The following is a 55653-nucleotide window of genomic DNA, read 5'->3' as shown; positions in this document are numbered from 1 at the left end:
CAGCCTGGCGTTCGACACCAACGGGTCGCTGCGCGTGCCCGCAGGCCTGACCGGCGTGATCGGCCTCAAGCCCACATATGGCGATCTCCCGCGGCAGGGGATGTATCCTTTCGTCGAAAGCCTCGACGTGGTGGGCATTCTGGGCCGCGATCTGGACGACGTCGCGCTAGTCCGCACGATCCTGCGCGAAGGGGCGCCCGAACGGCAGGAACCCCTGCGCGGCGAGATCGCGTTCGGTCGCCTGATGAGCTGGTTCGACGACAACATCGCGCAGGAGATGCGCGGGCCGCTCGATGCGTTCTGGAACCGGCTGGGCCGCATCAGCTTCGAGCTTCCCCTTTCCGAGATCGCACGCGCCGCCGCCTCGGTCATCATCGCCGCGGAAGGGGCCAGCCTGCATCGCCCGGCGCTGGAGGCGGACCCCGACCAGTTCGAGCCGCCGGTGCGCGACCGCCTGCTGGCGGGCCTGCTGCTGCCCAGCGACGATTATCTGGCGGCCCAGCGCTTTCGCAGCTGGATTCAGGCCCATCTGCGCCGCCAGTTCGAACTGGCCGACGTTCTGTTCACCCCTGCCGCGCCGGGCTTTGCGCCAACCATCGCCGATCCGGTGATAACGTTCGACGGCAAGCCCGTCCCGGCCCGCAGCCACCTCGGCATCTACACGCAGCCGATCAGCCTGATGGGCCTGCCTGCGCTGGTGCTGCCGCTGGCGGGCGACTTCGCGATGCCGCTGGGTATCCAGCTGATCGCCGCCGCCGGCCACGAACCGCTGCTGCTGCGCGCCGCCCGCCAGTTGATCGACAAGGGGCTGTGCGCGGTGCCGGCTGTGCCGAATGGAATCCCGTCGTCCCGGACTTGATCCGGGACCGCTGGCTGTCTTTAGGCGCGGGCTTGCAGGTGCGCAGTGACCTCGGCTGGTCATTGCCAGCGGTCCCGGATCAAGTCCGGGACGACGGCATGGTCAAAAAAACTGCCGCGCTGGCTCAAGCCCGTTTCACCCCGTAGGCTAGGGTGAACCCATGCAGGCAAATACCCTCATCACCGGTGCCACGCTGATCACGATGGACGCGCAGCGTCGCGTCATTCGGGACGGCGCGCTGGCCTTTGCCGGGGATGCCATCGTTGCCGTGGGCAAGGCCGCCGACCTCGCCGGGATCGAGGCCGGCAAGGTGATCGACGGCGGCGGGTTCCTGCTGACGCCCGGCTTCGTCAATGCCCACGTCCACATCACCGAGACGCTGATCCGTGGCTTCGTGCCCGGCGACCTGCCGTTCGACGACATTTTGGGCAAGTGGGTGATCCCGCTCTACAAGGGCCATTCCCCGGCGGAGCAGGCGGTGGCGGCGAAGCTGGCGATCGCGGCGATGCTGCGCACCGGCACCACCAGCTTCATAGAGGCGGGCACGATCATCGCCTTCGACGAAGTGATGGCCGCGATCGCGGGCACCGGCATCCGCGCGCGCGCCGGACGCTGGACCGAGGACCGCGCCTGGGATCCCGCCGCCGATGCGCAGGCGCTGACCCGCGACGCCTTCGCCGCGCTGGAGCGCGATCTGGCCGCCTACCCGCAGGACGGCCGCCGCATCGCTGCGTGGCCCATCCTGATCGGCCACATGACAGCCACCGATGCCTTGTGGCAGCGCACCGCCGATCTGGCGCGCCGTACCGGCACGCGGATTTCGGCGCATCTTAGCCCCGTCGGCGGCGATGCGGCATGGTATCTCGCGCAGACCGGCAAGCGCCCGGTGGCGCATTTCGCCGATCTTGGCGTGCTGGGGCCGCACCTCAACCTCGTTCACATGGTCCATGTCGATGCGGCAGAGGCGGACCTCGTCGCGCGAAGCGGCACCCATGTCACGCATTGCCCCGACGCGGCACTACGCAGCGGCTATGGCGTCACCCGCCACGGCCTGTTCCCGGAAATGGCGGCGGCGGGGGTGAACATCGCGCTGGGCACCGACGGGGCGGACAACCACGACATGATGCGCGTCCTGTCGCTGATGGCCTCGCTGTTCCGTGACGCGCGGGAGGACCGTTCGCTGTTCCCTGCGCACCGGGCGCTGGAGATGGCGACGCTGAACGGCGCGAAAGTCATGGGGCTGGAGGGCACCGTGGGGGCACTGGCGCCGGGCATGAAGGCCGACTTCGTGGCGCACGACATCCGCCGTCCCGAATGGGTGCCGCTGACCAATCCGGTGGAGCAGCTCGTCGCCTCTGCGGACGGGCGCGGGGTGCATTCGGTCTGGGTGGACGGGGTGCGCGTGGTCGCCAACCATCGCTGCACCCTGATCGACGAGGGGGCGCTGCAGGCCGAGGGGCAAGCGATGGCAGAGGCGATCCTTGCCCGCTCCGGCCTGCCGCTGGTCAGCGAATGGCCGATAATCTAGATGAGGGAACAGGCATGACGGACTATTCGGCGATCACGGTGACCCCGCTTACCCCCGGCATGGGCGGGGTGATCTCGGGCGTGGACCTGACCAGGCCGCTTTCCAACCTTGAGGTCGAGGAACTGCACCGCGCGCTGGAAGACAGGCTGGTGATCTTCTTTCGCGACCAGCCGATCGGGCACGAGGACCACAAGCGCTTCGCCAACTACTTTGGCGGCATCCACATCGCGCCCAGCACGAAGCCGTGGCAGGCGCCCGGCCATCCCGAGATCACGGTGATGCACGCCGACGGGGATTCCACCTTCGTTGCAGGCGAGCACTGGCATTCCGACATGAGCTGCGATCCGGAGCCGCCGCTGGGCTCGGTGCTCTACCTGCACACGGTGCCGCCTTATGGCGGGGACACCGCGTTCGCCAACATGTACGCCGCCTACGATGCGCTGTCGGACCGGATGAAGGCGCATCTTGAAGGGCTGACGGCGGTCCATGACGCGGTGCTCGGCTTTGGCGGCATCACGCCCGAGGGCATGGTCCTGCCGCGTTCCAGCCATCCGGTGATCCGCACGCATCCCACGTCGGGCCGCAAGGGCATCTACGTCAGCAAGAGCTACACCACGCGCATCGAAGGCATCCCGGAGGCCGAGAGCGAAGCGCTGCTGGCGTACCTGTTCGACCACATCAAGCAGCCGCTGTTCCAGTGCCGCTTCTCATGGGCGCCGCACTCGATCGCTTTCTGGGACAACCGCTGCACGCAGCATTCGGCGATCTGGGACTATTTCCCGCAGGTACGATCGGGCTACCGCGTGCAGATCCTGGGCGACGCGCCGTTCTGAAAGGCACGGCGCTCTGGCCGGGTCAGCACGCCACCACGTTAATGGCAAGGCCGCCCTGGCTGGTTTCCTTGTACTTGCTCGACATGTCCATGCCGGTCTGGCGCATCGTCTCGATCACCTGATCGAGCGAGACGCGCGGGGTTTCGCCCGAATGGAGCGCCAGCTTGGCCGCGTTCACGGCCTTGACTGCGGCGATGGCGTTGCGTTCGATGCAAGGGATCTGCACCAGCCCGCCCACCGGATCGCAGGTGAGGCCAAGGTTGTGCTCCATGCCTATCTCCGCCGCTGCGCAGACCTGCTCGGGCGTGCCGCCCCAGACCGCCGCCAGCCCCGCCGCCGCCATCGAACAGGCGACGCCCACTTCGCCCTGGCAACCCATTTCCGCGCCCGAGATGGAGGCGCGCTGCTTGTAGAGCAGGCCGATCCCGGCGGCAGTCAGCAGGTATCGCCGTGCCTTGACCGGGACCGCGCTGTTGCCGTCGCTGCAATACTGGCGCAGCAGCGAGGGGATGATGCCCGCCGCCCCGTTGGTGGGTGCGGTGACCACGCGGCCACCGCTGGCGTTCTCCTCGTTCACCGCCATGGCATAGAGGTTCAGCCAGTCCATCAGCGTCTCGGCCTGGTTGTCCTGCGGGCGGGCGATCAGGTTCTGGTGGATCGCCCGCGCGCGCCGCCGCACCTTGAGCGCGCCGGGCAGCAGACCTTCACGCGAAAGGCCCCGGTCGATGCACTGGTTCATCGCGGCGGCGATGGTGTCGAGGCCCGCCAGCGTCTCCGCTTCGGGTCGGCGGGCGGCTTCGTTGGCCAGCATCACCCCGGCGATGTCGAGGCCGCTGGCCGCGCATACTTCCAGAAGCTGCGCGCCGGAGCCGAACGGATGCGCCACCGGTGGGCCCAGCACCACCTGATCGTCGGCGGCGGGCTGTTCCAGCTGGTGGCGGCTGGAGAAGAACCCCCCGCCGGTCGAGAAATATTCGGCCCGCGCAATCACCGCGCCGTCCGCGTCTAAGGCGGTCAGCACCATGCCGTTGGGGTGAAGGTCGGGGATATGGTCGAAGTCCAGCACCAGATCGCGCGCGGGGTCGAAGGCGATGTGGTGCCGGCCCAGCAGCGCGATGCGCGACGTGGCGCGCACTTGCGCGGCAGCGGCATGGGCGGCCTCGGGATCGACGGTCTCGGGCGCAAGGCCGATCAGGCCCATCAGGCAGGCGTCAGGCGTGCCGTGCCCTTCGCCGGTCAGAGCCAGCGAGCCCTGCAGCTCTACCAGCACCCGCGCTACGGCGCTCAGCTGGCCCCCTTCCTCGATCCCCTGCAGGAACCGCGCGGCGATCCGCATGGGACCGACGGTATGCGAACTGGACGGGCCAAGGCCGATGCGGAAGAGATCGAGCGCGGAAATCATGGATTTCCCGTGCATACAGGGGATGGAGGAGCGATCAAGCGTTGTCGGTATGGCGGCGTTGTGCGTTGCCCTGTTCTGTCGGTTGAAGATGGCAAACGGACAGGGCTGCACGCGCCATCTTGGCTTGGTCGGGATGACGGCTTCATAGCCGCTTGGACAACCGGGCCCGCCGTTCTACAAGGCCGTATCCCTGCAATCGAGGCCCCACACCAATGCCGTTCCGGCGTTCCGACCTTGCCGATCTCAGCTATTTCCTGGCTATCGCGCGTCACCGCAATTTTCGCAAGGCAGCGACGGAGTTGGGTGTCAGCGCCTCTGCGCTCAGCCATTCGCTGCGGGGGCTGGAGGAGCGGCTCAAGGTGCGGCTGGTCAACCGCACCAATCGTTCGGTCACGCTGACGGCGGCCGGCGAAGATCTGCAGGCTGCCATTCGCGATCCCTTCGCGGCGATCCACGAGGCGGAAGACCTGCTGAACCTGCACCGCGATGCGCCCACCGGGCGGGTACGCCTCAACGTGCCTGACGAGGCGGCGATGCGGCTGCTGGCGCCGGTGCTGCCCCAGTTCGTGGCCCGCTATCCCGATGTGGAGCTGGACATCAGCGTCGACAATGCGATGGTGGACGTGATCGAGGCGGGGTTCGATGCCGGCATCCGCTATGGTGGCACCGTGCCCGAGGACATGATCGCCCAGCGCCTGTCGCCCGATTTCCGCTGGGTGGTGGCGGGCGCGCCGTCCTACCTGGAACGCCACGGCGTGCCGCAGCACCCGCAAGACCTGATGCACCACCAGTGCATCCGCCTGCGGCTGGGCAACGGGCGCATGTACAACTGGGACTTCGACCGGGGCGAGGAGACGCTGGCGCTGGCGGTGCCGGGCGGCGTAATCGTCGACAACGGCAGCGTCAGCCGGGCGCTGGCGCTGGACGGCATGGGCCTGATGTACGCGGCGGAACCGGCGATCGCATCGCTGCTGGCTGACGGTTCGCTGCGCGCAGTGCTGGAGGAATGGGCCTCGCCGGGGCCGGGGTTCTTTATCTATTATTCCAGCCGCCGCCAGGTGCCCCGCGGCCTGCGCCTGCTGATCGACCTGATCCGCGAGATGAAGCCGCTGGGGTAAGGCTGAAGTTTGTGCGCCCTCAGTAATCCTCGGTGTCGATGGAGGCGTTCATCGACTGCGAGTAGCGGTGGCCGCTGACGGTCTGCTGGTTGATGATCTCTCCGGCGCGGGCGATCACGTCGGGGGCGATGTCCAGCGTCAGGGTGGCGTGGTTCTGGTCGAAGTGGGCGGCGGAACGGGTGCCGGGGATGGCGTGAAGATGTTCGCCCTGCGCCAGCACCCAGGCCAGCGACAGCTGCGCGGGGGTGGCCCCGGCCTCTGCCGCAAGCGCCGCCAGCTGTTCGATCAGGGCCAGGTTCGCGGGCCAGTGTTCGGGCGAAAAGCGGGGCATCGACAGGCGGATGTCCTTGCCGCCCAGCGCCTCGGGCGCGGTGATGTCGCCGCACAGCGCGCCGCGTCCCACCGGCGAGAACGCGACGAGCGCGATGCCCAGTTCGCGCGTGGTGTCCAGCACGCCCAGCTCGACGTTGCGGGTCCACAATGAGTATTCGGTCTGCACCGCCGCCATCGGGTGCACGGCATGGGCCTCGCGGATGTGCGCGCTCGACCATTCGGAAACGCCATAGGCGCCGATCTTGCCCGCTTCGATCAGCCGCGCCATCGCCCCTACCGACTCCGCGATCGGCGTGTCGCGGTCCAGGCGGTGCATGTAGAACAGGTCGACATGGTCGGTGCCCAGCCGCTTCAGGCTGGCGTCGATGGACGCGGTGATCGCAGCCGGGCTGCAGTCGGTCCCGCGCCGGTCGCCGTCGATGACGATGCCGGTCTTGGTGGCCAACAGGAACTCCTTGCGCCGGTCCATGATAGCCTCGCGCAGGATTTCCTCGCTGACGCCCATGCCATAGATGTTGGCGGTGTCGAAGTGGTCGCACCCGCCGTCCAGCGCGTGGCGGAACAGGGCCACCGCATCCTCGCGGGGCGGCGGCGCGCCATAGGCCCAGGCGACGTTCATGCATCCGAGGCCGATGGGGGCGACTTCGCGACCGGCGAGAAGGCGATTGGTCATGGCAGATCCTGTATCCGGGAGGAAACCGTCAGGTCGGGCAAATCGCGGGAGCAGTCAAGCGCGTGCGGCGCGCGGCACTTGCAGAGATTGCACACTGATGTGTGCAAGTAAGTCGCAATAGCGATGGACATGGCTTGGCGGCACCCTATCTATCCTGCCAACGACATTGCATGAGCGAAGGAGGTCCAAGGTCCATGGAAACACGCCGCGAATCCGACAGCATCGGTGAGATCGACGTCCCGGCAACCGCTTACTGGGGTGCCCAGACCCAGCGCAGCATCGAGAATTTCCCCTTTGGCGACACCGAGCGCATGCCGATCGCCATCGTTCATGCACTGGCGCTGGTGAAGCAGGCGGCGGCGCGGGTGAACCGCAAGCACGGGCTGGACGGCAAGATCGCCGACGCCATAGAGGCCGCCGCGCAGGAAGTCGTCTCGGGCAAGCTGGACGACCAGTTCCCGCTGGTGATCTGGCAGACCGGTTCGGGCACGCAGTCCAACATGAACGTCAACGAGGTGATCGCGGGCCGCGCCAACGAAATCCTGACGGGCACGCGTGGCGGCAAGTCTCCGGTCCATCCCAACGATCATGTAAACATGGGCCAGTCATCCAACGACAGCTTCCCCACCGCGCTGCATGTGGCGGCGGCGCGGGCGGTGACCGACCGGCTCTATCCCGCGATCGACCGGCTGCATGCATCGCTGGATGCCAAGGCGCAGGCGTGGAAGGACATCGTGAAGATCGGTCGCACGCACCTGCAGGACGCTACGCCGGTGACGCTGGGGCAGGAGTTTTCCGGCTACGTCCACCAGATCTACCGCAGCCGCAAGCGTATCGAACCGGCGGTGTCGCACGGCATGACCGCGCTGGCGCAGGGCGGCACTGCCGTCGGCACTGGGCTGAATGCGGCGCCGGGTTTCGACGTGGACGTGGCGCAGGAACTGGCCAGCCTCACCGGCCTGCCGTTCCGCCCGGCCGAGAACAAGTTCGAGGCGCTGGCGTCCAACGACCCGCTGGTGCACCTGTCCTCCACGCTGGCGACGCTGGCGGTGGCGCTGACCAAGATCGCCAACGACATCCGCTGGCTGGGTTCCGGGCCGCGATCGGGCCTCGGCGAACTGGACCTGCCCGCGAACGAGCCGGGCAGCTCGATCATGCCTGGCAAGGTCAATCCCACCCAATGCGAGATGCTGACGATGGTGTCGGCGCAGGTCATCGGCAACCACCAGGCGGCCACCGTGGGCGGCCTGCAGGGCGCGTTCGAGCTGAACGTGTTCAAGCCGCTGATCGGCGCGGCGGTGATCCGCTCCATCGACCTGCTCTCGGTCGGCATGGAAAGCTTCGCCGAACGCTGCGTCGACGGGATCGAGCCTAACCGCGCCCGCATCGCCGAACTGCTCGACCGCTCGCTGATGCTGGTGACGGCGCTCGCGCCCGAGATCGGCTACGACAATGCCGCCAAGATCGCCAAGCACGCACATGCGCAGGGCCAGACGCTGAAGGAGGCGGCACTGGAACTGGGGCTGGTGGACGAAGCGACCTTCGATCGCGTGGTGCGCCCCGAAATGATGGTTTGAGGGTAACGTGGCCCTGCCGGAGGGACTTTGCTCAGGTTGAGCGTGGCGAAGTCCCGTCGGCAGGGCGGGACGATTTGTTCCCGGTCGCAGGTATGACAGGGTTGGAAATCCGGTGCAGGATCGTGCAGAGCGGGCGCCGATTCTGCCGCCGCCGGGGCGGGGCGCACTTTTTTCGGATTTCACGTCGCTTGTCGCGGCAAGGGGGAGCGGGCGTGACTATGCAGACTGCAACGACTGTCGATGGCGCAGAGGTGATGCCCACCGGCAGGCTGGACCGCCAATTCGCGCTTACCGCGCGCGGCACCACCGTGCGCACGGAAGTTCTGGCGGGCGTGACCACGTTCCTGACGATGGCCTATATCGTGCTGGTCAATCCGGCGATCCTGGGCAGCGCAGGGATGCCGGTCGCCTCGGTGGCGGCGGCAACCTGCTTTGCGGCGGCCTTCGCATCGATCCTGATGGGATTCGTGGCCAACACGCCGCTGGCACTGGCGCCGGGCATGGGCCTCAACGCCTATTTCAGCTTCACCGTGGTGCAGCAGATGGGCGTGCCGTGGCAGGTGGCGCTGGGCTGCGTCTTCATTTCGGGCGTCGCGTTCCTGCTGCTTACGCTGACGGGCGTGCGCCAGCTCATCGTCAATTCGATCCCGCCGTACCTCTTCGCGGCAGTGGCCGGCGGCATCGGCATGTTCATCGGCTTCATCGGGCTGAAGGGAGCGGGCATCGTCGTTGCCAATCCGGCGACATTCGTGGCGCTGGGAGACCTCAAGGCCCCCGGTGCGGCGCTTGCGCTGTTCGGGCTGGTGGTGATCGGCGCGCTGTCGGTGTGGAAGGTGCGCGGGGCGATGCTGGTCGGCATCGTGGCGACCTCCGTGGTCGGCTGGCTGGCCGGTATGGTGACGGTGAACCCTGAACCCTATTCGCTTGCGGCGCTGACCGGCACCGCGTTCCAGCTGGACCTTGGCGGTGTCTTCGGTCTTTCGGGCAAGCATGGCCTTGGCCTGGTCGAGGTGCTGTTCGTGTTCCTGTTCGTCGACCTGTTCGACAATATCGGCACCCTTGTCGCCGTGACCAAGCGGGCCGGGCTGATGGATGCGGCAGGGCGCATTCCGCGCCTGAACCACATCCTCGTCACCGATGCGGTCGCAACCATGGTGGGCTCGGTGGCGGGCACCAGCACCGTGACCAGCTACGTCGAAAGCGCCGCTGGCGTGCAGGAGGGCGGGCGCACCGGCCTGACTTCGGTCGTCACCGGCGTGCTGTTCCTGGCGACGATGTTCGTGGCGCCTTATGCGCAGATGATCCCGCTGGCGGCGACCGCTCCGGCGCTCATCATCGTCGGCGGTCTGATGCTGCTGCCGCTGACCGAAGTGGAATGGGAAGACCCGCTGGCGGCCATCCCCGCATTCCTGACGGTGGCGATGATTCCGCTGACCTTCTCCATCGCCAACGGGCTGGCGTTCGGCATCACGGCGCACGTCCTGCTCAAGATTGCACGCGGTACGATCACGCGCAAGGATGGGTTCGTGCTAGTGCTGGCGCTGCTGTTCGTCGCCCGTTTCGTGTGGATGGGCGGGGCCTGACGCCCGCCGTATCCCTCGATCGGGTCAGGCGAGGCTTGTCGAAAGCCCATCGGCTGGCGATATGGGCATGACCATGACCATGACCGATCTCGACCAATTTATCGCCGGCCTGCCGAAGGCCGAACTCCATCTCCACATCGAGGGTAGCCTCGAACCCGAGCTGATGTTCGCACTGGCGCAGCGCAATGCCGTTTCCATTCCCTATGCTTCCGTAGAAGAAGTGCGCGCGGCTTACGACTTTTCCAACCTGCAGGACTTTCTGGACATCTACTATGCGGGCGCGGACGTGCTGCGCACCCGTGCGGATTTCCACGATCTGGCAATGGCCTACTTCGCGCGGGCTGCGGCGGACGGAGTGGTCCACGCGGAGATCATGTTCGATCCTCAGACCCACACCGATCGCGGCATCGCGTTCGAGGAGGTTATCGAGGGGCTGCTCTCCGCCATGGCCGAGGCGGAAGTGGAATACGGCCTGACCTCGCAGCTGATCCTCTCGTTCCTGCGTCACCTGTCGGAAGAGGCCGCCTTCGCTACGCTGGCGCTGGCCGAGCCGTGGCTGGACCGCATCGCGGCAGTGGGGCTGGACAGTTCCGAAGTCGGCCACCCGCCCGCCAAGTTCGCCCGTGTGTTCGCGGCGGCGCGTGACAAGGGCCTGAAGATCACCGCCCATGCCGGGGAGGAAGGTCCGCCCGCCTACGTGCACGAAGCGCTCGACCTTTTGGGCGTCGATCGCATTGACCACGGCAATCGCGCGCTGGAAGACGACGCGCTGGTGGCGCGACTGGCGGCAGAGGGCATGACGCTGACGGTATGCCCGCTGTCCAACCTCAAGCTGCGCGTGGTTAACGACCTTGCCGACCATCCGCTCGACCGGATGCTGGCGCAGGGCCTGAAGGCCACCGTCAACTCTGACGATCCCGCCTATTTCGGCGGCTATGTGGCGGACAACTACCGCGCCGTCGCCAAAGCGAGGGGCCTGTCGCGCGCCGATCTGGTGACGCTGGCGCGCAACAGCTTCACCGGATCGTTCCTGCCGCCCGAGGTGGTGGAACGGCATCTGGAAAAGCTGGACGCCTACGCAGCGGCATAGTTCCACGTCGTCCCGGATCTAGTCCGGGACGACGTTACTCCTTACCCCGCCTCAAACGTCCTGCGCGCCCAGCCAGTGTTCGTTTTCAGGCGGCACGAAGTTGACGATGCGGTCGATCATCGTTTCGGGGTCTTTCTCGACGATCAGCATTGCGCGGTGGCGGGGCTGGAGGAAGCCTTCCTCCACCACGTTGTCGATAAACTGGCGCAGGCCCGTGTAGAACCCGTTGACGTCCAGCAGCCCGACCGGCTTGTTGTGGTAGCCCAGCTGGGTCCAGCACCATGCCTCGAACATTTCCTCGAAGGTGCCGATGCCGCCGGGCAGGGTGACGAAGCCGTCCGAGAGGTTCGCCATCATCGCCTTGCGCTGGTGCATGGTCTTGACGACGTGCAGTTCGGTGATGCCCTGATGGTCGTGTTCGCGTGCGCGCAGGGCTTCGGGGATGACGCCGATGACTTCGCCGCCCGCCGCGCAGACCGCGTCGGCGACCACGCCCATCAGGCCGACCATGCCGCCGCCGTAGACCAGACCGATGCCGCGCTTTGCCAGCAGGGTGCCGAATTCGTGCGCGGCTTCGCGGTAGAGAGGGTTAACGCCGGCGGAAGAGCCCAGGTAGACGCAGATCCGCATGGTTCAGCCCAGCCGCTCGGGAACGGAGCGGGCCTCTTCGACGATCGCATCCTTCGTGCTGACCGATTCCCAAGGGAACACGAACCAGCGCTTGTCCTCGTCCCGGTCGATGGCATCGACGTAGAGTTCGGCCACTGCCTTGGACCGGGTGTTGTTGATGAGCACAGCGAAGCGCAGGTTGTCGGCGTCGCAGCCGTTGTCGCCCAGAAGGTTGCGGATGTATTCGATGGTGCCGCCGCTGTCGTTGATGTCGTCCACGAACAGCAGGCGTCGGCCTTCCGCGCTCATCCCGGCGACCTTGCCCAGCAGTTCGTCGGCAAAGCCGGGAACCTTGGCCGAGTGGTCGATCGAAAGCATCGGCACATCCAGCTGGTGCGAGATGTAGACCGCAGGAACCAGACCGCCGCGACCCACGCCGATGATGAATTCGGGCTGCCATGCGCCCTCATGCACCTTGCGCGAAAGCTGGCGCACCTTGGCGAGGAACTCCTCGTAATATTCGAGGTAGTGCAGTTGCGGTTCTTCGGTGTGGCTCATACGGAGCGAATCCTGGTTCGGCGATGTAGGGAAAGGTGTGCCGATAGGGGCACAAGGCTGCAAGGGCAACCCTTGGCCCCGCACGCGCCTACAGCGTCGATTCGGCGTAGCTGAGCCCGGCGAACCCGTTCTCGATTTCCGACAGGACAAGGCTGGCCGCGTAAGACGGCGTACGCGCCGTGTTGGTGCACAAGGCCAGCGTCATCGGCCGAAGCAGCGCGTCCGAGATGCGCGTGAACGCCACTTCGCCGCGCTTCACTTCGGTGATGACGTCAAGCGACGAAAGGATGCCGGTACCTGCGCCTTCCTGCACCAGCGACGCGATCATCTGGATGTTGTCGCAAGTGGCGACGCAGCGCATGTCCATCCCGGTGGCCCCGGCCAGCACGGCGATCTGCTGTCCGGTGGCAAGGCTGTCGGCAGGCACGATCAGCGGTTCGCCCGTGGCGGCGGAGAAGCGCGCCTCGCGCTGGGCGGCCAATGGATGGCCGGGCGGTGTCACGAAGCCCAGCGCCACTTCCACAAAAGCGCGCACGGTCAGGTCGCGATAGCTGTGCGGCTCGAACAGGATGCCGAAGTCGGCCTCGCCGTCGGCCACGGCCTTGCGCACGTCGTCGTTGGAGCCGACCTTCACCCCCACCGTGATGCCGGGGTGGCGCTGCTGGATGGAGCGGACGACGGCGGGGATGTAGCCCTTGGCAAGCGGGTCGATGATGGCAAAATCCACGTGGCCGCGTTTCAACCCGCGCAGATCCTCTATCTGGGCGCGCACGTCCTGCATGTTCTTCTGCCAGCGGTTGCCCGCTGCCATCATGACCTCTCCGGCAGCGGTCAGGCGCAGGCCCGTGGGCAGGCGCTCGAACAGCGGGGTGCCGATGTCCGTCTCGACGTTGAGGATCTGGCGCGCGATGGCAGAGGCCGACACGTTCAGCTCATCCGCCGCCTTGCGGATCGAGCCGTGGCGACCGACGACCATGAAATAGCGCAGGAAACGGGAGAAGGCGGGCATCGCGAAATCTGACCTGCTCTAATTTTTGCAACGGGCTGTGATGTTTGTTGAGTTTGCTAGCACTATCTCCCGCGCCCTACCACCGTTAGCAAGGCCGAAAGGTGCGAACCGCCGAACACGATTTCCCGATTTCTCCCTACAGGGTAGTCGTGGATCGGCGCAGGCGCACTTTCGGTAAGGGGCGCGCCGGTGCCGGGTAGATCCATCAGGCCGGGCGCGGGGGCGCCCCCATTTTTTCGGGGTTTGACTTAGACATGACTGCGATTCGATCCGGCCGGCCCTTTCGGGCTTCCCTGCGTGCGCTGGCGCTTGCCGCCGTTGCGGGAATGCTCGCCCCCGCTGCCGTGGCGGCAGAGCCGCCGTTACCGGAACTGCCCAAAGTCACGCCGATTCCGGTCAAGGTCATCGTCGTCGCCACTTTCGAGCCGGGCGAGGACAAGGGCGACGCCCCCGGAGAGTTCCAGGCCTGGGCCGAGCGCGAGCATCTCGACGAGGTGATCCCGGTCAAGGGCACACTGCACCCGCTGCTGCGCAACAGGGACGGCCTCTACGGCATCGTCTGGGGCAGCCCAGACACGATGATAGGCAGCGTTTCCGACCAGCTGACCGCGCTGCTGATGGACCCGCGCTTCGATTTCACGAAGACGTACTGGCTGTTCACCGGCATTTCCGGCGTCGATCCGCAGCTTGCCTCGGTGGGCAGTGCGGCCTGGTCGCGCTGGGTGGTCGATGCCGACAAGTTGCGCGAGTTCGACGACCGCGAGGTGCCCAAGGACTGGCCCTATGGCCTGTTCGCCATCGGCGCCGACCGGCCCAACATGCTGCCCAAGGCGACCGAGGACTTCGCCGGCTTCACCGACACGCGCAAGCTGGCGATGTCGGCGGAGCTGAACCAGGGACTGGCCTACTGGGCCTATGGTCTCAGCAAGGACGTGAAGATCCCGGATTCGCCCGAACTGCAGGCCGACCGTGCCCGCTGGAAGGGTTGGCCCAATGCGCAGAAGCCGCCGTTCGTGCTGCTGGGCGAGACGCTGGGCGGGATGCGCTACTGGCACGGCCCCGGCCGGACGCAGTGGGCGCGCGACTGGGTGAAGCTGTGGACCGGCGGCAAGGGCCGCTTCGCGATGACCAACATGGAAAGCCAGATCCAGCAGGGCTCGATCCTGATCGCGGCCAAGCAGGGTCTGGTTGATCCCGACCGGGTGATGGTGCTGCGCACCGGCTCGAACCCCTCGATGCCGCCGCCGGGCGTCTCCGCCGTCGACAGCGTTGCCAACGAAGGTGCGGGCCAGAAGGCCGCGTTCGAGGCGAACTATCTGGTCGGCGCGCCGGTCGTCCACGAACTGCTGAAACACTGGGACAAGTACGAGAACGCGATCCCCAAGGCACCTGTCGAGTGAAACGCCTGCTTTCCACGCTGCTGACGACGCTGACGCTGCCTCTGCTGGCATCCCCTGCCCATGCGGACGAGGCGGCGGCGTCCGCCATGCTGGACGAAGTTGCGGGCAACGCCGGTCGACTGCGCGTGTTCCTGCAGGCGATGCCCAAGGGCGGCGACCTGCACAATCACCTGGGCGGGTCGGCCTATGCCGAGGATATCCTGAAAGTCGCCGCTGCCAAAGGGATGTGCGCCGACGCCGGGATCACCCGCATCGTGCCGGGGCCATGCCCCGCCGCGCTCCAGATCGGCCCGATGGCCGAGAAGGATCCGTTCACGTATGCAAAGCTGATCGACGCGATTTCGACGCGCGGCTTCCAGAAGGGCATCGGCCCGGCACTGGTCTCGGGGCACAACCAGTTCTTCTCCAGCTTCCGCAAGTTCGGCCCCGCCGCCGATGGAGAGGACGCGCGCTGGCTTGCCGATGCTTTTGCCAGCGCGGGGCGCAACAACCTGCTCTACGTCGAACTGATGCACAATCCGGACAGCACGACGCCGTTCATGCTGTCTGCCCCCGATGCGCCGCTGGACGAGCAGGGCCTTGCCGTTGCCTACCGGCGCGACCTGCCCGCGGCTCAGGCGCTGGTCGCCCCGGCCATGGCCGAAGTCGATGCCGAGGAAGCCGCCGCGAAGCAGCGCCTTGGCTGCGGGACGAAGGCCGCCGATGCGGGCTGCGGGGTGGCGATGCGCTATCTCTATTCGGCCATGCGCGGACTGCCGCCGCAGGTGGCGTGGCGATCGATGCTGGCCGGGTTCGTGCTGGCGGACAGGGACCCGCGCTACGTCGGCGTCAACATCGTCATGCCCGAGGACGATCCCGTCGCCTTGCGCGACTACGACCTGCACATGGCGATGTTCCGCTTCCTCGAAGCGAAGTATCCCGGCGTCAAGGTCACCATGCACGCAGGCGAACTGGCGCTGGGACTGGTGCCGCCAAAGGATCTGGAGGATCACATCGGCAAGGCGGTGGCCGCAGGCGCGCGGCGCATCGGCCACGGCGTGGGCATCGCGTATGAAGTCGATGCGCCCGAGACGCTCGCCCGCATGGCGCGCGAGGGGGTGGCGGTGGAGATCAACCTCACCAGCAATGCGGTGATCCTGGGCGTGGAGGGCGGGGTGCATCCGCTGCATCTCTACCGCTCGATGGGGGTGCCGGTGATGCTGTCCACCGACGACGAGGGCATTCTGCGTTCGGACATGACCAACGAACATCTCCGCGCCGTGCAGCAGCAGGGTCTGCGCTACGCCGATCTCAAGGAACTGGCGCGCAACAGCCTGGAATATTCCTTCGCGCCCGGCGAGAGCCTGTGGGCAGGCGACCGCTATGGCCAGCCAGTGACCCCGTGCGCCTCGGACTTCGCCGCTGGCGCCTGCAAGGCGTTCCTTGCCAGAAACGAGAAGGCCCGCCTGCAGGCGCGTCTCGAAACCAACTTCATCCGGTTCGAGCAATCGCTAGACCGGTTCAGGCCCGAACGGGCCGCAGCGGGGAACTGAGTTTCCCGCTGCGGCGGCGCATTTGCCCGTCAGTATGCCGGCGCGTTGCCGAACTGGAAGCCGGTGGAAACCGCCCAGGCGAATGCGACGGCGATGGCGATGCCCACCAGCGCACGAACCGGCGACCAGCGCCGGTTCGCCGCGTTACCCTCGGCGCCCGCACGCCGACCCGTCAGCATCGGAAGCACCAGGTTCTGCCGTTTCCATACAAGGTAGAACAGCACCGCGACGACATGCAGCCCCACCAGGGCTAGCACGACGTTGAAGATCGTGGAATGCAGGTCCGCTGCTGCGGATGACTGGTCGAACGTCAGATAAGTGGCCAGCGGGCCATCGTAGAGCATGTCGATGTCGCTGGAAAACAGCCCGGCCGCCACCATCGCGCTCACCGCCAGCAGCATGGCGATCACGCTCCACCCGCCGAGCGGGTTGTGGCCGTCGGCATGGGGGCCGTGACGGCTGCCAAGGCTCTTCAGGTAGGCGAGCACCACGCGCGGCCCTCGCACAAAGCTGGAAAAGCGCGCAGGGGCCGGGCCGAAGAAGCCCCAGTAGACGCGGAACACCAGCAGCGCGAGGATGCCATAACCGGACAGGCGATGGCGTTCCAGGTCATGCTGCTCCCCGCTCCACCACGAAAAGGCGATGAGCGCTACCAGCAGCCAGTGGAACAGGCGGATGGCCGGATCCCAGACGGGTGCCGGGGCAGGCGCCGAGACGGGCGCGGAGCGGGTTGCCATTGCGGGCCTCAGTCGTCGGCGCGGAACTGCTTGTGGCAGGCGGCGCAGGTGCCGCCCACCGCCTTGAACTGTGCGCCGATCGCGGCGGCGTTGCCGGTGCCTGCAACGGCGACCAGCTTGTCGGCCTGCACGACATAGGCCTTCAGCGCGGCGTCGAACTGAGTACGGTTGCTCCAGACGGCAGGCAGCGCGCCGGTCTTGATCCCGGACGATGCGCCCGAACCGTTGGGGAACAGCCTGCCCTGCGCACGGCCCGTCGCGGCCAGAGTCCGCGCGGCGCCGACGGCCTTTGCCTTGTCGATGGTGCCGCTGGCCAGCTGGTCCTTCAGCGCCTTCATCGCGCCGCCCATCTTCTTGAAATTGGCCTGGCGGGTGGCGATCGCGGCAGCGGCGGGCGACGGGGCGGCAGATGCGGTGGCGGCCATCGTGCCGGTCACGTCGACCACGGCGGCGGACATGCCGAGGACTGCAAGCGAAAGCTTCCTGGTAAGCGTCATGGTGTGTCGATCCTGATCTGTTTTGGGATTCGAGGACGCCATGTGGCTAACACAGGTTGGGCGCTTCGGGCAAAGTCCCGTTCGCGAAATCGTCCCGGATCGCGTCCGGGACGATGATCGGCTTACAGCGAACCGATCGCCAGGAAGCGGTCTTCGCGCTGGCGCACCAACTCGGCGCTGGACCGCTTGCCCAGCGCATCCAGTTCGTGGCCGACCGCATCGGCCAGCGCGCGGGCGGTGGCGGCAGGGTCGCGGTGAGCACCGCCAACGGGTTCGGGAATGATGCCGTCTATGACCTTCAGGCCCAGCAGGTCCTGTGCCGTCACCTTCATGGCGGTGGCGGCATCGGCGGCCTTGTCGGGCGTGCGCCACAGGATCGAAGATGCGCCTTCCGGAGAGATCACCGAGTAGACCGAATGCTCCAGCATCAGCACGGTGTTGGCCGCAGCGATGGCCACCGCGCCGCCCGAACCGCCTTCGCCGACGATCACCGCCACCATCGGCACGCCCAGCGCCAGGCAGGCTTCGGTCGAGCGGGCAATGGCTTCGGCCTGGCCGCGTTCCTCGGCCTCAACGCCGGGGAAGGCGCCTGCGGTGTCGACCAGCGTGACGACCGGCAGGCCGAACTTGCTGGCCATTTCCATCAGGCGGATCGCCTTGCGATAGCCTTCGGGCTTGGCCATGCCGAAGTTGTGCTTGATGCGGGTCGCCGTGTCGTGGCCCTTTTCGTGGCCGATGACTACGACCTTGCGCCCGTCCAGCGTGGCAAGACCGCCGATGATCGCGGCATCCTCACCGTACAGGCGGTCACCGCCCAGCGCCACGAAATCGGTGAAGATCAGGCGCAGGTAATCGACGAAGTGCGGGCGCTGCGGGTGGCGGGCCACCTGCGTCTTCTGCCAGGGCGACAGCTTGCCGTAAGTCGCCTCCAGCATGCCGCTGCTCTTCTTCTGCAGCTTTTCGATCTCGCTCTCGATGTCGAGGTCGCTGCCGTCGGCGGTGGCGCGCAGTTCGGCGATGCGCGCTTCCAGCTCGGCGATCGGCTTTTCAAAATCGAGGAACGAAATCATGATCTTCCAGTCCGTGTCGTCGGCGGAACGGTGCCCGTCCGATACCACAATGCTTCACTTCAATTCGAGTATGGGGAAAGCGCTGCGCCCGCCCCATACCGTAACTTAGTCAGCCGCCCGCTTGGCCAGCCAGTCTTCCAGCCACTTGATCGTGTAATCGCCGCTGTTGAACTCGGGGTCTTCCAGCAGCGCCTGATGCAGCGGGATCGAGGTCTTGACGCCCTCGATCACCATTTCGCCCAGCGCGCGCTTCAGGCGCATGATCGCGCCTTCGCGGGTGCGGCCCGAGACGATCAGCTTGCCGATCATCGAATCGTAGTAGGGCGGGATGCGGTAGCCGGCATAGAGCCCGCTATCTACGCGCACGTTCATGCCGCCTGCCGCGTGGTAGCCCGTGACCTGCCCCGGCGAAGGGGTGAAGTTCCACGGGTCTTCCGCGTTGATGCGGCATTCGATGGCGTGGCCCTTGAACTCGATCTCTTCCTGGCGGAACGACAGCGGCTGGCCATCGGCGACGCGGATCTGTTCACGCACGAGATCGACGCCGGTGATGGCCTCCGTCACCGGATGCTCCACCTGCAGACGGGTGTTCATCTCGATGAAGTAGAACTCGCCGTTCTCCCAGAGGAACTCGATCGTGCCCGCGCCGCGGTAGCCCATGTCAGCCATCGCCTTGGAGACGACGCCGCCCATGCGGTCGCGTTCTTCGGGGGTGATGACGGGCGAGGGGGCCTCTTCCAGCACCTTCTGGTGGCGGCGCTGGAGCGAGCAGTCGCGCTCACCCAGATGTACCGCGTGGCCGTTGCCGTCGCCGAAGACCTGGAATTCGATGTGGCGCGGGTTGCCGAGGTACTTTTCCATGTAGACCGTGGCGTCGCCGAAGGCCGCCTTGGCCTCCGAACGGGCCTGGCCCATCTGGCTTTCCAGTTCCTCAGCGCTGTTCACGACCTTCATGCCGCGACCGCCGCCGCCCGATGCCGCCTTGATGATGACCGGGTAGCCGATCTTCGCGGCCAGCTCGCGCGCCTCGGCAAAGTCCTCGATCGCGCCGTCCGAACCGGGGACCAGTGGCAGGCCGAGGGCCCCTGCGGTGCGCTTGGCCTCTACCTTGTCGCCCATCGTGCGGATGTGCTCGGGCTTGGGACCGACCCACTTGATGCCGTGAGCCTCGACGATCTCGGCGAAGCGGGCGTTCTCGGACAAGAAGCCGTAGCCGGGGTGGATCGCGTCCGCCTGCGTGATCTCTGCGGCAGAGATGATCGCGGCGACGTTGAGGTAGCTGTCCTTCGCGGCGGGCGGGCCGATGCAGACGGCGTGGTCTGCCAGGCGCACGTGCATCGCGTCGGCGTCGGCAGTGGAGTGCACCGCGACGGTTTCGATGCCCATCTCGTGCGCGGCACGGTGGATGCGCAGCGCGATTTCGCCGCGGTTGGCAATCAGGAGGCGCTTGATGGCCATGTCAGTCCCGCTCTCAGCCGATCACGACGAGCGGCTGGTCGAATTCGACCGGCTGCTGGTTGTCGACGAGGATGGCGGTGACGGTGCCGGCCTTGGGTGCGACGATCTGGTTCATGACCTTCATCGCCTCGACGATGAGCAGGACGTCGCCGGCCTTCACGGTCTTGCCGACCGAGATGAAATCGGGCGCACCCGGCTCCGCGGCGAGGTAGACGGTGCCGACCATCGGCGACTTCACGGCATCGACCGGAGCAGCGGCGGCAGCGGCAGGCGCAGCTTCGGCGGCCACGGGCGCGGCGGCGGCAGCCGGGGCGGGGGCGTAGCCGACCGGCGGCAGCGTGGCGGCCATCTGCTGGACCATCTGGCGCGAGACGCGGATCTTACGATCGCCATCCTCGACCTCGATCTCGGTCAGGCCGGTGTCGGCCAGCAGTTCGGCGAGTTCGCGAACCAGGGCGCTATCGATATTCACGCGACTTCCTTTCGTGCAAGATAACCGAGCAGCGTTGCCAGTGTGTCTTTCAGGTCCTTGCGGTGGACCACCATGTCCACCATGCCGTGGGCATGGAGGTACTCGGCGCGCTGGAAGCCGTCGGGCAGTTTTTCTCGGATGGTGTCCTGGATCACGCGCTGGCCGGCAAAGCCGATGAGCGCGCCGGGTTCCGCGATCTGCACATCGCCAAGCATGGCGTAGCTGGCGGTGACGCCGCCGGTGGTGGGATCGGTCAGGACGACGATATAGGGCAGGCCCGCTGCGGCGAGGCGGCGGGTGGCGACGGTGGTCTTGGGCATCTGCATGAGGGACAGGATGCCCTCCTGCATGCGCGCACCGCCGGCGGCAGTGACGATGACGTAGGCGCACTTTTCAGCGATCGCCTTTTCCACGCCGGCCACGAAGGCTTCGCCCACGGCCATGCCCATCGAGCCGCCCATGAACTTAAAGTCCTGCACGCCCAGCACGGCCCTGGCGCCATTGACGGCACCGTATGCGTTAGTCAGCGCATCGGGATAGGGGTTGGTGGCGCGGGCGGCCTTGAGACGGTCGGGATACTTCTTGGTATCGCGGAAATTCAGCGGGTTCTCAGGCACCTTGGGGGTAGGCAGGACCGAGTAGCCGGCGTCCAGCAGCAGGTCGAAGCGCGCCTTGGCGCCGATGCGGCCGTGATGCTCGCACTTGGGGCAGACCGAAAGATTGGCCTCGAATTCCTTGATGAAGAGCATCTCGCCGCAGCTCGGGCACTTCATCCAGAGGTCATCGGGCGTATCGCGCTTGGCGAGGCTCGATATGGAATTGCGGACCTTGCTGAGCCAACTCATTCGATTTCGTACCAATCTTCGTGGAAAAAGGGCCTTCGAGACTGGCCTTTTCCCCTTTAGTTTCGGCGCGTCTCGTGCGCATACGGCAGCGACCCGGAAAATGTGCCGGAGCCGTATGAGGCGCGCCCATTAGAGGAATCCGCGCAAAGGTCGCAAGCCAATTCGCCTCAGCCTGTGGGCAAGTGGGTTGCAAGCGGGCGGGGGCGAGCGATGAGTTATGCAGAATAACGACCATAAAACAAATGCTTGAAGCTTTTACGTCGTCCCGGACTTGATCCGGAACCGTTAGCGGTCTTTAGGTGGTTCCTGACGGCTACCCGCCTATCTGAGAGGCAAAGTGGGCCACGGCCAGCGGTCCCGGATCAGGTCCGGGACGACGAGGATATACATATGAACAATGCCGGATTCGCGGCCATCTCCGTGCGCCGTGATGCCTACGAGGATGCACCGGGCGACGCCTTCCCCTTCGATGTCCCGGTGGAGGCGCCGATCGCGATCGAGACCAACGGCATCGCCTATGCCGTGATGATGGCGACGCCGCTGGCGCTGGAGGACTTCGTGACCGGCTTCCTGATGGCGGAAGGGCTGGCAGACGCATCCGAAGTGAGCGAAGTGGCCCTCCACGCCACCAGCGATCCGCAGTGGGGCACCGGCTACGTCGCGCGCGTGAACCTGCCGCCCGAACGGCTCGGCCCGATCGTGGAGCGGGCGCGGCGGCGGGTGGGGGACAGTTCGTGCGGCATCTGCGGGATCGAGGGCGTGGAAGCCGCTCTGCGTCCGCTGCCGCCGCTGGCGCGCCGGTCCGAGGCCCGCCCGCAGGCGATCCGCCGCGCGCTGGACGCCATGCGCGAAGGGCAGGCACTGGGCCGCCGCACCCGCGCCACCCACGCCGCCGCGTTTTGCTCCGAGAACGGCGAGGTGCTGGCCCTGCGCGAGGATGTGGGACGGCACAACGCACTGGACAAGCTGGTCGGCGCGCTGGCCCGTGCCGGGATCGATCCGGCGCAGGGCTTCATCGTCATGACCTCGCGCTGCTCCTACGAACTGGTGGAAAAGACGGTGCGCGCCGGGTGCCCGCTGCTGGTGACGATCTCCGCCCCCACCGATCTGGCCGTGCGGCGGGCGCAGGCCGCAGGGCTGGCGCTGGCAGTGGTGGCGCGTGACGATTCCATGCTCATGGTCGATCCCGGTCAGCCGTTCGTCGAAGGCTGAGGGGCGGTTCTCCTTGCAGAGAAGCCGGGCCGCACATAAGTTCGCAGCCAACCGGGTTTTCACGAGGATTTCCACATGGCTACGGCCACGACTGACACTGCTGGCGAACTCAAGCTCACTCCGCCCGATCCGGTGCCCACTGTCGCGCCCGAGCGTGCAGCGGGCCTCGTCGCCATCGGGGATGAGGCCAAGTCGAAGCTGCAGGTGCGCGTGGCGGAGTTTGTCGACGACCTCGTTTCGCAGGACGCCGCTTCGCCCGAGTTCGGCCGCAAGGTGGACCAGATCACCAACATGGGGCGCAAGGAGATTTCCGACGCCTCCAGCCACTCCAACCGCTTCCTCGACCGTCCGGTTCGGGCGATGGACAAGGACGCGGGCGTCGGCGCCGATCTGGCCGAACTGCGCCGCACGGTCGAGGATCTCGACCCCAGCCGCAAGGGCAAGCTGCTGGAGCCGCGCAAGATCTTCGGCGTGATCCCCTTCGGCAACAAGTTGAAGAACTATTTTGACGGCTATCAGAGCGCGCAGGGCCACATCAGCGCGATCCTGGCGCGCCTGCAGGGCGGCAAGGACGAACTGCTGATGGACAATGCTGCCATCGACGTCGAACGCCAGAACCTGTGGGCCGCCATGGGCAAGCTGGAACAGATGATCCACATGGCCCGCACGCTGGATCAGGCGCTGGAGGACAAGGCGAACGACCTTGACCACACCGACCCGGCAAAGGCCAAGGCCATCCGCGAATCGGCTCTGTTCTACGTCCGCCAGCGCACGCAGGATCTGCTGACGCAGATGGCGGTATCGGTGCAGGGCTATCTCGCGCTGGATCTGGTCAAGAAGAACAACGTCGAACTGGTGAAGGGCGTGGACCGTGCTTCGACCACCACCGTCGGCGCGCTGCGTACGGCGGTCACGGTGGCGCAGGCGATGGCGAACCAGAAGCTGGTGCTGGACCAGATCACCGCGCTCAACACGACGACGGCGAACATCATCGACGGCACTGGCCAGATGCTCAAGGACAACACCGCGCGCATCCACGAGCAGGCGGCCAACTCCACGATCCCGCTGGAGACGCTGAGCCGCGCATTCCAGAACATCTACGACACGATGGATTCCATCGATACCTTCAAGCTGAAGGCGCTCGATTCGATGAAGCAGACGGTCACTTCGCTCGAAGGGGAGATCGGCAAGTCCAAGGCGTACATCGCCCGTGCACAGGGTCAGTCCGAAGGTCTGGCGGCGGGCGACGATACCGCCGCGAAGACCTTGCTGGAGGCGCTGGACTAAGCGACGATGGCACAGGTTCCGGCCAGGACTTCGCAGCGCGTGTCGCAGGAGATCGTGCGTGCCGCCCGCCGTCAGCGGGCCGCGCGCATCTACAACGCGCGCAAGGAGCAGTGGCGCTTTCGCATGCGCCGCCTGCGCCGCGCCTTTCTGGCGATGGCGGGCATCTATGTCGCGGGGCTGGTGGCGGCGCTGGTGCTGGGCGGGGTTTCCTTCACGGCTAGCCTGCTGACGTTCCTGCTGGGGCTGGCGGTGTTCACGGTGCTGTCGATCTTCCCGGCGACGCCGCGCACACACGTGGAGGATCTGAACACGGCCAGCCTGCCCGAACTGGCCGGATCGACCGAGCTCTGGCTGGAAGGCAGGCGCAAGGCGCTGCCCAACGCTGCCGTCGATGCGGTGGACATGATCGGCGTACGACTTGAACAGCTGGCGCCGCAGCTTGCCGTGCTCGACGAGCGTGGCCCGGCGGCGCGAGAAGTGCGCAAGCTGCTGACCGAGCACCTGCCGGAAATGGTCAACAGCTACACCCGCATCCCGGCGCAGCTGCGTGGACGTGCAGGCGCGGGTGGTACATCGCCGTCGGAACAGCTGGTGGACGGGCTGTGCGTCATCGCCGACCAGATCGAGGCGATGAGCGAGGACTTGTCTCGCAACGACGTCGATGCGCTGGCCACGCGCGGGCGGTTTCTGGAAGTGAAGTATCTCGACCGGGAGTGATGGCGGAAGGTAGTCAGCCTACCGCCAGTCGGACCGGCTTCTCCATTTCCAGCCGGTTGCGGCCCTTCGCCTTGGCGACGAACAGCGCCATTTCCGCTCGTTCGATAGTCGAATCCAGACTGGTGCCGATCCGGGCCACGCTGCCGCTGGCGGTCATCGCAAAGCTGCCGTCGACCACCGTCTGCTTGAGTTCCGCCAGCGTGGTGACGACGCGGCGGCAGATGCCTTCGGCCTCGGCGGCGGTCACCCGCGGGAGGATCACGGCGAACCGCTCCGACCCGATGCGCGATATGATGTCTTCGCTGCGCAGCAGTTCGCGCAGGAGATCGGCGAAGACGCGCAGCACGTCATCGCCCACGCTCTGACCGTACTGCATGTTGATGGTGCGGAAGAAGTCGATGCTGAACAGCGCCAGACAGCCATCCATCTCCGCCTCGATCATGTGGTCGAGCATTGAGACGAAGGCGGTGCGGTTGGTCAGGCCGGTGAGAGGATCGGTATAAGTCGCACTGAACAGGCGCTCGCTCAGGCTACGCAGTTCGTCGAGGTTGCGCATGATGCCCAGCACGCCGTAGGGCGCGCCGTCGTGCCGCAGCAACGCGCGCAGCCGGATCTCGAACCAGCGCTTGCGCTCGTCGTGCGTTACGGCGGGAAATTCGATCCAGTCCACATCCTCGCCGGCCATGGCGCGCGCGTGCGCCCTGGAAATCTGCTGCTTGGCTTCAGGCGCCACGATGTCCAGCAGGTGCGGGCCGACCAGCCCGGCGGTTTCGCGCGCACCGTCACGCGGGCCGAGTTCGCTCATCCCGGATGTTGCGTGGACGATGAAGCCCTTGGGATCGGTCTTGAGGATGACGTCCGTCGCACTCTCGGCCAGCATGCCGTAGAGCACCGAGCTTTCCTGGAATGTGAAGTTCATGCCCATGACGACTGTTCCCGGATGCCTGTTTCGACCTGTCCTTCAGCGGTCCACAAAACCACTTCGAATCCGCGACGAGTCGTTCAATAGAACACTCGGGCGATAAAATTAATATCGTTAACCATTTATAACGCGTTAACGCCAACAATATACTTTGTTAGCTAATAATTATACGCGAATGATGGTTGATGATTTATTTACGACGGTCCGGATTTAGTGGGTCAACTGCGGCAGGCGTCATTCGGTTTCTAGAAACCGGCAAGAAATCATCGCTCATCAACAACCGGGAAATCGACGCAATCACAACTCGATCATGATCCGCACTTTGTCCGGCGTGGTTTCCACTGCGGCTGCAATCTGTTCGCGGCATCGGGAAATGAGATCCGTCAGACCGGGCACGGTGCGGCTGGGGCGCAGTTCCGAAGCATCGACACCAAGCGCGGCGGCGATCGCGTCGATGCGTTCTTCGATCGGGCGGGCGCGGCCCTGCTCCCATGCCCATACCGTGGGCTTGCTGACGCCCAACCGGCTGGCGAGTTCGCCCTGAGTCAACCCGCGCAGCTTGCGCAGGCGATGCAGGCGTTCACCAAGGCTCTCCCCGCCGATGGCGCTGGGGCCGGCGGGCGTTGGCGCTGCGGCAAGGCCCAGTTCGGTCTGGACCGCGCTGCGCAGCTGGGCCGCGCGCAAGGTGGCGCTTGGGATCGGCGTTTCGAAAGCGCAGCCATAAAGCTTGCCGCTGGCCCAGATCACCCGAGCCCGTGTGTGAATGGCATCGGGGAGGTCAAGCTCCAGCGTCTCGCCGATCTCCAGATCGACGTCGCTTTCCAGCAGTACGCCGGTTTCCGAGAAATTATGCAGCACGACCTGCGTCGAAACGCCCGATTGCAGAGAGCCTTGCGTCTCCAGCAAAAGGCGCCGACGTTCGGCACGTGGCTGTCCCGCAGCATCGTTCGCTTCAAAATGGGCCGCTATGGGCATCGTGCGCCTCCCTATGGTGGCGCAAACGTCCACTAGTTCGGTTAAAATTCGGTTAGTGGCATCGCAGGACGTCAACTCATTCGGTTGCCGCGCAGGTTGGGAGGAATCCCGCAAGTCGATGGGACCAGACGATTCCGCCTCGCCAGCCGATGTCGATCCCGGTCCGGCGTTAGCTGACCGCGTCCTTCACCGTTTCCATCGCCACGAAGGTGGATGTGCTGGCGACATGGGGCAGGCTGGAGATCTTTTCGCCCAGCACCATGCGATAGCGGCGAATATCGGCTGTCCGCACCTTGAGCAGGTAGTCGAAGCTGCTGGCGATCATGTGGCATTCCTCGACCTCGGGAATGCGGCGCACGGCGCGGTTGAACTCTATCAGCGCGCTTTCCCGCGTGTCGGACAGCTTGACCTCGGCGAATGCGACATGGTCGAGGCCAAGGCTTGCGGGGTCTACAATGGCCCGAAAGCCGCGGATGACGCCGGTTTCGATCAGTCGCCGCAGCCGCACCTGGCACGGGGTCTTCGACATGCCGACAGCCTTGGCAAGGTCGGTTACGGTGATGCGCCCGTCAACCCGCACGATTGCGATGATTTTGCGGTCAAGCTCGTCGATTTCGACCGATTGTGCGCTCTTTGCCATCCGCTTTACCTACAGGATCTTGGAAAATAAGTCGTAGTGGCCCCATTCGTCGTTCTGAAAAGGCAGATTGGCAAGCGCGAATCGCATATCATGCCGTCATGTCCACGCCCTTCGCCGCTTTCGCCCCCGCCATTCGCCCGCTGACGCCGCTGCGTCATGCCGTTGCCGACGCGCGCCGCCGGGACGAGGCGCAGTGTCTTGCCCCGCTGCTGGATGCCGCAACGCTGGACGACGGCACCCGCAACGCCGTGCGCGCAACGGCGACGGCGCTCGTCACAGCGCTGCGCGCCAATCACAAGGGCACCGGGGTCGAAGGTCTGGTGCAGGAATATGCGCTGTCCAGTCAGGAGGGCGTCGCCCTGATGTGCTTGGCCGAAGCGCTGCTACGCATTCCCGATCATGCCACGCGCGATGCTCTCATCCGTGACAAGATCGCCGACGGCGACTGGGGATCGCACCTGGGTGGTGGCAAATCGCTGTTCGTCAACGCCGCCACCTGGGGGCTGGTCGTCACCGGCAAGCTGGTGGGGTCGGTCGACGGCGCGGTGGACAACCGGGGCCTTGGCGCCGCGTTGACCCGCCTCATCGCTCGTGCCGGAGAGCCGGTGATCCGCCGCGGCGTGGACCTTGCCATGCGGATGATGGGCGAACAGTTCGTCACCGGCGAAACCATCGACGAAGCGGTGAAACGTTCGCGCGAACTGGAGGCGAAGGGCTTTCGCTACAGCTACGACATGTTGGGCGAAGCGGCCACTACCGCCGCCGACGCGCGCCGCTACTACGCCGATTACGAGAACGCCATCCATGCCATCGGCAAGGCGGCGGCGGGCCGTGGCGTCTACCGGGGGCCGGGCATCTCCATCAAGCTGTCGGCGCTTCACCCCCGCTATGCCCGCGCGCAGGCGGACCGGGTGATGGGCGAACTGCTGCCCGATGTGAAAGCGCTGGCGGTGCTGGCGCGCGGCTACGACATCGGCTTCAACATCGACGCCGAGGAGGCCGACCGGCTGGAACTGTCGCTGGACCTGCTGGAAAGCCTGGCGCTCGACCCCGACCTTGCCGGGTGGGACGGGCTGGGCTTCGTCATCCAGGCCTATGGCAAGCGCTGCCCGTTCGTGATCGACTGGATCGTCGATCTGGCGCGGCGGGCCGGGCGGCGGATGATGGTGCGACTGGTCAAGGGCGCCTACTGGGACGCCGAGATCAAGCGCGCACAGGTGGACGGGCTGGCCGATTTCCCGGTCTACACCCGCAAGGTCCATACCGACGTTGCCTATGTCGCCTGCGCCCGCAAGCTGCTGGACGCGCCGGATGCGGTGTTCCCGCAGTTCGCCACGCACAATGCGCAGACGCTGGCGACGATCTATCATCTGGCGGGGCCGGACTTTGCCGTGGGCCAGTACGAGTTCCAGTGCCTGCACGGCATGGGTGAGCCGCTGTATTCGCAGGTAGTCGGCGCGGATCGGCTCGATCGCCCGTGCCGCATCTACGCGCCGGTCGGCACCCATGAGACGCTGCTGGCCTATCTCGTGCGCCGCCTGCTGGAGAACGGCGCGAACTCCTCGTTCGTCAACCGCATCGCGGACCCGGAGGTACCGGTGGGATCGATGGTCGCCGATCCGGTGGAAGTGGTGCGGGCGATGCCTGCCCCCGGCGCCCGGCATGATCTGATCGCCGCGCCCGCCGGCCTCTATCCCGACCGCCGCAATTCCGACGGCATCGACCTGACGGACGAGCGTGAACTGGCCGCACTGGCACAGGCGCTGCAGGACAGCGCAGCGACGGCATGGCGCGCCGCTCCCGCAGGCGGCGAAGGCGTGGAGCGCCCCGTGCGCAACCCTGCCGACCACCACGACGTCGTGGGCATGGTGACCGAAGCCGCCCCGCAAAGCGCTGCCGCCGTCGTGGCGATTGCCGCCGCGTCTGGCTGGGGCAGCGTGCCGGTATCGGCCCGCGCGGCGATGCTCGAACGCGCCGCCGACCTCATGCAGGACCGCATGCCGGTGCTGATGGGGCTGGCCATGCGCGAAGCGGGCAAGTCCGCCGCCAACGCCGTTGCCGAAGTGCGCGAAGCCATCGATTTCCTGCGCTATTACGCCCAGCAGGCCCGCGACACATTCGGGACGGAGCAGGGGCCGCTTGGCCCGGTGGTATGCATCAGTCCGTGGAATTTCCCGCTGGCGATCTTCGCCGGGCAGGTGGCCGCTGCGCTTGTCGCAGGCAACCCCGTGCTCGCCAAGCCTGCTGAGGAAACCCCGCTGATCGCTGCGGAGGCGGTGCGAATGCTGCATGAGGCGGGCGTTCCCGCCGACGCGCTGCAGTTCATGCCCGGCGGCGGCGAGCTTGGCGCCGCGCTGGTGGCGGCCCCGCAGACGGCGGCAGTGATGTTTACCGGATCGACCGAAGTGGCACGGCTGATCCAGCGCCAGCTGGCGACGCGCCTGTCCCCCCTGGGCCGCCCGATCCCGCTGATTGCCGAGACGGGCGGGCAGAACGCGATGGTCGTGGACAGTTCTGCCTTGGCCGAGCAGGTCGTGGCGGACGTCATTGCTTCCGCCTTCGACAGCGCCGGTCAGCGTTGCTCGGCACTGCGCGTGCTGTGCCTGCAGGAGGATATCGCCGACCGCACGCTGGCCATGCTCAAGGGCGCGCTGGCGGAACTTCGGGTGGGCAATCCGGACCGGCTGGCGGTGGACATCGGCCCCGTCATCACCGCAGAGGCGCAGGCCAACATCGTGCGCCACATCGAGACGATGCGCGCGCGCGGTTGCACCGTGGAGCAGGTGGCTCCGGGCAAAGCGGCAGAGGCGGGCACCTTCGTGGCCCCCACCATCATCGAGATCGGCGGCATCGACCAGCTTGAGCGCGAGGTGTTCGGCCCGGTCCTGCACGTTGTCCGGTTCCGCCGTGACGGGCTGGAGGCGCTCGTCGATAGCATCAATGCGACGGGCTATGGCCTGACTTTCGGCCTGCATACCCGCCTTGACGAGACGGTGGCGCGGGTGACCGGCGCCGTGCGCGCGGGCAACCTCTACGTCAATCGCAACACCATCGGCGCCATCGTCGGCGTGCAACCGTTCGGCGGACGCGGGCTTTCGGGCACCGGGCCGAAGGCGGGCGGCCCGATCTATCTCGGGCGGCTGACCACGCAGGCCCCGGAAGTGCTGAGCCCGGGAACATCGCCTGCGATCCTGACGGCGTTCGCAGACTGGCTCGACAAGGCGGGTGAGGGCGAAGCCGCGCAGCAGGCGCGGATGATGGGCGCGACTTCGGCGCTGGGACTGGAGCTGCTGCTGCCGGGGCCGGTTGGCGAACGCAATCTCTATGCCCTGCACCCGCGCGGCCGCGTTCTGCTGCGCCCCGCGACACGCGCTGGCCTGCTTGGCCAGATGGCGGCGGTGCTGGCCACGGGCAATCGGGGCAGCGTGGAAGGCATGGCCCTGCCGGACGGTTTGCCCACTGCGATCGCGGCAGCGTTCCGGCCCGATCCGTCCGAATCCTTTGCCGCCTGCCTTGTCGAAGGAGATGCAGCGGCGGTGCGGGCGGCCTGCGACTCGGTAGCCGGGATGGACGGCCCGATCGTGCCGGTGCATGTCTGGAGCGGTGAGGGGATGGGGGCCAACCATGTGTGGCTGCTGGAAGAAGTCTCCATATCGGTGAACACGACTGCTGCCGGGGGCAATGCCAGCCTGATGATGATCGGCTAACCTGCGGAAACTACGCAAGGGTTGTGAGTCGCGCTCTGGCTGTCGCAAACGGGCAACAACCCAGCCGAATAGGAGAAACCGGGGGTCAAAGTTCAGTATTGCTTCGTTGCGACCACACCGCATTCAACTACAATGCAGGCGGGAGTAGAACCTATGGGCAGACTGATCGTCGATGCCGCCTCCAGCCTGGATGGCTATTGGGCCGATGCTCGTGGAAGAAGCGTGCTGCGCAACGCCGAGTTGCATGGCGCGGGTCTTTCCGGGATGCTGAACTCGGCATGCGGGGCAGTGGTCATGGGCCGGCGCGCACTGGGCCTGTCCGACGATGCGGACTGGATTGCCGAAGCCTATCCTCCCGGTACCCCGATCTTCGTCGTGGCTGACAGTCCATCGGAGTTCCTGCCATCCGCAACCGTGCGGTTCGTCGGCACTTACGCGCAGGCCTTCGCCGAAGCGCAGGCGGCAGCGGGAGACCGTGCCGTACTGGTCGTGGGCGAGGCAGGCGCCATCAAGGCGGCCCTTCGCTCGGGCGAGGCGGCCGAGATCTGGTTGCGGGTGGTGTCCCGCACGCTGGGCCGCGGCGATCCGCTATTCGACGACGGCATCCCGGTGGAGAACTACTTCGTGTCGGGGCTCGATACCACGGCCGACGCCGTGCACATGCATCTGGAACGCAGGCACGGCGCCTGATCGCCCGCCCGCCGCTTATGCGGGGCAGGCGTCCAGCGTCTGCCGCCTGTGCAGCGAGATGGTGACCAGGAACACCGCAAGGCCGCCTAGCGCCAGTCCCGAACCGATCCAGCCGGTGGACGTCAGGCCGTAACCCCCTGCAATCGCCATGCCGCCAAGCCACGGACCGATGGCGTTGGCGGTGTTGAACGCGCTGTGGTGCGCTGCTGCGGCCAGCGCCTGCGCCTCGCCAGCCACGTCCATCAGGCGGGTCTGCAGCACGGTGCCAAGGCCGCCGCTGAAGCCGATCAGCAGCACGTTGACCGACAGCGTCCAGATATTGCCAGCCATCAGCGGGAACAGCGCCAGCGATGCCGCGCTGAACAGCAGTGCCGCAATGGCCGCGCGGTTCTGCTGGCGGTCGGCCATCCAGGCCCAGAACAGGTTGCCCACGGTCATGCCAACGCCGAAGATCGCGAGGACCAGCGGCACCAGCCGTTCGGACACATGCGTAACTTCGAGCATGGTCGAGGCGACATACGTGTAGACGCAGAACAACCCGCCGAAGCCGATCGCGCCGGTCAGCAGCGTCAGCAACACCTGCGGGCTGCGTAGCGCGCCCAGTTCACGCAAGGGGCTGGCGTTCTCATCCGCGGGTTGGTGCGGGGCGTAGAGCGCGACCAGCGCCATCGTGATGATCGCAAGGCCGGACACAACGGCAAAGCCGCTGCGCCATCCCATGACCTGCCCCAGCCAGTTGGCAGCCGGAACGCCGATGATCGTCGCCACGGTCAGGCCGGACATCACCATCGCCACCGATTGCGCGCGCTTGTTGGACGGCACCATCGACGCGGCAACCAGCGCGGCGATGCCGAAGTAGGCGCCGTGCGGCAATCCGCTGATGAACCGGCACACCAGCAGCAGCGGGTAACTTGCCGCGAGCGACGAAATCCCGTTGCCGACTGCAAACAAGGCCATCAGGCCGATCAGCAGGCGGCGGCGTTCTATCTTGGCTGCCAGCACGGCGATGATCGGGGCACCGACCACAACGCCCAGTGCATAGGCGCTGATGGCGTGGCCGGCCTGGGGCTCGGTCAGGCCCAGATCGCGGGCGAAGAACGGGACGAGGCTCATCGCTGCAAATTCGGTGGTGCCGATTGCAAACGCACCCATCGCAAGCGCAAGGATGACGAGCGCAGGATGAGTAGCGCGCGAGGAAGCGGATTGTGGCTGAGTCATGTTGCGTCGCAACATAGCAACATTCGCCATTTTTCGCTACGCATGGAAATGTGCAAATTCTGCAACGCTGCCATGAATAAACTGCATCATGGCTATATGCAGAGCACGGCGACTGCGATTGCTATGGCGGAACAAGAGCAGGCGCTGTAGGGCGCCTGGGTATTGCAAGGCAGATCAGGCAGACCCATGGCCCGTAAATATTCTCGGCACGGCGCTTTCGCAGACCTCTCCCACGAGGAAGAGGACGTGCCGGCGGAACCCGTCGCCTGCTGGCTTTGCGGCAGGCCGACCGGGCAGACCATCGTCTGGCATCACCCCGTGCCGAAAAGCCGGGGCGGGCGCGACGTGGTGCCGATGCATCCGATCTGTCAGCAGACGCTGATCGCGAACTTCACCAATTCCGAACTGCAGCGCCACGGCATGGATGTGCAGGGGCTGTTGGACAACCCCAACGTGCGAAAGTTCGTGGACTGGGTGGCGAAGAAGGATCCCGACTTTAACGCAGCGATCACCAGGAAGCAGCGCTGAGCGACAGGGGTGCTTGACGCAAACGCGGTCGCCCGCCTCAGAACACCGGGTCGAATTCCGGCGGCAGTTCGCTGGCGGGACCGCCCTTATCGTCGCTGCCCGGAACGTGGATGCCGCATTCGGTCTTGTCCCAGCCCTTCCAGCGGCCGGAGCGCGGATCTTCGCCCGGCGCCACCTTGCTGGTGCAGGGCATGCAGCCGATGGACGGGTAGCCTTCCGCCACCAGCGGGTGCGGCGGCAGGTCGTGCTCGGCGATGTAGGCGGCCAGACGCTCTGCCGACCAGTCGATCAGCGGATTGATCTTGAGGCGCCCCTGCGCGTCGGTGGTGTCGATCTCGAAGCGTGGCAGGTGTGAACGGGTGGCGTTCTGGAACGACTTGCGCCCGGTGAACGCCGCGTCGTAGTGCGCCAGCGCCTTTGCCAGCGGCTTTACTTTGCGTATCTCGCAGCAACCGTCCGGATCGAACGACCAGCGCAGGCCGTTTTCGTCCTTTTTCGCCAGTTCCGCGTCATCAGGCGTCAGGTTGACGAGGTTGGTCAGCCCCAGACGCGCGATCAGGGTGTCGCGATAAGCCAGCGTTTCCGGAAAGTGCTTGCCCGTTTCGAGGAACAGCACCGGCACGCCCGGATCGACGCTGGCAACCAGATGAAGCAGGACGGCGCTTTCCGCGCCGAAGCTGGAAACGATCGCCACATCGCCCGCCATGCGCTCCTTGAGCACCGCTTCGAGCATCTCGCTCGTGTCGATGCCCTGGAACAGGCGGTTGAGACGCACCGCGTCCGCTTCGGTGAAGCGGGCGGAAGTGTCGATGCGGTCCCTGATGCGATCAAGGTTGTCAGCTTCGGTACGGAACATCGCCGGTCCTCTTGGGGTGGTCCCCTTTGATCCGGGCTTGTGCGGATCCTGGCTTATGCAGGGTGCCGCTTCGCCCAGATTGCCTGACGGCCGTCCACTGCGGTCGCCTGGTACACGTTGTCCCAGCGCGCGAAGGTGGCCTTCGCATCGTCGGGGTTGAGCGCCTTGTCGGGCGCGAAGGCGTCGAAACCGACGCGCTGGAGATGGCCCAGCATGTCGATCACGACATCGCCCACCGCACGCACTTCGCCGGTGTACCCGGCTTCGCGCAGGATGCGGGCGGCCGAATAGCCGCGCCCGTCGGTCCATGCCGGGAAGTTGACTTCCACCAGCGAGATCCGGTCGAGGTACGGCAGCAGCACGCGGGCATCGTCGCCCGGTTCGATGCGGACGGCGGTGGCGTTGGACTGTTCGGAGAACGCATCCACGGTGACGGCGGGATCGTTGACGGCTTCGTCGTCACGGAAGCGGAACTGGACTTCAACCATAGATCGCCTCCTTGAAGGGGTCCATGCCAATACGGCGGTACGTGTCGAGGAAGCGCTCCTCGCCCTGCTTGTTGGCGAGATAGACCTCGGTTGCCTTTTCGATCGCATCGACCACGCCGTCCTCGGTGAAGCCGGGGCCGATGATCTTGGCGAGCGAGGTATCCGCGCCCTCGCTGCCGCCGAACAGGAGCTGGTAGTTCTCCAGCCCCTTCTTGTCGACGCCAAGGATGCCGATGTGCCCTGCGTGGTGGTGGCCACAGGCGTTGATGCAGCCGGAAATCTTGAGCTTCAGCTCACCGATCTCGGCCTGCTTCTGCGCCGATCCGAAGCGTTCGGAAATCTTCTGCGCGACCGGGATCGAGCGGGCATTGGCAAGGCTGCAATAGTCGAGGCCGGGGCAGGCGATGATGTCGCCCACGGTGTCGAGGTTGGCCGTGGCGAGGCCCGCTTCGTCCAGCGCCTGCCAGACGGTGTAGAGATCCGCCTTCTTCACATGCGGCAGGACGATGTTCTGCGCATGGGTGACGCGCAGTTCGTCGAACGAATAGTCGCGACCCAGCCTGGCCATCAGGCGGATCTGGTCGGCGGAAGCGTCGCCAGGAATGCCGCCCACCGGCTTGAGGCTGATTGTCGCGATGATGTAGCCCGGCGCCTTGTGCGCGGTTGTGTTGCGTTCCACCCAGAGGCGGAAGTCGGGATCGGACAAGTCAAGGTCGTCTGACAGGCCGGTCTCGAACGCGGGATCGACGAAGTGCGCCTTGATCCGCTCAAGCTCCGCCAGTGGCGGTTCGATCGGCTGCGTCAGCAGGTGCGCGAACTCCTCCTCCACCTGGCGGACGTATTCGTCGCGGCCCAGTTCGTGGACGAGGATCTTGATGCGCGCCTTGTACTTGTTGTCGCGGCGACCGTGGCGGTTGTAGACGCGCAGGCAGGCTTCGGAGAATGTGATCAGCTGGTCCAGCGGCACGAAGTCGCGGATCAGCGGCGCGATCATCGGCGTGCGGCCCATGCCGCCACCGGCGTAGAACTGCGCGCCGATCTCTCCTGCGTCGTTCTTCACCATCTTGATGCCGATGTCGTGCAGGCGCATCGCCGCACGATCCTTTTCGGATGCGATGACGGCGATCTTGAACTTGCGCGGCAGCACCAGGAATTCCGGGTGGAAGCTGGACCACTGGCGCAGCAGTTCCGCATAAGGGCGCGGATCGACGATCTCGTCGGCGGCGGCGCCGGCGAACTGGTCGGCGCTGATGTTGCGGATGCAGTTGCCGCTGGTCTGGATCGCGTGCATCTCCACCTTCGCCAACTCGGCGAGGATGTCGGGCGTCTCTTCCAGCTTGATCCAGTTGTACTGGATGTTCTGGCGCGTGGTGAAGTGGCCGTAGCCGCGATCGTACTTGTCCGCGATGTCGCCCAGCAGGTGCATCTGCGTGCTGCTAAGGGTGCCATAAGGCACCGCCACGCGCAGCATGTAGGCATGGAGCTGCAGGTACAGGCCGTTCTGCAGGCGCAGCGGCTTGAACTGGTCCTCGGTCAGGTCGCCCGAGATTCGGCGGCGGACCTGGTCGCGAAATTCCGCGACGCGGGTGTCGACCATCTGCTGGTCGTATTCGTCGTACTTGTACATCAGATCACCCAGTTCAGAGCAGCGGGGTCGGACGGCTTGAGAGCCAGGTCAAGGCGCACGGTCGGCCCGAAGGCGCGGATGCGTTCCTTGATGTGCGCGGGGCGCACGCCTGCCTCGGTCTTCTCACCATCGACGACATAGGCCGCGAACACGTTCTGCGCGCCTTCTTCGCGCGCGATGATGGCGGGGCCATGGTCCGCCACGTCGGTGCTGTCGTTCACGTCGAGCGACCAGCCATGGCCGGTCCACCACACGACGGCGCCGCTTTTCAGGTCGTTGCCCGTCAGGATCTTCACTTCACTGCCTCCAGCGCCACGGCGCGAATGGTGTTGTCCGCTTCAGCGGCCACCGAGCCGATAACGATAAGCGCCGGGCTTTGCACCTTCTGACTTTCGACAAGTTGCGACAGGCCCGCCAGAGGAGAGCGCAGCACCCGCATGTCGGCGCGGGTCGCCTTTTCGATGACGGCGACGGGCACGTCGGGGGCAAGCCCGTCGGCAATCAGCTTTTCCGTGATCTGCGCGGCGGTGGCGAGGCCCATGAAGATCACCAGAGTTCGGCCCTTGCCTGCAAGACCCGACCAGTCCTGATCGGACAGGCCCTTGCACTGGCCCGCCACGAAGCTGACGATAGAGGCATGGTCGCGGTGGGTCAGCGGGATCTGCGCCGCTGCCGACGCGCCCAGCGCGGACGAGATGCCGGGCACCACCTCCACCGCCACGCCTGCAGCACGGCAGGCCTCAGCCTCTTCGCCGCCGCGCCCGAAGACGAAGGGATCGCCGCCCTTGAGGCGCACCACGTCCTTTCCCGCCAGCGCTTCGCGAACGAGAAGAGCGTTGATCTCCTCCTGTTTCATGGTGTGGCGCGAACGGGCCTTGGCCACGGAGACGAGGCGTGCGGAGGGCCGGGCCATCGACAGGATCGCAGGATCGACCAGACCGTCATGCACCACCAGCGACGCGCTCATCAGCAGGCGTGCGGCGCGCAGGGTCAGCAGGTCCGGATCACCGGGGCCGGCACCGACGAGGTACACTTTTCCCGTTGCGGGCGTGTGGGATGGATTCGTGGTCATGGTTCGGGGCAAATGGGCGCGAACCTGCTCCGTTACCAGTCAAAATGGCTTTGAGGGCAGTTAGAGCAGCTTTAGCAGGCCGAACTCAGCCCAGAACGCGCCGTGCAAACGCGATGGCGGCGGCAAGGCCGTCAGGCGCCACGGTGTGTCCGGTTCCTGCCGAAGCATGAGTTTCGACCGCAACCCCCGCAGCGGAAAGCGCGGTGGAGGCCATGTCCATCGAACGGAACGGGACGACTTCATCCTCCGTGCCGTGGACCAGCAGCACAGGTGGCCGGCTGCGGATTTCCGCCGAAAGCCGTTCCGGCGAGATCAGCATCCCCGAAATGCCGACGATACCTGCCACCGGGTCAGACCGCCGCAGCCCGACATGCAGTGCCATCATCGTGCCCTGGCTGAACCCGACCAGCAGCAGCCGGTCCGGCGTAAGACCCGCCGCTTCCAGTTCGGTGGTGATGAAGGCATCGAGCACCGGGGCGGCAGCGGCGGCGCCGGCTGCGCGCTCCGCCATGGAGAAGGTTTCGATCGGCCACCACTGGTACGCTGCGGTCATGTTCGGCAACCGCCCCGGTGCATTGGGCGCCACAAAGGCGGCATTGGGCAGGGCAGGGCGGATTGCCGCCGCCAGCGCGATGAGGTCGTCACCGTTGGACCCATAACCATGGACCAGCACGACAAGCGCGTCGGGTGCGGAACCGGACAAGGGGGTAAGGCGGGGGCCGTTCAGCGACATGGCGATCCTTTGGCAGCAATGGTCATGAATTTCACCGGCATTCAGCGCACTTTCAGGCCGATTTCGCCCAGCAGTTGGGCTGCCTGCGTAGTCGATATGGTGGCGCCGCGAAAGCGGGAGGCATCGTGAAGCTTCAGGCCGCCCAGATCCGCGCCGCGCAGGTCGGCATCTTCGAAGCGGGCCTTGTCGAGGATGGCATCGCGCAGGCTGCAATCGCGGAAGGTGGCCATGCGAAAATCGCCTTGCCGCAAGTCGCATTGCGAGAAGTCCATCATGACCAGATCGGCCTTGCGGAACGAGCGCCCGGTCATCTTCGCGTTTATCAGCAGCGTCTCTTCAAGGTGCAGGCTGATCGCGCGGATTTCAGAAAGATCCGCGCCAGTCAGCTTGCAGCGCACGAATCGCGCACTTTCCAGCGTGCTGCGCTTCAGCGTGGCGTTGTTGAAGTCGCTGCTGGCGAAGCTGGCTTCCGACAGGTCGGACCCGGCGAAGTTGGCGAACGCCCCGCGGCAACTGCGCCAGGTGGTGCGGCCAAGGGTGGCGCCCGAAAAGTCCGCGCGGCGAAGGTTGCAGTTCTCGAACGTCCATCCGGACAAGTCCAGGCGCGAGAGATCCGCGTCCTCCAGATCGCAGCCGACAAGCACCTGCGTTCCGCCCAGCGCCTGAACTCCAGCGCGATCGAGGGTGTGGTCGCGGATGGTTCTGTCCGTAAACAAATCGTCCATTAGGCGTGCCTATCTTACTGCAGGCGGGCGCGCCATCGCCATCTGCGGGCCAGTGCCACCACCGGCCCGCAGATGCTTTTTACGTCAGCTCCAGCCGTCCTGCGCTTCGAGGCTGGCGGCCAGTTCGCCGATCACGCGATAGCAGTCGAGCACCTGGCCCACCGACGAGTTCGGCTCTCGCCCTTCGCGGATGGCGGCGATGAATTCGCGGTCCTGCAGTTCGATGCCGTTGTTGGATACGGTCACGCCGGTCAGGTCGATGGGTTCTTCCTTGCCGTTCACAAGGTCGTCGTAACGCGCGATGTATGTGCCGTTATCGCCGATGTAGCGGAAGAAGGTGCCCAGCGGACCATCGTTGTTGAACGACAGCGACAGGGTGCAGATCGCACCGGTTTCCGCCTTGAGCTGGATGGACATGTCCAGAGCGATGCCAAGGTCGGGATGCCTGGGGCCCTGCAGCACGTTGGCGGCGACGATCCGGCCCGACTGGTAGGCGAACAGGTCGATCGTGTGCGCGGCGTGGTGCCACAGCAAGTGGTCGGTCCATGAACGCGGCTGGCCCTTGGCGTTCATGTTCTTGCGGCGGAAGAAGTACGTCTGCACGTCCATCTGCTGCAGCGACAATTCGCCCGCGACGATCTTGTTGTGCACGTATTGGTGCGAAGGATTGAAGCGGCGCGTGTGGCCGACCATGCAGACAAGGCCGGTTTCCTTCTGCTTGGCGACGACCGCCTCTGCATCGGCCCAGCTGTCTGACAGCGGGATTTCCACCTGAACGTGCTTGCCGGCGTTCATGCAGGCGATGGCCTGCTCGGCATGCATCTGCGTGGGGGTGCACAGGATCACGGCGTCGACGTCGGGCAGGGCCAGCGCTTCGGACAATTCGGTGCCCGAATGCGGCGCGCCGTACCTGGCGGCGACTTCCGCAGCCTGTTCGGCGCGGCGGCTGATGATCGAGGCGATTTCGACACCGTCGATGTTCTTGAGGCCGTCGAGGTGCTTTTCACCGAAAGCACCTGCGCCCACTAGGGCTATGCGCATGATATTCTCCTTGGATCGGGTAGGATTCAGATCGCCGACTGCGCGGCCGCGTTGTTGCCTTCCAGCGTCGGGCTGGGCGGAACGGCGCCGTCCACCGGTTCGAGCACAAGGTGCCCGATCGCGGTGTTGGAGCAGGGGACGTGATAGTGCCGGTGCAGCGCCCTGGTCTCCCGCCCCAGCGCGCCGCGCATGATCAGCCACATCACCATCTCGATGCCTTCAGAGCCGGTTTCGCGCAGGTATTCGATGTGCGGGATGGACCGCAGTTCCTGCGCGGTGCCGATCAGCCCGTCGATGAACCTGTTGTCCCATTCGGCATTGATCAGCCCCGCGCGCGGCCCCTGAAGCTGGTGGCTCATCCCGCCGGTGCCCCAGATCTGAACGTTGAGATCCTCGCCGTCGAAAGACTGCACGGCGCGCGCGATTGCTTTGCCTAGTGCCCAGCAGCGGTTGCCCGATGGCGGCGGATAAGTGACGACGTTGACGGCCAGCGGAATGACTTTTGCCGGCCATGCTTCGGGCGCACCGTACATCATCGTCAGCGGCACGGTCAGGCCATGATCGACGTCCATCTCGTTGATGATGGTCATGTCGAATTCGTCGAGGATCAGGCTTTGCGCGATGTGCCAGGCGAGGTCCGGATGCCCTTCGACATCGGGCACCTGACGCGGGCCCCAGCCTTCGTCGGCGGGCTTATAGCGTTCGCCGCAGCCGATCGCGAACGTCGGGATGATCTTCATGTCGAAGGCGCTGGCGTGGTCGTTGTAGACCAGGATCACGACGTCAGGCTTGTTCTCGGGCTTCGCGATCCATTCACGCGTCCAGTCGTAGCCGGAGAAGATCGGGCCGAAGTAGGCGTCGCGATCCTTGCCGGTGTCGGCAGCGACGCCCAAGAGCGGCACATGGCTGGACGCGATGCCTGCGGTTATGCGGGCCATTTCAACAACGCTCCTTGTTGTCCGCTCGGCCTTCGGCCTCCCGGTTGGCTTTGATCGAGCGCACACCTTCGGGTGAGCGGCCCCCGGCGTCCATCATCGCCTTGTATTCCTCGACGCTCATGCCGGTCATCGTCGAGACGGCCTGCAGAAAGCTGAGGCCGTCGGTCGAGAACACCTTAGCCAGAAAGTAGATGTTGCCGCCAAGGTCCAGCAGGCGGTTGTAATCGCGCGCCAGCACGGCCTGCTTCTGGTCCTCCGTCATCGGCCATTCGTCAAGGTAGGCGTGCTCGTCGGCCTTCCAGCGGTCGCGGTTTTCCGCCTTCATCAGGCTCATCGCGAACTGGTTCAGGTGATAGCCCTGACGGGCACGCGCAGCGGTGTAGACGCGCGTGCCGGGGATGTCGTCGAACTCGCCAAGATAGCCATGGATGTCGCGCGGGCCGCTTCCAGCTTTTTCGGTCACAGCCCGCGTTCCCGCAATTGCGCATCAAGACGCGGGAAGACCTTGCGGGTGTTGCCCTCGAAGATGGCGTGGCGTTCCGCGTCGCTGATGTCGAGCGCGTCGACGTAGCGCTTGGTGTCGTCGAAGTAGTGGCCCGTCTGCGGATCGATGCCGCGCACGGCGCCGACCATCTCGGAGCCGAACAGGATGTTCTTGTTGGCGATCACGTCGGCCAGCAGGTTTATGCCGGGCTGGTGATAGACGCAGGTGTCGAAGAACACGTTGTTCATGATGTATTCGTCAAGGCTGGGCTTCTTCAGCATGTCGGCCAGCCCGCGATAACGGCCCCAGTGATAAGGCACCGCCCCGCCGCCGTGGGGGATGATGAAGCGCAGCTTCGGAAACTTTGCAAAGAGATCGCCCTGCATCAGCTGCATGAAGGCCACCGTGTCCGCCGCGATGTAGAAGCCGCCGGTCGCGTGCATCGCCGGGTTGCACGAACCAGAGACGTGGATCATCGCGGGTACGTCCAGTTCGGACATGACTTCGTAGATCGGGAACCAGTATTCGTCGGTCAGCGGCGGGTGCTCGAAGTGGCCGCCGCCCGGATCGGGATTGAGGTTGCAGCCGATGAAGCCCAGTTCCTCGACGCAGCGGCGCAGTTCCCTGATGGATGCGGTCAGATCCGCCTTGGGCGACTGGGGCAGCATGCAGACGCCCACGAACGTCTCGGGGAACATCCTGACCACGCGCGCGATCAGGTTGTTGCAGTGAAAGGCCCACTCCTCGGAGATCGCCTGATCGCCGACGTGGTGCGCCATGGCAGAGGCGCGGGGGCTGAAGATCGTCAGGTCGGCGCCGCGTTCCTTGATCAGCTTCAGCTGGTTCTGCTCGATCGTCTCGCGGATTTCGTCGTCGGAAATTTCGGGGTAGGGGGGGATCGGCTCACCGGCCTTGAACGCGGCGATCTGGGCCTCGCGCCAGACGTCGTGCGCCTTGGGCAGGACGGTGTAGTGACCGTGGCAGTCGATGACGAGCGACATGGCTCAGTGCTCTCCCTTGGATATGGCGGTGATCGCCGCGAGCTTGGCGGCGAAGCCCTGCGGCAGTGGTTCGATGGCCGGATCGGCCCCCACGTCGCCCAGTGCCTGTTGGCGGGCGACGGTATTGTCGGTCATGAGCGGATCGATGCCGAGGTCGCGCAGCATCTGCGCTGCCTCGGCCATTTCTGCAGCGCGGCGGCGGCCGTGGACCAGCATTCGGTCCAGGTTGTAGTCGGCCTTATCGGCCCATGAGGCCGCCTTTTCGCTTGCGTCGAGCGAGGCAAGGACGGCGTCCGCCACGCCTTCGGCATGGGCGGCCAGCATCATTTCTGCGGTAAGCGCTTCCAGCCCCTTGACCATGACGGACCGCACCAGTTTGATCGCCGATGCCCGGCCCACGGCATCGCCGACGACGGCAGTTCTGGTGAACCCCGCATCGCGCAGGGCACCTTCCGCCTCCGCCGCATAGGGGCCGGAGATGTTTAGCGGCACCGCCATGTGCGCCGGGTGTACCGGAGCCATGACTGCCACGTCGACGTAGCGGGCCCCCGCTTCCGCAAAGGCCGTCGCGGCGCGGCGCTTGGTGCCGGGCGCTACGGAGTTCATGTCGCAGAACAGTGCATCGGCGGCGATAAGCCCGGCGCATTCGCGCGCGACGCGCAGCGCCTGGTCCGCAGTGACGAGGGACAGCACCAGAGACGCGCCGTCCAGCGCCTGCGACGCGCTGTCGCACGGCATGACGCCCAGTTCTTCCATCGCACCACGGCGCGCGGGCGCAACGTCGAACGCCTTCGCCAGTGGACCCCATGCACCAGCGCGGGCAAAAGTGCTTCCGGCCTCACCGAAGCCGATCAGGGCGATTGTTCCTCTCATGCCGCACTAAGTGGCGACGCGGCCCGCATGCGGCAAATCGGAACTGACGAAGCGCTATAAGACTGCGCTAATTTTGTGGGACGCCGCAGTCGCGGGCGGCGGCTTCCAGATCAGCGAAGAACTCCGACTGGACTTCGGTGGGCAGCAGCGAAGCGCGGGTCGTCATGCCGATTGTACGAGCAAAGCGCTCGGGCAGGCGGGCCAGCGGGCAAAGCCATTCGGCCTCTACTTCGACGGATACCTGATCGGGGGACAGCAGGGTGATGAAGTCGGTTCCCATCAGCACCTGCCGGATCATCATCACCGACCCGGATTCGATCGGAACCGGCGGCAGCGGCAGGCCAAGGTCGGTGAAGTACCCCTCGAAACTGTCGCGCAGCGGCGTGCCGCGCGGGGCCAGCGTAAAGGGGTAGCGGGCCATGTCGGCGCCAGTGGGCGCAGTGCCTGCCAGCGGGTGGCCGTGCCGGGCGTAGAAGGCGGGAACGTCGTCGAACAGGCGGTGCTGGACAAGGTCCGGCTCGGTCAGCGGATCGCGCAGCGCGCCGACCATGACGTCGATCACGCCGCTGCGCAGCGGCTCCACCAGTTCGGCGCGCGATCCCTCCACGATGGTAAGCCGAACCTGCGGCCTGCGGGCCAGGAACCGGGCTACGGCGGCAGGCAGGATACGCGCGCGCGAAAGAGGCATCGCGCCGATGGCGATGCGCCGGGTTTCATGGCCGCGCAGGGCCAGTACCTCGGACAGCCCGGCTTCCAGCTCCACTTGGGCCAGCCGGAACTCGCCCGCCAGCTGATTGCCCGCATCGGTGGTGATCGCGAACTTGCCGCGCCGGGTCACCAGCGCGCGGCGCAGGGCCAGGGCAAGATCGCCGACCGCGCGATGGATGGAGGGCACCGACAGCCCGGTCGCCTGGCTGGCGCCGGTGTAGCTGCCCGTTTCCGCCACCGCCAGCATCGCCCGCATCCGCGACATGGTGACATGCGGGCTGCGGACATGCGCCAGAGCGGCGGCAATGCGCGGGGCCAGCACTTCACCCGCGCGGGTCGGGATCATGCCGTCGTGGCGGCGCTCGAACAGCGGCAGGCCCAGCGCATCCTCCAGTTTGCTCAAGGCCTGTGTTATCGCAGGCTGGCTGAGATTGACCGCATCTGCCGCAGCGTTGACCGTCCCCAGACGGGCAATGCGCTCCACCGCATGAAGGTGCCGCAGGTTCAGCGTCCAGATGTCCATGGCGGCACTCTTAGCCAAATCCAATCGCTCTTTCCAAAGTTCTCTTTCCGATATGCGCGGCCCTGCGCCATCTCGGGGCAAAATCAGGAGTGCATGTCATGAGCGGTATCGTCGTCCAGAACATCGAACGCGCCGACCCGGCGGTGATCGACGGGCTTGCCCGGTGCGGCGTGGCCACCGTCCACGAAGCGCAAGGGCGCACCGGTCTGCTGGCCAGCTACATGCGGCCGATCTATCATGGAGCGCGGATCGCAGGGTCAGCGGTAACGATCAGCGCCGCGCCGGGGGACAACTGGATGGTCCACGTCGCGATTGAACAGTTGAAGGACGGCGACATACTGGTGCTCGCCCCGACCAGCCCGTGCGAGGACGGCTATTTCGGCGATCTTCTTGCCACCAGCGCACAGGCACGCGGCTGCCGTGGCCTTGTCATCGACGCGGGCGTGCGCGATGTGCGCGACCTGACCGAGATGCAGTTCCCGGTATGGTCCAAGGCGATTTATGCGCAAGGGACGGTGAAGAACACGCTGGGTTCGGTCAACGTCCCAGTGGTCTGCGCCAATGCCTTCGTTAATCCGGGTGACGTGATCGTGGCCGACGATGATGGCGTGGTGGTGGTTCCGCGTGAAAAGGCTGCCGAAGTCCTTGCCGCGGCGCAGGCCCGCGAAGCCAACGAAGGCGCCAAGCGCGAAAAGCTGGCGAGCGGCATCCTCGGTCTCGACATGTACAAGATGCGCGAACGGCTGGAGAAGGAAGGCCTGAAGTATGTCTGATGCAGCCCGCGGCATCCCCTGCATGTGGATGCGCGGCGGCACGTCGAAGGGCGGCTATTTCCTCAGGAACGACCTGCCAGCCGACGTGCCTGCGCGCGATGCTTTCCTGCTGGGCGTGATGGGCTCTCCCGATCCGCGCCAGATCGATGGCATGGGCGGCGCCGATCCGCTGACCAGCAAGGTCGCGGTAGTCGCCAAGTCCGCGCGCGAGGGGATCGACGTCGATTACCTGTTCCTGCAGGTCTTCGTCGACAAGGCCGTCGTCACCGATGCGCAGAACTGTGGCAACATCCTGGCCGGGATCGGGCCGTTCGCGATCGAGCGTGGACTTGTGGCCGCGACCGGAGACGAGACGCGGGTGGCGATCTACATGGAGAACACCGGGCAGGTCGCCGTTGCCACGGTGCAGACGCCGGGCGGTGCGGTGACGTACAGCGGCGATGCTGCGATCGACGGCGTGCCCGGCACTCATGCCCCGATACCGCTGGAGTTCCGCGATACCGCAGGTTCATCGTGCGGCGCGCTGCTGCCCAGCGGCAATGCCGTGGACGTGGTGAACGGCGTGCCCGTCACCCTGATCGACAACGGCATGCCCTGCGTGGTGTTCAAGGCTGCGGACGTCGGCATCACCGGCTATGAGGACCGAGAGACGCTGGATGCGGACACCGAACTCAAGGCCCGGATAGAGGCGATCCGCCTTGGCGTGGGGGAGCGGATGAACCTGGGCGACGTGACCGACAAGTCCGTCCCCAAGATGATGCTGGTCGCGCCGCCGAAGCATGGCGGGGCGGTGACCGTGCGCAGCTTCATCCCGCACCGCGCCCATGCCACCATCGGCGTTCTTGGCGCGGTGTCGGTGGCGACGGCCTGCCTGCTCGAAGGATCGCCTGCCGCCGAAGTGGCGCAGGTTCCCGCAGGCACGCGCAAAACGCTGTCGGTGGAGCACCCCACGGGCGAGATGACCTGCGTTCTGGAAACCGATGAAGCCGGCGCCGTCACCAGCGCCGCCCTGCTGCGCACCGCGCGCAAGCTGATGGATGGGATTGTCTATGTCTGACCGTATCGTTTCCTGGCACGGCGTGCCGTCGAAGCCGCTCTATACCCCGCCCGCGGGGGCCATCGACGCGCATTGCCATGTCTTCGGGCCGATGGAGCGGTTCCCGTTCAGCGCCAGGGCGAAGTACCTTCCCGAGGATGCGGGGCCAGACAGGTTGTTCGCCCTGCGCGATCATCTGGGCTTTGCACGCAACGTGATCGTGCAGGCGAGCTGCCACGGAACGGACAATGCCGCCACGCTCGACGCCATCGCAAAGTCCGATGGCCCGGATGGCATCAAGCGCGCACGTGGCGTTGCGGTGGTCGATCCGGCGATTTCGGAAAGCGAGCTTGCCGCTCTGCACGAAGGCGGCATTCGCGGCATCCGCTTCAACTTCCTCAAGCGTCTGGTGGACGATGCGCCCAAGGACAGGTTCCTCGAAGTGGCGAAGCGCCTGCCACAGGGCTGGCACGTCGTCATCTATTTCGAGGCGGATATCCTTGAGGAACTGCGCTCGTTCATGGACGCCATCCCCGTGCCGCTGGTGATCGACCACATGGGCCGTCCGGACGTGACGCAGGGACCAGACGGAGCGGACATGAAGGCGTTTCGCGCGTTCCTGAACAGCCGCGAGGACATCTGGTTCAAGGCGACCTGCCCCGACCGGCTCGATGTGACGGGCGGCGATCCGTGGAATGCCTTCGCCGATGCCGTGGCGCCGCTGGTGGCAGACTATCAGGACCGCGTGCTGTGGGGCACCGACTGGCCGCACCCGAACATGCAGGATGCGATCCCGGACGATGGCCACCTGGTCGACATGATCCCGCGCATTGCACCGACTGCGCAGTTGCAGCAGAAGCTGCTGGTGACCAACCCGATGCGGTTGTACTGGCCCGAAGAACTCTGAAACGAAAACCCCGCCCAATCGCTCCGGCGGGGTTTTTCATGGGTCACACGGGCAGGCCGACGTAATTCTCTGCAATGGAACGCTGGGCGGCCTCGCTCGATGCGATATAGTCCAGTTCGGCCACCTGAATGCGGCGTTCGAACGGGCCGTCGTCCGGGAAACGGTGCATCAGCCTGGTCAGCGACCAGCTGAACCGTTCGGCCTTCCAGACGCGCGCCAGAGCCTTGGTCGAATAGCCGACGATGGCATCATTGTCGGCTTTGCGGAAGAATGCCACCAGCGCCTCGGCGGCATAGTGGACGTCGTTTGCCGCAAGGTTCAGGCCTTTGGCTCCTGTCGGCGGCACGATGTGCGCAGAATCGCCGCAGAGCATCAGGCCGCCGTGGCGCATCGGTTCGAAAACGAAGGAGCGCAGCGGTGCGATCGACTTTTCGATGGAGGGGCCACGCGTGATGTGCGCTGCGGCTTCCGGGCCAAGCCGGACGCTGAGTTCGTCCCAGATGCGGTCGTCGCTCCAGTCCTCGACCTTTTCGGTCACCGGAACGTCGATGTAATAACGGCTGCGCACGTTGCTGCGCTGTGAGGCCAGCGCAAAGCCGCGATCGTGGTTGGCATAGATCAGTTCGTGGTTGCACGGGGGCACATCGGCCAGAATGCCCAGCCAGCCGAAGGGGTATACGCGCTCGAACGACCGGGCGACCGAGTCCGGGATCGCCTGCCGCGAAGGCCCATGGAAACCGTCGCAGCCGATGATGAAGCGCGCGTCGATGCGGTGTTCGGCGCCATCCTTGCTGTACGTGACGAAGGGCGTGTCGCTCTCGATGTCGTGCAGGGCGACGTCGGCGGCCTCGTAGATCACCTGAAGTCCGCGCGGTCCGGCCGCTTCCATCAGATCGCGGGTCAGTTCGGTTTGGCCATAGACCATGACCTGCCTGCCGGTCAGCGCCTTGATGTCGATGCGGATCAGGCGTTCGCCGTCTGCCAGGTTGAAACCGTCATGCGGCAGGCCCTCCGCTTTCATGCGGGCGTCCAGGCTCAGCCGTTCCATCAGGCCGACCGTCACCTGCTCCAGCACGCCAGCGCGGATACGCGACAGGATGTAGGGGCCGGTCTGACGTTCGATGACGATGCACTCCACGCCCTCTGCCTTGAGGAGGTGGGCCAGCAGCAGACCCGCGGGCCCTGCGCCGATGATGGCGACCTGTGTCTTCATGAGAGAATCTCCACGCGCGACACGCTCTGATCCGGCGCGTTCACATAAGCATGGATTGACAGCGACAGCGCCGTGCAGGAAGAGACAGGGCGGTCAAATTTCAGGTACTTTTGAGACAGCACGATGCGGCACTCGGCAATACCCGAATTCATCCTTTACGGAGAGATGCTGAGCGATAACGTCCCGGAATTCGCGCATATAGAGACGATCGCGACACGCAGCGCGTTGTACGACTGGGAAATATCACCGCACCGTCACTTACGCAGCGTGCAGGCTTTGCTGTTATCCAGCGGACAGGTGCAGTTCCGCTGTGATGATCAGGTCAGAGACTTGATCGCGCCCTGTTACATGATCGTGCCGATCGGCAGCGTCCATGGGTTCCGCTTCACGCCGGAGACCGCCGGGCACGTCCTGACGCTGTCTGCGGGGTTCACCTCACGTGCGGGGGGAGGCAGCGATCCGCTGCTGCGCCTGCTGACGCACGGGGCGTGCGGCGCCATACCCGAAGCCAATCTGGGGCGGGTGTCGTGGCTGTGTGACGAGATGCTGGGCTGTCAGGCCGACTGGCGCGCGCCGCAGCCGCTGTTCATGGCGCTGGCCGAGGCGCTGGTCAGGTCGCTGCCCGAGCCCGCGCAGGAGGAGACTGCCGACGAGGAGCGGCTGGTCGCGTTCCGGCGCATGATCGAGACGCACCTTCGCGAACACCGCAGCATCGCCTGGTACGCCGCGCAACTGAACGTCACCACCAGGACGCTGACACGGATCTGTCGGCGCGGCCTGGACTGCACGCCGACAGAGCTGATCCATGCCCGCCTGCTGCTTGAAGCCCGGCGGCTGCTGGGCTTCACCAATGCCGGAGTGGCGCAGGTGGCAGACGAACTGGGGTTCGCAGATTCCTCGTACTTCTCCCGGTTCTACCGCCGCCTCACCGGCCATCGTCCGCAACAGGACAAGGCGCGAGAAACGCGTGGTCAGGCGCCGAACCCGCCGTCGATGGTGTGAAGCGCGCCCGTGACTATCCCGGCTTCGGGGCCGGCAAGATAAGCGACCATACCGGCGACCTCGTCCGCGCGGGCGTGGCGCTTGATGGCCATGAAGGTGTGCATGAGATCGCTCATCGGGCCGTCGCCGGGGTTCATGTCCGTGTCGGTCGGCCCGGGCTGGACGGCATTGACGGTGATGCCGCGCGATCCGAAGTCGCGGGCCAGGCCACGGGTGAGGCCCTGGATCGCGGACTTGGTGAGCGCATAGGCGGCCCCGCCTTCGAACGGAATGCGGTCCCCGTTGGTGGAACCGATGAAGATGATCCGGCCATTGTCCGGCATCCGTCTCGCGGCTTCGACGGCGGCGTGATAGGGCGCGCGGATGTTGATGTCGAACATGCGGTCCACCATGTCGGCGTCCAGTTCCAGGGGATCGCCCAACACCAGCGCGCCTGCGTTGACGACGAGTATGTCGAGAGGGCCGGCGGCGGAAACGAGGTCGATCACCGCGCTCCTGTCTGCTGCGTCCGATCGGACGGCGGTGGCCCCCGTCTCTGCCGCCAGCGCGGCGCTGGCTTCTGCAGATCCTGCGTAGGAGAATGTTACCGCCGCGCCGTCTGCGCTCAGGCGACGTACGATCGCGGCGCCGATGCCCCGGCTGCCGCCGATGATGAGGGCTGTCTTGTCTGAAAAAGTGGTCATTCGCTTGGCTCCTGATGTCTGCCCGTATCCCGCAGGTTGCGGACGGTCGACGCCAAGATGATTTCAGGCCATCGTGCGCGCTAGCCGCCAAATTCCGGAACCGCCTTTCGGGAATGCCGAACGATGATGAAGTTGGAGGGAATGGCGGCGTTCGTCGCGGTGGCGGACGCCGGGTCCATAAGCGAGGCCGCCCGCCGCCTTGGCCTGGCCAAGTCCGTGGTGAGCGAACGCGTGGCCGAACTGGAACGGCTGCTGGGCGCCAGCCTCATGCAGCGCACCACGCGAAAGCTGACCCTGACGGTAGAGGGTGAACTGTTCCTGCACCGCGCACGCCGCATCATCCGCGAAACGGCAGAGGCGCAGGCGGAGATCACCGAACGGCGCGGATCGCTGGGCGGCCCGCTGCGTCTGGCCGGGCCGACCGGGTTCGGCATGCTGCATCTGGGGCGGATGCTGAACGGATTCCTTGCGCTGCATCCCGCCATAGAACTGAGCCTCGACCTGGACGACAGGTTCATCGATCCGGCCGCCGAAGGGTATGATGCGGTGATCCGCCATGGGCCAGTGCAGGATACCCGGCTTATCGCGAAACGCCTGGCGACAAGCCGACGGCTGCTGGTTGCCGCGCCGTGCTACCTGGACAGGCACGGCATCCCGGCTTCGTTGGAAGAATTGAGGCAAGCCAGCGCCATCCTCTATTCCAACCGCGCGGCAGACTGGCGCTTTCGGTCCGACGAGGGTGAAACCGTGCTGCGCCCGCGCGCGCGCCTGCGGGTGAACAGCGGTATCGTGATGCGCGATGCGGCGCTGGCGGGCCTAGGCATCGCGCTGCTGCCGACGTTCTTCACGCACGAACATCTGGCCAGCGGCGCGCTGCGGCAGGTCGAGGTGGGAGCGGAGGCGGAATCCGCCGAACTCCATGTCGCCTACGTGCGCAATCGCACCGCCTCTGCCAAAGTCGCGGCGCTGACGGACTGGTTGCGCGCAGAGATCGGTACACCAGCTTACTGGGACCGATAGAGCGCTGCTGCTCTTTAATTGGCGACCAGGGCGGGAGCGTCGCGGATGAAGCGGTCCAGCACGCCGTCACCCATTCGCACCTTGCCTTGGGGACGGGTGGTGCCGGGGATTGTCGATATGGCCGATGCTGCCTCAACCTCGCTCGCCGCTTTGGCGAACCGGATGGCGCTGGCCGGATCGGCGGCGAGGGCGGCGGTCAGGCCTGCAGAGGTTGCCTGCAACGCCTTGCCCCAGTGCCCCATAGCATCGAGCCAGGGGGCTGCCTGTGACAGAAAGCCGGGGTCGCGAACGCCCGTGCGGATGGTGGCCGGGGCAGCAGTGATGCGGTCGGCAAGGATCGACAGATCCTGAAGCGCACTGCGCTGCGCCTGCGGGGATCCGTTCGCCAGGGCATCGGTCACGGTATCCAGCACGCGCGCCAGACCGGGAGACTGCGGTTGCCATGGCTGGCTGCCGAACGTGGGCGCAAGGTGCTCCAGATCGAAAAGCAGCAGCAGTGCCTGTGCTGTGGCTTCATCACCCGATGCCAGTTCCCGTGCGGCCCAGACCCACGTCTTGCCGGGGTTGTAATCGCGGTCGTTCCAGCTGAACGCGACGCTTCCGGTGACGGCGACGCGGCTGGGCGCCTCCTGGTTCATCGGATTGGCGAGGATACCGTTCAACTGATCTGCCAGGCCCGGTTCGCGGCGGTCGTAAGGCGCCATCAGCAGGCGGCCCGACGATTCTTCGAAATCGTTGACCGGATAGTTGTCCCACAGCAGCGTCTTGCGCCCGAATGCCTTGGTGGCGGCCTTGGCGTCGCGGATCGCGATGGACGGCGGGACGACGTCGGTGCCGGTCCACTGCACCAAGACGCGCGGATCGACCGCGCGCAATGCGGCCTTGTAGGGGCTTTCCAGAGCGTCGTAGTATTCGGTCGGCACGATCATCAGTTCCGCTTCGTCGCCGTCGCGGGCGGCCAGCCAGGCCATGATCGTGTTGGTCAGCCCCGCCTGCGCCCGGCCCGCGGCCGCCTTGCCCGGTTCGCCCAGCGCGGCGCGGTCGGCTTCGCAGTTCCATTTGTCATATGCGATATCGTCATAGGCGATGTAGAACGAGCGCACGCCGAGTTCGGAGAAGGCGCCGAACTTGCGTTTCAGCGCAGCCAGATCGGCAGGGTCGGAATAGCAGATCGACGGACCCGGAGAGATGGCATAAGTAAAACGCACATGCTGCGCGCGCGCCGCCGTCACCAGCCTGCCCAGTTGCGCCAGCGTGGCTGCGGGATAGGGTTCACGCCAGCGATCGCGGGCGAAGGGGTCGTCCTTGGGGCTGTAGACGTAGGTATTGGCCTTAAGGCTGCCGAGAAAGGCAACGTGAGCCAGACGATCCGCAAGCGACCAAGGCGCGCCATAGAACCCCTCGATCGTACCGCGAACTGCCATGCGAGGGCGATCCTCGATGCGCAGGGCAGGCAGGGTGCCCCGCCGCGCGATCTGCTTCAGCGTCTGCCCGGCGTAATAGAGGCCGTCCGCATCCCTGCCCGCAAGGACGATCAACGCGGCGCCGTTGTCCATCGCCTTGCTCGCCAGCGTATACCCTTCAGGTACAGCTGGCGGCGTGCCCCCGACCGTGCGCAGCGCGGTTGCCAGCGCCGCTACGTCGCCTGCACCCAGCACCACGCAGGTCTCTGAAGGCGACCGGGGAACGCGGCGCGCGGTGCGGATGCGCTGCACGCCCAGCAAAGCCAGCGCCTCGCGGGTTAAGCGCACGACTTCGCGGTCTTCAGGACCGATGACGACGATCGTCGCGGTCTTGTCGATCGAAAGGGTGCCGCCGGTCAGCGCCATGGCCGCAGGCTGGGGCATGACCTGAGGCAAAGTGGCGACCGCGACCGGGGCAGTATCTGCCAGCGCAGGGACGGGGATTATGGCAACCAAGGGCAGGGCCAGCGGGATGCAGACGCGCAGCAGGCTTCGGATCATGGGGGGTCTTTCCTGTTCGTGTTCCTGAACGGCCACGCGATCACACCGCCCGCCCACAACGGCCACCAGATCAGGACAGGCTGAAGCGCAAGCCGGGGCAAGTGGTAAACCGGGCCAAGGCCACCGCCGGGCCGCGCGTGATCCAGCAGCATGTGCTGCACGTTGGCAGGCCAGACGCACAGCGCATAGGCGGCAAGCCCCCATGCCGCCGCAATCCGGATCGTCTCCGAACGCGCCTGAAGCAGGCCCGCAGCACCTGCCAGTTCCGCCAGTCCGGTCAGAGCCACGACTTGCGGCGCGAAGGGAACCCACGGCGGCACGATGGATACGAACGGTGCCGGCCAGCCAAGGTGCAGCATGCCCGCAGCGGCATAGAGCGCGGCGATGACCAGCCTTGAGGCGCCCCGGCGCGTCATCGCTTTCGCAACATTCATCGTGTCAGGCGCCGCCGTCGGAAGGCGTAATGGCCGCCGCCGCTTCCCGCCAGTTCACCACCAGCGGCACGTCCGCCGGAGACCACGGCGATACACGCAGCATGATCGCGGCGAACAGCGGAGACGCCAGATAGTCGGCCAGCCAGCGCTTTAGGCTGTCCAGCGGCTGTTCCGCGAACCATTCCGCGTCGACCGCGGCGAACTGCCGCACGAACGGAACGATCGCCGCATCTGCCAGACCCGGCGCCGCGCCGCCCAGATTGCCTTTCGCTGCCACCAGCCGGTCCAGCTGCTGCAGGAAGGCAAGCCCGCTTGCCCGGTGCAAGCCCGCGTCCGCGTCATGGCGCTCGGGATATTTGTATCGGTCCAGATCGGACTTGAACGGGCCGTCGTTGGCGGCAATGAGCGCCGGGTCGTCCCGGCCCAGCCAGCCTTCGGGATCATGCCAGGCCAGTGCCTGGCGCATGATGTCGATGCTCTGTTCGATGACGGTTCCATCGGGCAGGACAAGAACCGGCACCGTGCCTTTGGGCGAGGCGGCCAGCATCGCTTCGGGCTTGGCGGACAGCTTGATTTCGCGCAGTTCGACCTCGGTGCCGCTCACCGCCAGCGCCAGCCTTGCCCGCATTGCATAAGGGCAGCGCCTGAAGCTGTAGAGGACGGGAAGCACCGGGCTAAGCCTTGCTGTCGTTGATGAGGCCATACGCGGTTGCCAGAAGCGCATCCATGTCCGGCTGGCTCAGGACATACTGCGGATCGTACTCCAGCCCCTGCCGGCGGGACTGGCGCCAGTGATCGGCATAAAGCCCCTTGTCCGGGCCGAACACCGAGTGGACGTGGCGCGCCAGCACGGGCGGACAGTCCGGCGAATTGGCCAGCCGAAAGATTGCGGCGTCGATGACGTTGGGTCCGGCCATGATCCACAGATGGCCCGGCCATGCCGGCGCTCCGGCGGCGAAGGGGCTGGAACCATCGGACGGAAACCGACCGCTCCGCACCGCGACGCCGCCGACGCTGAGCGTCCCCGCCACAAGATAGATCGGTGCGCCCACCCTGCGCTGAAGCTGAAACGCCAGCGTCGCCGTCAGCAGGCTGGCGTTGTCGGCGGACGGTGGAAACAGCTTCAGGATGTCCGATGCGCAGGCGGCGATGCCGGCCTGATCCTGTTCGCTCCAGGTATAGGCCTTGAACGCCCTGGCCGCCGCCCACCCGTGAGTTGCGGCAACACGTTGGCCAAGTTGGGCAAGGTCATTCAGGGCTGGCATCGACAGTCTCAATCCATGTTGGTTTCCGGCACGTCTCTGCAGGCATGCCGGCAAATGTTCGCGCTATCGGGCTTTCCCGCAGGCAGCAAGCGCGCAAAGGCCGGCGCAGTGAATTGATTCCGAAACCGGATCAATCACGAACTAACCTGCCCCCGTCCGTATTCTGTGTTCCGGAGAAGGACGGTTGCGCGCGCGGTGCTCAGCCCTGAGCTGCAGTGCCCATCATTGCGCGACCGCCACATTTAGGAGGCGGGCATGGTTGCACAGGTCATCGACAAGGCGACGGGCAAGACGCGCGAAATCTCGCAGGACGTCATCGATCTGGATGCGCCCAGCGTCGTAAAGCTGGACATCGATCACACCGAAGTCGCCAGTGTCGAACGGCAAGGCAACGACCTGCTCATCCGGCTGCGATCGGGCGAGGAAGTCCGCATCGTCGATTACTACGACAAGGCTCATCCAAACAGCCAGAGCGACGTCGTCTTCCAGGACCATGACGGCCGCTTCTGGGGCATCAGTCACGACGGTGCGCTGCGCCTCTACGAAATCAGCGACATCAAGGAAGTTCTCGGAGTCGCCGTGGCGGCAGAGGGCGGCGGCATGTCCCTGCTCGTTCCCGCACTCGGCCTGCTGGGCGGAGCGGGCCTTGTGGCTGCCGTCGCCGGGGGCGGCGGGGGCGGCAAGGGGTCCGGCGGCGGGGATAACAACGCTCCTGCCGCCCCGGGCCTTGCTCTCGGCAACGATACCGGCGCTTCCGCAGTAGACCGGATCACCAGCAACGGCGCGCTGGTGGTAAGCGGCGTCGAAACCGGCGCAACCTACCAGTACAGCACCGACGGCGGCGTGACGTGGCAGCAGGGTACGGGCACCGGCTTCACGCTGGCCGAAGGCAGCTACTCCAGCGTGCGCGTTCGCCAGACCGATGCCGCCGGAAACGTCAGCCCGGAAACGTCACTCGGTCCCGTCACCGTGGACGCGACGATTCTCCCGCCGACGGTGGCACTGGCAAGCGACACCGCGACGCCGGGCGATGGCCTGACCAGCGACGGCACCGTCAATGTCGGCGGCCTGGAGCCGGGCGCGACGTGGGAGTACAGCCTCGACGGCGGCGCCACGTGGACCACGGGCAGCGGCACCAGCTTCGAGCTGGCCGAGGGCACCTATACCGGCGTGCAGGTGCGCAGCACCGATGTGGCAGGCAACGTCAG

General features: G+C 65.9%; 56 protein-coding genes (1 of these 56 only partly in view). 21 read left to right on the top strand and 35 right to left on the bottom strand.

The window, feature by feature from the left end; all coding sequences use genetic code 11:
- The 3 genes from GGR40_RS15065 to GGR40_RS15055 form a co-directional block, all read left to right on the top strand.
- On the top strand, positions 1-859 hold the 3' portion of the coding sequence (locus tag GGR40_RS15065; protein WP_429277076.1) for an AtzE family amidohydrolase. Its footprint begins 545 nt before the window's first position; the window shows 859 of its 1404 coding nt (coding positions 546-1404); the start codon falls outside the window, past its left edge; the stop codon is at positions 857-859.
- Positions 860-1019: 160 nt separating this feature from the next.
- The gene (locus GGR40_RS15060) at positions 1020-2387 is read left to right on the top strand and encodes an amidohydrolase family protein (RefSeq protein WP_429277075.1); all 1368 of its coding nucleotides are present in this window, start codon (positions 1020-1022) and stop codon (positions 2385-2387) included.
- Positions 2372-3220 (top strand): TauD/TfdA dioxygenase family protein, encoded by an 849-nt coding sequence (locus tag GGR40_RS15055; RefSeq protein WP_429277074.1) that lies wholly within the window; start codon positions 2372-2374, stop codon positions 3218-3220. The genes GGR40_RS15060 and GGR40_RS15055 overlap by 16 nt, the downstream gene beginning before the upstream one ends.
- A gap of 22 nt (positions 3221-3242) precedes the next feature.
- Here GGR40_RS15055 and GGR40_RS15050 read toward each other — a convergent pair whose 3' ends face one another.
- The gene (locus GGR40_RS15050) at positions 3243-4622 is read right to left on the bottom strand and encodes an L-serine ammonia-lyase (RefSeq protein WP_429277073.1); all 1380 of its coding nucleotides are present in this window, start codon (positions 4620-4622) and stop codon (positions 3243-3245) included.
- A gap of 212 nt (positions 4623-4834) precedes the next feature.
- On the opposite strand from GGR40_RS15050, the gene GGR40_RS15045 reads away from it, so the two are divergent.
- A complete protein-coding gene (locus GGR40_RS15045) occupies positions 4835-5740 on the top strand; it encodes a LysR family transcriptional regulator (protein ID WP_429277072.1) in 906 nt (301 codons plus the stop codon).
- A gap of 19 nt (positions 5741-5759) precedes the next feature.
- Here the strand turns inward: GGR40_RS15045 and GGR40_RS15040 are convergent, their stop codons facing one another.
- Positions 5760-6746 (bottom strand): aldo/keto reductase, encoded by a 987-nt coding sequence (locus GGR40_RS15040; protein WP_429277071.1) that lies wholly within the window; start codon positions 6744-6746, stop codon positions 5760-5762.
- 194 nt (positions 6747-6940) lie between these two features.
- Here GGR40_RS15040 and fumC point away from each other — a divergent pair, with 194 nt between their 5' ends.
- The 3 genes from fumC (at position 6941) to GGR40_RS15025 (ending at position 10996) form a co-directional block, all read left to right on the top strand.
- Entirely contained in the window at positions 6941-8323 is a 1383-nt protein-coding gene (fumC, locus tag GGR40_RS15035; protein ID WP_429277070.1) for a class II fumarate hydratase, read from the top strand.
- A gap of 218 nt (positions 8324-8541) precedes the next feature.
- Positions 8542-9906, top strand: coding sequence for an NCS2 family permease (locus GGR40_RS15030; protein WP_429277215.1), 1365 nt, complete (start codon positions 8542-8544; stop codon positions 9904-9906).
- 79 nt (positions 9907-9985) lie between these two features.
- Positions 9986-10996 (top strand): adenosine deaminase, encoded by a 1011-nt coding sequence (locus GGR40_RS15025; protein WP_429277214.1) that lies wholly within the window; start codon positions 9986-9988, stop codon positions 10994-10996.
- Between the two features lie 51 nt (positions 10997-11047).
- On the opposite strand, the gene GGR40_RS15020 is transcribed toward GGR40_RS15025, so the two are convergent.
- The 3 genes from GGR40_RS15020 to GGR40_RS15010 form a co-directional block, all read right to left on the bottom strand.
- The gene (locus tag GGR40_RS15020; protein WP_429277069.1) at positions 11048-11626 is read right to left on the bottom strand and encodes an LOG family protein; all 579 of its coding nucleotides are present in this window, start codon (positions 11624-11626) and stop codon (positions 11048-11050) included.
- 3 nt (positions 11627-11629) lie between these two features.
- Positions 11630-12163 (bottom strand): phosphoribosyltransferase, encoded by a 534-nt coding sequence (locus tag GGR40_RS15015; protein WP_429277068.1) that lies wholly within the window; start codon positions 12161-12163, stop codon positions 11630-11632.
- 88 nt (positions 12164-12251) lie between these two features.
- Positions 12252-13172, bottom strand: coding sequence for a LysR family transcriptional regulator (locus GGR40_RS15010; RefSeq protein ID WP_429277067.1), 921 nt, complete (start codon positions 13170-13172; stop codon positions 12252-12254).
- 254 nt (positions 13173-13426) lie between these two features.
- Here GGR40_RS15010 and GGR40_RS15005 point away from each other — a divergent pair, with 254 nt between their 5' ends.
- Positions 13427-14572, top strand: a complete 1146-nt coding sequence (locus tag GGR40_RS15005) for a purine nucleoside permease (RefSeq protein ID WP_429277066.1) — start codon at positions 13427-13429, stop codon at positions 14570-14572.
- The gene (locus GGR40_RS15000; RefSeq protein WP_429277065.1) at positions 14569-16104 is read left to right on the top strand and encodes an adenosine deaminase family protein; all 1536 of its coding nucleotides are present in this window, start codon (positions 14569-14571) and stop codon (positions 16102-16104) included. The genes GGR40_RS15005 and GGR40_RS15000 overlap by 4 nt, the downstream gene beginning before the upstream one ends.
- Positions 16105-16133: 29 nt before the next feature.
- Here the strand turns inward: GGR40_RS15000 and GGR40_RS14995 are convergent, their stop codons facing one another.
- The 6 genes from GGR40_RS14995 to accD form a co-directional block, all read right to left on the bottom strand.
- Complete coding sequence (locus tag GGR40_RS14995) at positions 16134-16841, bottom strand: cytochrome b/b6 domain-containing protein (RefSeq protein ID WP_429277064.1); 708 nt, start codon at positions 16839-16841, stop codon at positions 16134-16136.
- Between the two features lie 8 nt (positions 16842-16849).
- Positions 16850-17338 carry a c-type cytochrome gene (locus GGR40_RS14990; protein ID WP_429277063.1) on the bottom strand — a complete coding sequence of 163 codons (489 nt, stop codon included), beginning with the start codon at positions 17336-17338 and terminating at the stop codon, positions 16850-16852.
- Positions 17339-17460: 122 nt separating this feature from the next.
- Positions 17461-18408, bottom strand: a complete 948-nt coding sequence (locus GGR40_RS14985; protein ID WP_429277062.1) for an acetyl-CoA carboxylase carboxyltransferase subunit alpha — start codon at positions 18406-18408, stop codon at positions 17461-17463.
- Between the two features lie 105 nt (positions 18409-18513).
- Positions 18514-19866, bottom strand: coding sequence for an acetyl-CoA carboxylase biotin carboxylase subunit (accC, locus tag GGR40_RS14980; protein ID WP_429277061.1), 1353 nt, complete (start codon positions 19864-19866; stop codon positions 18514-18516).
- A 13-nt stretch (positions 19867-19879) separates the two neighbouring features.
- Complete coding sequence (gene accB, locus GGR40_RS14975; protein ID WP_429277060.1) at positions 19880-20338, bottom strand: acetyl-CoA carboxylase biotin carboxyl carrier protein; 459 nt, start codon at positions 20336-20338, stop codon at positions 19880-19882.
- A complete protein-coding gene (gene accD, locus GGR40_RS14970) occupies positions 20335-21183 on the bottom strand; it encodes an acetyl-CoA carboxylase, carboxyltransferase subunit beta (protein ID WP_429277059.1) in 849 nt (282 codons plus the stop codon). Before accD ends, accB begins: the two co-directional genes overlap by 4 nt.
- 390 nt (positions 21184-21573) lie before the next feature.
- Here accD and fdhD point away from each other — a divergent pair, with 390 nt between their 5' ends.
- From fdhD to GGR40_RS14955, 3 genes are all read left to right on the top strand, one after another.
- Entirely contained in the window at positions 21574-22395 is an 822-nt protein-coding gene (fdhD, locus tag GGR40_RS14965) for a formate dehydrogenase accessory sulfurtransferase FdhD (RefSeq protein WP_429277058.1), read from the top strand.
- A gap of 75 nt (positions 22396-22470) precedes the next feature.
- Entirely contained in the window at positions 22471-23682 is a 1212-nt protein-coding gene (locus GGR40_RS14960; RefSeq protein WP_429277057.1) for a toxic anion resistance protein, read from the top strand.
- A 6-nt stretch (positions 23683-23688) separates the two neighbouring features.
- Positions 23689-24399: a hypothetical protein gene (locus GGR40_RS14955; RefSeq protein ID WP_429277056.1), complete on the top strand. Its 711-nt coding sequence runs from the start codon at positions 23689-23691 to the stop codon at positions 24397-24399.
- 13 nt (positions 24400-24412) lie between these two features.
- On the opposite strand, the gene GGR40_RS14950 is transcribed toward GGR40_RS14955, so the two are convergent.
- The 3 genes from GGR40_RS14950 to GGR40_RS14940 form a co-directional block, all read right to left on the bottom strand.
- Entirely contained in the window at positions 24413-25324 is a 912-nt protein-coding gene (locus tag GGR40_RS14950) for a GGDEF domain-containing protein (RefSeq protein ID WP_429277055.1), read from the bottom strand.
- A 294-nt stretch (positions 25325-25618) separates the two neighbouring features.
- Entirely contained in the window at positions 25619-26296 is a 678-nt protein-coding gene (locus GGR40_RS14945; protein WP_429277054.1) for a helix-turn-helix domain-containing protein, read from the bottom strand.
- 169 nt (positions 26297-26465) lie between these two features.
- Positions 26466-26936 carry an Lrp/AsnC family transcriptional regulator gene (locus GGR40_RS14940; protein ID WP_429277053.1) on the bottom strand — a complete coding sequence of 157 codons (471 nt, stop codon included), beginning with the start codon at positions 26934-26936 and terminating at the stop codon, positions 26466-26468.
- 98 nt (positions 26937-27034) lie between these two features.
- Between GGR40_RS14940 and putA the strand changes: the two genes are divergently transcribed.
- On the top strand, positions 27035-30643 hold the full coding sequence (putA, locus tag GGR40_RS14935) for a trifunctional transcriptional regulator/proline dehydrogenase/L-glutamate gamma-semialdehyde dehydrogenase (protein ID WP_429277052.1): 3609 nt from the start codon (positions 27035-27037) through the stop codon (positions 30641-30643).
- 153 nt (positions 30644-30796) lie between these two features.
- Positions 30797-31333, top strand: a complete 537-nt coding sequence (locus GGR40_RS14930; protein ID WP_429277051.1) for a dihydrofolate reductase family protein — start codon at positions 30797-30799, stop codon at positions 31331-31333.
- A gap of 15 nt (positions 31334-31348) precedes the next feature.
- Here GGR40_RS14930 and GGR40_RS14925 read toward each other — a convergent pair whose 3' ends face one another.
- A complete protein-coding gene (locus GGR40_RS14925; protein ID WP_429277050.1) occupies positions 31349-32551 on the bottom strand; it encodes an MFS transporter in 1203 nt (400 codons plus the stop codon).
- 186 nt (positions 32552-32737) lie between these two features.
- Between GGR40_RS14925 and GGR40_RS14920 the strand changes: the two genes are divergently transcribed.
- Entirely contained in the window at positions 32738-33079 is a 342-nt protein-coding gene (locus tag GGR40_RS14920) for a hypothetical protein (RefSeq protein WP_429277049.1), read from the top strand.
- Between the two features lie 37 nt (positions 33080-33116).
- Here the strand turns inward: GGR40_RS14920 and GGR40_RS14915 are convergent, their stop codons facing one another.
- The 13 genes from GGR40_RS14915 to GGR40_RS14855 all read right to left on the bottom strand — a co-directional run bounded on the left by GGR40_RS14915 (position 33117) and on the right by GGR40_RS14855 (position 44148).
- Positions 33117-33935, bottom strand: coding sequence for a phosphoadenylyl-sulfate reductase (locus GGR40_RS14915; RefSeq protein ID WP_429277048.1), 819 nt, complete (start codon positions 33933-33935; stop codon positions 33117-33119).
- Positions 33936-33988: 53 nt separating this feature from the next.
- Positions 33989-34423, bottom strand: a complete 435-nt coding sequence (locus GGR40_RS14910; protein WP_429277047.1) for a DUF934 domain-containing protein — start codon at positions 34421-34423, stop codon at positions 33989-33991.
- On the bottom strand, positions 34416-36050 hold the full coding sequence (locus GGR40_RS14905; RefSeq protein WP_429277046.1) for a nitrite/sulfite reductase: 1635 nt from the start codon (positions 36048-36050) through the stop codon (positions 34416-34418). Before GGR40_RS14905 ends, GGR40_RS14910 begins: the two co-directional genes overlap by 8 nt.
- Entirely contained in the window at positions 36050-36346 is a 297-nt protein-coding gene (locus GGR40_RS14900) for a DUF2849 domain-containing protein (protein ID WP_429277045.1), read from the bottom strand. The genes GGR40_RS14905 and GGR40_RS14900 overlap by 1 nt, the downstream gene beginning before the upstream one ends.
- Positions 36343-37122 (bottom strand): uroporphyrinogen-III C-methyltransferase, encoded by a 780-nt coding sequence (gene cobA, locus GGR40_RS14895; RefSeq protein ID WP_429277044.1) that lies wholly within the window; start codon positions 37120-37122, stop codon positions 36343-36345. Before cobA ends, GGR40_RS14900 begins: the two co-directional genes overlap by 4 nt.
- An 85-nt stretch (positions 37123-37207) precedes the next feature.
- Complete coding sequence (locus GGR40_RS14890) at positions 37208-37855, bottom strand: alpha/beta hydrolase (protein ID WP_429277043.1); 648 nt, start codon at positions 37853-37855, stop codon at positions 37208-37210.
- Between the two features lie 41 nt (positions 37856-37896).
- Positions 37897-38580, bottom strand: coding sequence for a pentapeptide repeat-containing protein (locus tag GGR40_RS14885; protein ID WP_429277042.1), 684 nt, complete (start codon positions 38578-38580; stop codon positions 37897-37899).
- Between the two features lie 84 nt (positions 38581-38664).
- Positions 38665-39621, bottom strand: coding sequence for a Gfo/Idh/MocA family oxidoreductase (locus GGR40_RS14880; protein ID WP_429277041.1), 957 nt, complete (start codon positions 39619-39621; stop codon positions 38665-38667).
- 26 nt (positions 39622-39647) lie between these two features.
- Positions 39648-40559 (bottom strand): class III extradiol dioxygenase subunit beta, encoded by a 912-nt coding sequence (locus GGR40_RS14875; protein ID WP_429277040.1) that lies wholly within the window; start codon positions 40557-40559, stop codon positions 39648-39650.
- A 1-nt stretch (position 40560) separates the two neighbouring features.
- A complete protein-coding gene (gene ligA, locus GGR40_RS14870) occupies positions 40561-41022 on the bottom strand; it encodes a protocatechuate 4,5-dioxygenase subunit alpha (protein WP_429277039.1) in 462 nt (153 codons plus the stop codon).
- Positions 41019-42044, bottom strand: a complete 1026-nt coding sequence (locus GGR40_RS14865) for an amidohydrolase family protein (protein WP_429277038.1) — start codon at positions 42042-42044, stop codon at positions 41019-41021. Before GGR40_RS14865 ends, ligA begins: the two co-directional genes overlap by 4 nt.
- Positions 42045-42047: 3 nt before the next feature.
- Positions 42048-42917 carry an NAD(P)-dependent oxidoreductase gene (locus GGR40_RS14860; RefSeq protein WP_429277037.1) on the bottom strand — a complete coding sequence of 290 codons (870 nt, stop codon included), beginning with the start codon at positions 42915-42917 and terminating at the stop codon, positions 42048-42050.
- Positions 42918-42984: 67 nt separating this feature from the next.
- Positions 42985-44148 carry a LysR family transcriptional regulator gene (locus tag GGR40_RS14855; protein WP_429277036.1) on the bottom strand — a complete coding sequence of 388 codons (1164 nt, stop codon included), beginning with the start codon at positions 44146-44148 and terminating at the stop codon, positions 42985-42987.
- Between the two features lie 98 nt (positions 44149-44246).
- Here GGR40_RS14855 and ligK point away from each other — a divergent pair, with 98 nt between their 5' ends.
- From ligK to GGR40_RS14840, 3 genes are read left to right on the top strand one after another with little or no spacing between them, the layout of a single operon-like run.
- A complete protein-coding gene (gene ligK / locus GGR40_RS14850) occupies positions 44247-44921 on the top strand; it encodes a 4-carboxy-4-hydroxy-2-oxoadipate aldolase/oxaloacetate decarboxylase (RefSeq protein WP_429277035.1) in 675 nt (224 codons plus the stop codon).
- A complete protein-coding gene (locus tag GGR40_RS14845) occupies positions 44914-45978 on the top strand; it encodes a 4-oxalomesaconate tautomerase (RefSeq protein ID WP_429277034.1) in 1065 nt (354 codons plus the stop codon). Before ligK ends, GGR40_RS14845 begins: the two co-directional genes overlap by 8 nt.
- Positions 45971-46864, top strand: coding sequence for an amidohydrolase family protein (locus GGR40_RS14840; RefSeq protein WP_429277033.1), 894 nt, complete (start codon positions 45971-45973; stop codon positions 46862-46864). Before GGR40_RS14845 ends, GGR40_RS14840 begins: the two co-directional genes overlap by 8 nt.
- 43 nt (positions 46865-46907) lie before the next feature.
- Here GGR40_RS14840 and pobA read toward each other — a convergent pair whose 3' ends face one another.
- Both pobA and GGR40_RS14830 read right to left on the bottom strand, forming a co-directional pair.
- Positions 46908-48077 carry a 4-hydroxybenzoate 3-monooxygenase gene (pobA, locus tag GGR40_RS14835; RefSeq protein WP_429277032.1) on the bottom strand — a complete coding sequence of 390 codons (1170 nt, stop codon included), beginning with the start codon at positions 48075-48077 and terminating at the stop codon, positions 46908-46910.
- Positions 48074-48229, bottom strand: coding sequence for a hypothetical protein (locus tag GGR40_RS14830; RefSeq protein WP_429277031.1), 156 nt, complete (start codon positions 48227-48229; stop codon positions 48074-48076). The genes pobA and GGR40_RS14830 overlap by 4 nt, the downstream gene beginning before the upstream one ends.
- A 178-nt stretch (positions 48230-48407) precedes the next feature.
- On the opposite strand from GGR40_RS14830, the gene GGR40_RS14825 reads away from it, so the two are divergent.
- Positions 48408-49079, top strand: coding sequence for a helix-turn-helix domain-containing protein (locus tag GGR40_RS14825; RefSeq protein WP_429277030.1), 672 nt, complete (start codon positions 48408-48410; stop codon positions 49077-49079).
- Here GGR40_RS14825 and bdcA read toward each other — a convergent pair.
- The gene (bdcA, locus tag GGR40_RS14820; RefSeq protein ID WP_429277029.1) at positions 49049-49762 is read right to left on the bottom strand and encodes an SDR family oxidoreductase; all 714 of its coding nucleotides are present in this window, start codon (positions 49760-49762) and stop codon (positions 49049-49051) included. The two genes, GGR40_RS14825 and bdcA, sit on opposite strands and share 31 nt — an antisense overlap.
- Positions 49763-49885: 123 nt before the next feature.
- Between bdcA and GGR40_RS14815 the strand changes: the two genes are divergently transcribed.
- Entirely contained in the window at positions 49886-50782 is an 897-nt protein-coding gene (locus GGR40_RS14815) for a LysR family transcriptional regulator (protein ID WP_429277028.1), read from the top strand.
- Between the two features lie 14 nt (positions 50783-50796).
- Here the strand turns inward: GGR40_RS14815 and GGR40_RS14810 are convergent, their stop codons facing one another.
- The 4 genes from GGR40_RS14810 to GGR40_RS14795 are packed head-to-tail and all read right to left on the bottom strand — an operon-like array spanning position 50797 to position 54445.
- Entirely contained in the window at positions 50797-52746 is a 1950-nt protein-coding gene (locus GGR40_RS14810; RefSeq protein WP_429277027.1) for a beta-N-acetylhexosaminidase family protein, read from the bottom strand.
- Positions 52743-53162 carry a DoxX family protein gene (locus tag GGR40_RS14805; protein ID WP_429277213.1) on the bottom strand — a complete coding sequence of 140 codons (420 nt, stop codon included), beginning with the start codon at positions 53160-53162 and terminating at the stop codon, positions 52743-52745. The genes GGR40_RS14810 and GGR40_RS14805 overlap by 4 nt, the downstream gene beginning before the upstream one ends.
- A gap of 22 nt (positions 53163-53184) precedes the next feature.
- Positions 53185-53883 carry a glutathione S-transferase gene (locus tag GGR40_RS14800; protein WP_429277026.1) on the bottom strand — a complete coding sequence of 233 codons (699 nt, stop codon included), beginning with the start codon at positions 53881-53883 and terminating at the stop codon, positions 53185-53187.
- The gene (locus GGR40_RS14795) at positions 53855-54445 is read right to left on the bottom strand and encodes a hypothetical protein (RefSeq protein ID WP_429277025.1); all 591 of its coding nucleotides are present in this window, start codon (positions 54443-54445) and stop codon (positions 53855-53857) included. The genes GGR40_RS14800 and GGR40_RS14795 overlap by 29 nt, the downstream gene beginning before the upstream one ends.
- A gap of 255 nt (positions 54446-54700) precedes the next feature.
- Between GGR40_RS14795 and GGR40_RS14790 the strand changes: the two genes are divergently transcribed.
- Positions 54701-55653 (top strand): BapA/Bap/LapF family prefix-like domain-containing protein (locus tag GGR40_RS14790; RefSeq protein WP_429277024.1); only part of this gene is annotated, 953 nt, incomplete at its 3' end.

It is taken from the genome of Novosphingobium gossypii, assembly GCF_050433305.1.
GTDB classification, from domain to species: Bacteria; Pseudomonadota; Alphaproteobacteria; order Sphingomonadales; family Sphingomonadaceae; genus Novosphingobium; species Novosphingobium gossypii.
This window is presented reverse-complemented; position numbering and strand designations above follow the sequence as displayed.

Coding starts and splice junctions, on each gene's coding strand:
- GGR40_RS15020 (WP_429277069.1), bottom strand. CDS start 11,626: ATGCGGATCTGCGTCTACCTGGGCTCTTCCGCCGGCGTTAACCCTCTC.
- GGR40_RS14840 (WP_429277033.1), top strand. CDS start 45,971: ATGTCTGACCGTATCGTTTCCTGGCACGGCGTGCCGTCGAAGCCGCTC.
- GGR40_RS14905 (WP_429277046.1), bottom strand. CDS start 36,050: ATGTACAAGTACGACGAATACGACCAGCAGATGGTCGACACCCGCGTC.
- fdhD (WP_429277058.1), top strand. CDS start 21,574: ATGAACAATGCCGGATTCGCGGCCATCTCCGTGCGCCGTGATGCCTAC.
- cobA (WP_429277044.1), bottom strand. CDS start 37,122: ATGACCACGAATCCATCCCACACGCCCGCAACGGGAAAAGTGTACCTC.
- GGR40_RS14910 (WP_429277047.1), bottom strand. CDS start 34,423: ATGGTTGAAGTCCAGTTCCGCTTCCGTGACGACGAAGCCGTCAACGAT.
- GGR40_RS14800 (WP_429277026.1), bottom strand. CDS start 53,883: ATGGCCTCATCAACGACAGCAAGGCTTAGCCCGGTGCTTCCCGTCCTC.
- GGR40_RS14940 (WP_429277053.1), bottom strand. CDS start 26,936: ATGGCAAAGAGCGCACAATCGGTCGAAATCGACGAGCTTGACCGCAAA.
- accC (WP_429277061.1), bottom strand. CDS start 19,866: ATGGCCATCAAGCGCCTCCTGATTGCCAACCGCGGCGAAATCGCGCTG.
- ligK (WP_429277035.1), top strand. CDS start 44,247: ATGAGCGGTATCGTCGTCCAGAACATCGAACGCGCCGACCCGGCGGTG.
- GGR40_RS15030 (WP_429277215.1), top strand. CDS start 8,542: ATGCAGACTGCAACGACTGTCGATGGCGCAGAGGTGATGCCCACCGGC.
- GGR40_RS14795 (WP_429277025.1), bottom strand. CDS start 54,445: ATGCCAGCCCTGAATGACCTTGCCCAACTTGGCCAACGTGTTGCCGCA.
- GGR40_RS14945 (WP_429277054.1), bottom strand. CDS start 26,296: ATGCCCATAGCGGCCCATTTTGAAGCGAACGATGCTGCGGGACAGCCA.
- GGR40_RS14815 (WP_429277028.1), top strand. CDS start 49,886: ATGATGAAGTTGGAGGGAATGGCGGCGTTCGTCGCGGTGGCGGACGCC.
- GGR40_RS14990 (WP_429277063.1), bottom strand. CDS start 17,338: ATGACGCTTACCAGGAAGCTTTCGCTTGCAGTCCTCGGCATGTCCGCC.
- GGR40_RS14955 (WP_429277056.1), top strand. CDS start 23,689: ATGGCACAGGTTCCGGCCAGGACTTCGCAGCGCGTGTCGCAGGAGATC.
- GGR40_RS14925 (WP_429277050.1), bottom strand. CDS start 32,551: ATGACTCAGCCACAATCCGCTTCCTCGCGCGCTACTCATCCTGCGCTC.
- GGR40_RS15025 (WP_429277214.1), top strand. CDS start 9,986: ATGACCGATCTCGACCAATTTATCGCCGGCCTGCCGAAGGCCGAACTC.
- putA (WP_429277052.1), top strand. CDS start 27,035: ATGTCCACGCCCTTCGCCGCTTTCGCCCCCGCCATTCGCCCGCTGACG.
- GGR40_RS15060 (WP_429277075.1), top strand. CDS start 1,020: ATGCAGGCAAATACCCTCATCACCGGTGCCACGCTGATCACGATGGAC.
- GGR40_RS14810 (WP_429277027.1), bottom strand. CDS start 52,746: ATGATCCGAAGCCTGCTGCGCGTCTGCATCCCGCTGGCCCTGCCCTTG.
- GGR40_RS14860 (WP_429277037.1), bottom strand. CDS start 42,917: ATGAGAGGAACAATCGCCCTGATCGGCTTCGGTGAGGCCGGAAGCACT.
- GGR40_RS14880 (WP_429277041.1), bottom strand. CDS start 39,621: ATGCGCATAGCCCTAGTGGGCGCAGGTGCTTTCGGTGAAAAGCACCTC.
- GGR40_RS14920 (WP_429277049.1), top strand. CDS start 32,738: ATGGCCCGTAAATATTCTCGGCACGGCGCTTTCGCAGACCTCTCCCAC.
- GGR40_RS15045 (WP_429277072.1), top strand. CDS start 4,835: ATGCCGTTCCGGCGTTCCGACCTTGCCGATCTCAGCTATTTCCTGGCT.
- GGR40_RS15010 (WP_429277067.1), bottom strand. CDS start 13,172: ATGCCCGCCTTCTCCCGTTTCCTGCGCTATTTCATGGTCGTCGGTCGC.
- GGR40_RS14915 (WP_429277048.1), bottom strand. CDS start 33,935: ATGTTCCGTACCGAAGCTGACAACCTTGATCGCATCAGGGACCGCATC.
- GGR40_RS15055 (WP_429277074.1), top strand. CDS start 2,372: ATGGCCGATAATCTAGATGAGGGAACAGGCATGACGGACTATTCGGCG.
- GGR40_RS14855 (WP_429277036.1), bottom strand. CDS start 44,148: ATGGACATCTGGACGCTGAACCTGCGGCACCTTCATGCGGTGGAGCGC.
- accD (WP_429277059.1), bottom strand. CDS start 21,183: ATGAGTTGGCTCAGCAAGGTCCGCAATTCCATATCGAGCCTCGCCAAG.
- GGR40_RS15005 (WP_429277066.1), top strand. CDS start 13,427: ATGACTGCGATTCGATCCGGCCGGCCCTTTCGGGCTTCCCTGCGTGCG.
- GGR40_RS14890 (WP_429277043.1), bottom strand. CDS start 37,855: ATGTCGCTGAACGGCCCCCGCCTTACCCCCTTGTCCGGTTCCGCACCC.
- GGR40_RS14845 (WP_429277034.1), top strand. CDS start 44,914: ATGTCTGATGCAGCCCGCGGCATCCCCTGCATGTGGATGCGCGGCGGC.
- GGR40_RS14930 (WP_429277051.1), top strand. CDS start 30,797: ATGGGCAGACTGATCGTCGATGCCGCCTCCAGCCTGGATGGCTATTGG.
- GGR40_RS14875 (WP_429277040.1), bottom strand. CDS start 40,559: ATGGCCCGCATAACCGCAGGCATCGCGTCCAGCCATGTGCCGCTCTTG.
- GGR40_RS14865 (WP_429277038.1), bottom strand. CDS start 42,044: ATGTCGCTCGTCATCGACTGCCACGGTCACTACACCGTCCTGCCCAAG.
- GGR40_RS14950 (WP_429277055.1), bottom strand. CDS start 25,324: ATGGGCATGAACTTCACATTCCAGGAAAGCTCGGTGCTCTACGGCATG.
- GGR40_RS14995 (WP_429277064.1), bottom strand. CDS start 16,841: ATGGCAACCCGCTCCGCGCCCGTCTCGGCGCCTGCCCCGGCACCCGTC.
- GGR40_RS15050 (WP_429277073.1), bottom strand. CDS start 4,622: ATGATTTCCGCGCTCGATCTCTTCCGCATCGGCCTTGGCCCGTCCAGT.
- GGR40_RS14830 (WP_429277031.1), bottom strand. CDS start 48,229: ATGAATTCGGGTATTGCCGAGTGCCGCATCGTGCTGTCTCAAAAGTAC.
- GGR40_RS14960 (WP_429277057.1), top strand. CDS start 22,471: ATGGCTACGGCCACGACTGACACTGCTGGCGAACTCAAGCTCACTCCG.
- fumC (WP_429277070.1), top strand. CDS start 6,941: ATGGAAACACGCCGCGAATCCGACAGCATCGGTGAGATCGACGTCCCG.
- GGR40_RS15040 (WP_429277071.1), bottom strand. CDS start 6,746: ATGACCAATCGCCTTCTCGCCGGTCGCGAAGTCGCCCCCATCGGCCTC.
- GGR40_RS14885 (WP_429277042.1), bottom strand. CDS start 38,580: ATGGACGATTTGTTTACGGACAGAACCATCCGCGACCACACCCTCGAT.
- GGR40_RS14805 (WP_429277213.1), bottom strand. CDS start 53,162: ATGACGCGCCGGGGCGCCTCAAGGCTGGTCATCGCCGCGCTCTATGCC.
- GGR40_RS15015 (WP_429277068.1), bottom strand. CDS start 12,163: ATGAGCCACACCGAAGAACCGCAACTGCACTACCTCGAATATTACGAG.
- bdcA (WP_429277029.1), bottom strand. CDS start 49,762: ATGACCACTTTTTCAGACAAGACAGCCCTCATCATCGGCGGCAGCCGG.
- GGR40_RS14985 (WP_429277062.1), bottom strand. CDS start 18,408: ATGATTTCGTTCCTCGATTTTGAAAAGCCGATCGCCGAGCTGGAAGCG.
- pobA (WP_429277032.1), bottom strand. CDS start 48,077: ATGAAGACACAGGTCGCCATCATCGGCGCAGGGCCCGCGGGTCTGCTG.